Annotated in this window: 29 protein-coding genes, 6 tRNA genes, 9 rRNA genes, 11 pseudogenes and 1 riboswitch (1 of these 56 running past the window's edge); of the genes and pseudogenes, 13 read left to right on the forward strand and 42 right to left on the reverse strand. The window is 46.3% G+C overall.

What is annotated here, in order from left to right; genetic code table 11:
• The 15 genes from rrf (AC0L66_RS00005) to AC0L66_RS00075 form a co-directional block, all read right to left on the reverse strand.
• Positions 1-116, reverse strand: a 5S ribosomal RNA gene (rrf, locus tag AC0L66_RS00005).
• Between the two features lie 131 nt (positions 117-247).
• Positions 248-3,137 (reverse strand): 23S ribosomal RNA (locus tag AC0L66_RS00010).
• Positions 3,138-3,498: 361 nt separating this feature from the next.
• Positions 3,499-3,574, reverse strand: a tRNA-Val gene (locus tag AC0L66_RS00015).
• 67 nt (positions 3,575-3,641) lie between these two features.
• A tRNA-Lys gene (locus AC0L66_RS00020) sits at positions 3,642-3,717 on the reverse strand.
• A gap of 2 nt (positions 3,718-3,719) precedes the next feature.
• Positions 3,720-3,795 (reverse strand) — tRNA-Glu (locus AC0L66_RS00025).
• Between the two features lie 122 nt (positions 3,796-3,917).
• Positions 3,918-5,473: ribosomal RNA gene (locus AC0L66_RS00030) — 16S ribosomal RNA — on the reverse strand.
• A gap of 408 nt (positions 5,474-5,881) precedes the next feature.
• Positions 5,882-5,997 (reverse strand): 5S ribosomal RNA (rrf, locus tag AC0L66_RS00035).
• A 94-nt stretch (positions 5,998-6,091) separates the two neighbouring features.
• Positions 6,092-8,981, reverse strand: a 23S ribosomal RNA gene (locus tag AC0L66_RS00040).
• A gap of 317 nt (positions 8,982-9,298) precedes the next feature.
• Positions 9,299-9,374 (reverse strand) — tRNA-Ala (locus AC0L66_RS00045).
• Between the two features lie 39 nt (positions 9,375-9,413).
• Positions 9,414-9,490, reverse strand: a tRNA-Ile gene (locus AC0L66_RS00050).
• 67 nt (positions 9,491-9,557) lie between these two features.
• Positions 9,558-11,111: ribosomal RNA gene (locus AC0L66_RS00055) — 16S ribosomal RNA — on the reverse strand.
• Between the two features lie 407 nt (positions 11,112-11,518).
• Positions 11,519-11,634 (reverse strand): 5S ribosomal RNA (rrf, locus tag AC0L66_RS00060).
• Between the two features lie 93 nt (positions 11,635-11,727).
• Positions 11,728-14,617 (reverse strand): 23S ribosomal RNA (locus AC0L66_RS00065).
• Between the two features lie 316 nt (positions 14,618-14,933).
• Positions 14,934-15,009 (reverse strand) — tRNA-Glu (locus AC0L66_RS00070).
• A gap of 68 nt (positions 15,010-15,077) precedes the next feature.
• A 16S ribosomal RNA gene (locus tag AC0L66_RS00075) occupies positions 15,078-16,632 on the reverse strand.
• The 16S, 23S and 5S rRNA genes sit together here with 6 tRNA genes alongside, the layout of an rRNA operon.
• Before the next feature lie 647 nt (positions 16,633-17,279).
• Here AC0L66_RS00075 and AC0L66_RS00080 point away from each other — a divergent pair.
• The gene (locus AC0L66_RS00080; protein WP_265675217.1) at positions 17,280-17,726 is read left to right on the forward strand and encodes an RNA recognition motif domain-containing protein; all 447 of its coding nucleotides are present in this window, start codon (positions 17,280-17,282) and stop codon (positions 17,724-17,726) included.
• Here the strand turns inward: AC0L66_RS00080 and murI are convergent.
• From murI to AC0L66_RS00095, 3 genes and pseudogenes are all read right to left on the reverse strand, one after another.
• Positions 17,695-18,498, reverse strand: coding sequence for a glutamate racemase (gene murI, locus AC0L66_RS00085; protein ID WP_473568007.1), 804 nt, complete (start codon positions 18,496-18,498; stop codon positions 17,695-17,697). The genes AC0L66_RS00080 and murI overlap by 32 nt on opposite strands.
• Before the next feature lie 70 nt (positions 18,499-18,568).
• Positions 18,569-19,233: pseudogene (locus AC0L66_RS00090) on the reverse strand (Dph6-related ATP pyrophosphatase).
• Positions 19,234-19,273: 40 nt separating this feature from the next.
• Positions 19,274-21,109, reverse strand: a complete 1,836-nt coding sequence (locus AC0L66_RS00095; RefSeq protein ID WP_473568009.1) for a TonB-dependent receptor domain-containing protein — start codon at positions 21,107-21,109, stop codon at positions 19,274-19,276.
• A gap of 56 nt (positions 21,110-21,165) precedes the next feature.
• A riboswitch (cobalamin riboswitch) is annotated at positions 21,166-21,375 on the reverse strand.
• A gap of 154 nt (positions 21,376-21,529) precedes the next feature.
• On the opposite strand from AC0L66_RS00095, the gene trmA reads away from it, so the two are divergent.
• A complete protein-coding gene (gene trmA / locus AC0L66_RS00100) occupies positions 21,530-22,642 on the forward strand; it encodes a tRNA (uridine(54)-C5)-methyltransferase TrmA (RefSeq protein ID WP_473568011.1) in 1,113 nt (370 codons plus the stop codon).
• 66 nt (positions 22,643-22,708) lie between these two features.
• On the opposite strand, the gene AC0L66_RS00105 is transcribed toward trmA, so the two are convergent.
• On the reverse strand, positions 22,709-23,080 hold the full coding sequence (locus AC0L66_RS00105; RefSeq protein WP_265675213.1) for a YijD family membrane protein: 372 nt from the start codon (positions 23,078-23,080) through the stop codon (positions 22,709-22,711).
• Positions 23,080-23,721, reverse strand: coding sequence for an HTH-type transcriptional repressor FabR (gene fabR / locus AC0L66_RS00110; protein WP_250618775.1), 642 nt, complete (start codon positions 23,719-23,721; stop codon positions 23,080-23,082). The genes AC0L66_RS00105 and fabR overlap by 1 nt, the downstream gene beginning before the upstream one ends.
• 420 nt (positions 23,722-24,141) lie before the next feature.
• Between fabR and sthA the strand changes: the two are divergent.
• Positions 24,142-25,545, forward strand: a pseudogene (sthA, locus tag AC0L66_RS00115) (Si-specific NAD(P)(+) transhydrogenase).
• A gap of 105 nt (positions 25,546-25,650) precedes the next feature.
• Here sthA and dinF read toward each other — a convergent pair.
• From dinF to AC0L66_RS00130, 3 genes are all read right to left on the reverse strand, one after another.
• On the reverse strand, positions 25,651-26,997 hold the full coding sequence (gene dinF / locus AC0L66_RS00120; RefSeq protein ID WP_473568013.1) for an MATE family efflux transporter DinF: 1,347 nt from the start codon (positions 26,995-26,997) through the stop codon (positions 25,651-25,653).
• 121 nt (positions 26,998-27,118) lie between these two features.
• Entirely contained in the window at positions 27,119-27,931 is an 813-nt protein-coding gene (locus AC0L66_RS00125; protein ID WP_473568015.1) for a class I SAM-dependent methyltransferase, read from the reverse strand.
• A gap of 748 nt (positions 27,932-28,679) precedes the next feature.
• Positions 28,680-29,297: a c-type cytochrome gene (locus AC0L66_RS00130; RefSeq protein ID WP_265675209.1), complete on the reverse strand. Its 618-nt coding sequence runs from the start codon at positions 29,295-29,297 to the stop codon at positions 28,680-28,682.
• Between the two features lie 194 nt (positions 29,298-29,491).
• Here AC0L66_RS00130 and yihA point away from each other — a divergent pair, with 194 nt between their 5' ends.
• Positions 29,492-30,178: a ribosome biogenesis GTP-binding protein YihA/YsxC gene (yihA, locus tag AC0L66_RS00135; RefSeq protein ID WP_265675223.1), complete on the forward strand. Its 687-nt coding sequence runs from the start codon at positions 29,492-29,494 to the stop codon at positions 30,176-30,178.
• 427 nt (positions 30,179-30,605) lie between these two features.
• On the opposite strand, the gene spfP is transcribed toward yihA, so the two are convergent.
• From spfP to hemB, 4 genes and pseudogenes are all read right to left on the reverse strand, one after another.
• Positions 30,606-30,653 carry a small protein SpfP gene (spfP, locus tag AC0L66_RS00140; RefSeq protein WP_438356636.1) on the reverse strand — a complete coding sequence of 16 codons (48 nt, stop codon included), beginning with the start codon at positions 30,651-30,653 and terminating at the stop codon, positions 30,606-30,608.
• A 191-nt stretch (positions 30,654-30,844) separates the two neighbouring features.
• A pseudogene (gene polA, locus AC0L66_RS00145) lies at positions 30,845-33,641 on the reverse strand (DNA polymerase I).
• 619 nt (positions 33,642-34,260) lie between these two features.
• Positions 34,261-34,716 carry a GNAT family N-acetyltransferase gene (locus tag AC0L66_RS00150; RefSeq protein WP_265675207.1) on the reverse strand — a complete coding sequence of 152 codons (456 nt, stop codon included), beginning with the start codon at positions 34,714-34,716 and terminating at the stop codon, positions 34,261-34,263.
• A gap of 61 nt (positions 34,717-34,777) precedes the next feature.
• On the reverse strand, positions 34,778-35,815 hold the full coding sequence (hemB, locus tag AC0L66_RS00155; protein ID WP_473568017.1) for a porphobilinogen synthase: 1,038 nt from the start codon (positions 35,813-35,815) through the stop codon (positions 34,778-34,780).
• Positions 35,816-36,014: 199 nt separating this feature from the next.
• Between hemB and AC0L66_RS00160 the strand changes: the two are divergent.
• Positions 36,015-36,777: pseudogene (locus AC0L66_RS00160) on the forward strand (TatD family hydrolase).
• A 661-nt stretch (positions 36,778-37,438) separates the two neighbouring features.
• Here AC0L66_RS00160 and tatC read toward each other — a convergent pair.
• From tatC to AC0L66_RS00235, 15 genes and pseudogenes are all read right to left on the reverse strand, one after another.
• A pseudogene (gene tatC / locus AC0L66_RS00165) lies at positions 37,439-38,192 on the reverse strand (twin-arginine translocase subunit TatC).
• Between the two features lie 135 nt (positions 38,193-38,327).
• Entirely contained in the window at positions 38,328-38,675 is a 348-nt protein-coding gene (gene tatB, locus AC0L66_RS00170) for a Sec-independent protein translocase protein TatB (RefSeq protein WP_473568018.1), read from the reverse strand.
• Between the two features lie 3 nt (positions 38,676-38,678).
• Positions 38,679-38,936, reverse strand: a complete 258-nt coding sequence (tatA, locus tag AC0L66_RS00175) for a Sec-independent protein translocase subunit TatA (protein ID WP_265675202.1) — start codon at positions 38,934-38,936, stop codon at positions 38,679-38,681.
• A 54-nt stretch (positions 38,937-38,990) separates the two neighbouring features.
• Complete coding sequence (gene ubiB, locus AC0L66_RS00180) at positions 38,991-40,625, reverse strand: ubiquinone biosynthesis regulatory protein kinase UbiB (protein WP_265675201.1); 1,635 nt, start codon at positions 40,623-40,625, stop codon at positions 38,991-38,993.
• Entirely contained in the window at positions 40,622-41,275 is a 654-nt protein-coding gene (locus tag AC0L66_RS00185) for a ubiquinone biosynthesis accessory factor UbiJ (protein ID WP_265675200.1), read from the reverse strand. Before AC0L66_RS00185 ends, ubiB begins: the two co-directional genes overlap by 4 nt.
• 10 nt (positions 41,276-41,285) lie before the next feature.
• On the reverse strand, positions 41,286-42,068 hold the full coding sequence (gene ubiE, locus AC0L66_RS00190; RefSeq protein ID WP_250618790.1) for a bifunctional demethylmenaquinone methyltransferase/2-methoxy-6-polyprenyl-1,4-benzoquinol methylase UbiE: 783 nt from the start codon (positions 42,066-42,068) through the stop codon (positions 41,286-41,288).
• 47 nt (positions 42,069-42,115) lie between these two features.
• Positions 42,116-43,441, reverse strand: a pseudogene (gene rmuC / locus AC0L66_RS00195) (DNA recombination protein RmuC); the annotation flags it as partial.
• Positions 43,442-43,697: 256 nt separating this feature from the next.
• Positions 43,698-44,132, reverse strand: coding sequence for a flagellar export protein FliJ (gene fliJ, locus AC0L66_RS00200; RefSeq protein WP_473568021.1), 435 nt, complete (start codon positions 44,130-44,132; stop codon positions 43,698-43,700).
• A 41-nt stretch (positions 44,133-44,173) separates the two neighbouring features.
• A pseudogene (locus AC0L66_RS00205) lies at positions 44,174-45,531 on the reverse strand (FliI/YscN family ATPase).
• A complete protein-coding gene (gene fliH / locus AC0L66_RS00210; protein ID WP_265675196.1) occupies positions 45,524-46,303 on the reverse strand; it encodes a flagellar assembly protein FliH in 780 nt (259 codons plus the stop codon). Before fliH ends, AC0L66_RS00205 begins: the two are co-directional and overlap by 8 nt.
• Positions 46,304-46,305: 2 nt before the next feature.
• Complete coding sequence (locus AC0L66_RS00215; RefSeq protein WP_265675195.1) at positions 46,306-47,322, reverse strand: flagellar motor switch protein FliG; 1,017 nt, start codon at positions 47,320-47,322, stop codon at positions 46,306-46,308.
• Positions 47,288-49,051: pseudogene (fliF, locus tag AC0L66_RS00220) on the reverse strand (flagellar basal-body MS-ring/collar protein FliF). Before fliF ends, AC0L66_RS00215 begins: the two are co-directional and overlap by 35 nt.
• Positions 49,020-49,412, reverse strand: a complete 393-nt coding sequence (fliE, locus tag AC0L66_RS00225; protein ID WP_473569154.1) for a flagellar hook-basal body complex protein FliE — start codon at positions 49,410-49,412, stop codon at positions 49,020-49,022. The pseudogene fliF and the gene fliE overlap by 32 nt, the downstream one beginning before the upstream one ends.
• A gap of 12 nt (positions 49,413-49,424) precedes the next feature.
• A pseudogene (locus AC0L66_RS00230) lies at positions 49,425-50,796 on the reverse strand (sigma 54-interacting transcriptional regulator).
• Positions 50,793-51,617 carry a MotY family protein gene (locus tag AC0L66_RS00235; RefSeq protein WP_473568024.1) on the reverse strand — a complete coding sequence of 275 codons (825 nt, stop codon included), beginning with the start codon at positions 51,615-51,617 and terminating at the stop codon, positions 50,793-50,795. The pseudogene AC0L66_RS00230 and the gene AC0L66_RS00235 overlap by 4 nt, the downstream one beginning before the upstream one ends.
• A 563-nt stretch (positions 51,618-52,180) precedes the next feature.
• Here AC0L66_RS00235 and AC0L66_RS00240 point away from each other — a divergent pair.
• From AC0L66_RS00240 to AC0L66_RS00275, 8 genes and pseudogenes are all read left to right on the forward strand, one after another.
• Positions 52,181-52,525 carry a hypothetical protein gene (locus tag AC0L66_RS00240; protein ID WP_473568026.1) on the forward strand — a complete coding sequence of 115 codons (345 nt, stop codon included), beginning with the start codon at positions 52,181-52,183 and terminating at the stop codon, positions 52,523-52,525.
• A 67-nt stretch (positions 52,526-52,592) separates the two neighbouring features.
• Positions 52,593-52,994: a FliM/FliN family flagellar motor switch protein gene (locus tag AC0L66_RS00245; protein WP_473568028.1), complete on the forward strand. Its 402-nt coding sequence runs from the start codon at positions 52,593-52,595 to the stop codon at positions 52,992-52,994.
• A gap of 18 nt (positions 52,995-53,012) precedes the next feature.
• Positions 53,013-53,381: a flagellar motor switch protein FliN gene (fliN, locus tag AC0L66_RS00250; RefSeq protein WP_265675190.1), complete on the forward strand. Its 369-nt coding sequence runs from the start codon at positions 53,013-53,015 to the stop codon at positions 53,379-53,381.
• Between the two features lie 57 nt (positions 53,382-53,438).
• Positions 53,439-54,179, forward strand: a complete 741-nt coding sequence (gene fliP / locus AC0L66_RS00255; protein WP_473569155.1) for a flagellar type III secretion system pore protein FliP — start codon at positions 53,439-53,441, stop codon at positions 54,177-54,179.
• A gap of 14 nt (positions 54,180-54,193) precedes the next feature.
• On the forward strand, positions 54,194-54,463 hold the full coding sequence (gene fliQ / locus AC0L66_RS00260; RefSeq protein ID WP_250618800.1) for a flagellar biosynthesis protein FliQ: 270 nt from the start codon (positions 54,194-54,196) through the stop codon (positions 54,461-54,463).
• Positions 54,463-55,233, forward strand: a pseudogene (gene fliR, locus AC0L66_RS00265) (flagellar biosynthetic protein FliR); the annotation flags it as partial. The gene fliQ and the pseudogene fliR, both read left to right, overlap by 1 nt.
• Positions 55,234-56,361, forward strand: a complete 1,128-nt coding sequence (gene flhB, locus AC0L66_RS00270) for a flagellar biosynthesis protein FlhB (protein WP_473569157.1) — start codon at positions 55,234-55,236, stop codon at positions 56,359-56,361.
• A gap of 93 nt (positions 56,362-56,454) precedes the next feature.
• A pseudogene (locus tag AC0L66_RS00275) lies at positions 56,455-57,671 on the forward strand (flagellar biosynthesis protein FlhA) (it continues 878 nt past the right edge of the window).

A 57,671-nucleotide genomic window follows, 5' to 3' on the forward strand; every position in this document is an offset into this window, starting at 1 on the left:
GCCTGGCGATGTCCTACTCTCACATGGGGAAACCCCACACTACCATCGGCGCTACTGCATTTCACTTCTGAGTTCGGCATGGGATCAGGTGGGTCTGCAACGCTATGGTCGCCAAGCAAATTCTTCTTTTACTTTCAGCTTTTCATAAAACTGAAGGCAAAATTAATCTGGAAAGCTTAATAAAAGTTCTTAATACACATTCAATCATGTTCTTGCTTTGAGTCCATCAAAACCCTTTGGGTGTTGTATGGTTAAGCCTCACGGGCAATTAGTACAGGTTAGCTCAATGCCTCGCAGCACTTACACACCCTGCCTATCAACGTTCTAGTCTTGAACAACCCTTTAGGACACTTAAAGTGCCAGGGAAGACTCATCTCAGGGCTCGCTTCCCGCTTAGATGCTTTCAGCGGTTATCGATTCCGAACTTAGCTACCGGGCAATGCCATTGGCATGACAACCCGAACACCAGAGGTTCGTCCACTCCGGTCCTCTCGTACTAGGAGCAGCCCCCTTCAATCTTCCAACGCCCACGGCAGATAGGGACCGAACTGTCTCACGACGTTCTAAACCCAGCTCGCGTACCACTTTAAATGGCGAACAGCCATACCCTTGGGACCGACTTCAGCCCCAGGATGTGATGAGCCGACATCGAGGTGCCAAACACCGCCGTCGATATGAACTCTTGGGCGGTATCAGCCTGTTATCCCCGGAGTACCTTTTATCCGTTGAGCGATGGCCCTTCCATTCAGAACCACCGGATCACTATGACCTACTTTCGTACCTGCTCGAATTGTCATTCTCGCAGTCAAGCGGGCTTATGCCATTGCACTAACCACACGATGTCCAACCGTGTTTAGCCCACCTTCGTGCTCCTCCGTTACTCTTTGGGAGGAGACCGCCCCAGTCAAACTACCCACCAGGCACTGTCCGCAATCCCGATTAGGGACCAACGTTAGAACATCAAGCATACAAGGGTGGTATTTCAAGATTGCCTCCACACACACTAGCGTGCATGCTTCAAAGGCTCCCACCTATCCTACACATGTAGGGTCAATGTTCAGTGCCAAGCTGTAGTAAAGGTTCACGGGGTCTTTCCGTCTAGCCGCGGGTACACTGCATCTTCACAGCGATTTCAATTTCACTGAGTCTCGGGTGGAGACAGCGTGGCCATCATTACGCCATTCGTGCAGGTCGGAACTTACCCGACAAGGAATTTCGCTACCTTAGGACCGTTATAGTTACGGCCGCCGTTTACCGGGGCTTCGATCAAGAGCTTCGACCTAAGTCTAACCCCATCAATTAACCTTCCGGCACCGGGCAGGCGTCACACCGTATACGTCATCTTACGATTTTGCACAGTGCTGTGTTTTTAATAAACAGTTGCAGCCACCTGGTATCTGCGACTCCTAGTAGCTCCATCCGCAAGGGACTTCACCGCCAAGAGCGTACCTTCTCCCGAAGTTACGGTACCATTTTGCCTAGTTCCTTCACCCGAGTTCTCTCAAGCGCCTTGGTATTCTCTACCCGACCACCTGTGTCGGTTTGGGGTACGATTTCTTATAATCTGAAGCTTAGAGGCTTTTCCTGGAAGCATGGCATCAATGACTTCACTACCGTAGTAGCTCGACATCGTATCTCAGCGTTAGTAGTGGTCCGGATTTACCTAAACCACCCGCCTACGTACTTGAACCTGGACAACCATCGCCAGGCCCACCTAGCCTTCTCCGTCCCCCCATCGCAATTATAAGAAGTACGGGAATATTAACCCGTTTCCCATCGACTACGCCTTTCGGCCTCGCCTTAGGGGTCGACTTACCCTGCCCCGATTAACGTTGGACAGGAACCCTTGGTCTTCCGGCGAGGAGGTTTTTCACCCCCTTTATCGTTACTCATGTCAGCATTCGCACTTCTGATACCTCCAGCAGACCTTACAGTCCACCTTCAACGGCTTACAGAACGCTCCCCTACCCAATATGATAAATCATATTGCCGCAGCTTCGGTGTATAGCTTAGCCCCGTTACATCTTCCGCGCAGGCCGACTCGACTAGTGAGCTATTACGCTTTCTTTAAATGATGGCTGCTTCTAAGCCAACATCCTAGCTGTCTAAGCCTTCCCACATCGTTTCCCACTTAGCTATACTTTGGGACCTTAGCTGGCGGTCTGGGTTGTTTCCCTCTCCACGACGGACGTTAGCACCCGCCGTGTGTCTCCCGGATATTACTTACTGGTATTCGGAGTTTGCAAAGGGTTGGTAAGTCGGGATGACCCCCTAGCCTTAACAGTGCTCTACCCCCAGTAGTATTCGTCCGAGGCGCTACCTAAATAGCTTTCGGGGAGAACCAGCTATCTCCAGGTTTGATTGGCCTTTCACCCCTAGCCACAAGTCATCCGCTAATTTTTCAACATTAGTCGGTTCGGTCCTCCAGTTGATGTTACTCAACCTTCAACCTGCCCATGGCTAGATCACCTGGTTTCGGGTCTATATCCAGAGACTGAACGCCCAGTTAAGACTCGGTTTCCCTACGGCTCCCCTAAACGGTTAACCTTGCCACTGAATATAAGTCGCTGACCCATTATACAAAAGGTACGCAGTCACCCAACAAGTGGGCTCCTACTGCTTGTACGTACACGGTTTCAGGTTCTATTTCACTCCCCTCACAGGGGTTCTTTTCGCCTTTCCCTCACGGTACTGGTTCACTATCGGTCAGTCAGTAGTATTTAGCCTTGGAGGATGGTCCCCCCATATTCAAACAGGATATCACGTGTCCCGCCTTACTCGTTTTCACTGATTATGATGTGTCGGTTACGGGGCTATCACCCTTTACTGCGGCACTTTCCAGAGCCTTCACCTGCATCATTAAAAGCTTAAGGGCTAGTCCAATTTCGCTCGCCGCTACTTTCGGAATCTCGGTTGATTTCTCTTCCTCGGGGTACTTAGATGTTTCAGTTCCCCCGGTTTGCCTCATTAACCTATGTATTCAGTTAATGATACGTGCTTATGCACGTGGGTTTCCCCATTCGGAAATCCCAGACTCACAGGTTATTACTACCTAATCTGGGCTTATCGCAAGTTATTACGTCCTTCATCGCCTCTGACTGCCAAGGCATCCACCGTGTACGCTTAGTCACTTAACCATACAACCCCAAAAGGTCTTATGTATGGCAAACAACCAAAGTCGCTATCTCATTATTTGAATGAGCGAGATAGCATTCGATTTTGCCGGACTCAAATATAAACCTCACAACCGAAGTTGTGCTGTTTCCAAGAACACTTGAATGTGTGTTGGTACCTACATCTTAAAGACATAGGATTTGAGAACTTTTATTTGAACAACATTAAATCAAATGTTGTTCGTCAGCTTTCCAAATTGTTAAAGAGCTAGTTTCTTTCGAAACGCGTGCTAAAAAGCACTTTCTAACGACTTTCAGAGTCAAAAATGCAAACCAACAACAAGAGTAGTGGTTTGGATTGATACTTCCAAAAATATTTAGAGAGTGGTGGGCGATACCGGGCTCGAACCAGTGACCCCCTCCTTGTAAGGGAGGTGCTCTCCCAACTGAGCTAATCGCCCACATTTAGTTTCTTTTGTCTTCACCTTTCAAAAAGTGAAAATAAAAGCCATTCTTCGTGAGTAAGAATGGTGGGTCGTGCAGGATTCGAACCTGCGACCAATTGATTAAAAGTCAACTGCTCTACCAACTGAGCTAACGACCCAATGGTATCCCGTAGGGGAGTCGAACCCCTGTTACCGCCGTGAAAGGGCGGTGTCCTAGGCCTCTAGACGAACGGGACACTAAGTAGTAAGTGTTGGGCACTTACTGTTTGTTGTTTTCACTTAACAAGTAAAAACAAACACTCTTTTACATCATAAACCTAATCAATCTGTGTGAACACTCATCAAGACAATCTTCGTATAAGGAGGTGATCCAGCCCCAGGTTCCCCTAGGGCTACCTTGTTACGACTTCACCCCAGTCATGAACCACAAAGTGGTGAGCGTCCTCCCGAAGGTTAAACTACCCACTTCTTTTGCAGCCCACTCCCATGGTGTGACGGGCGGTGTGTACAAGGCCCGGGAACGTATTCACCGTGGCATTCTGATCCACGATTACTAGCGATTCCGACTTCATGGAGTCGAGTTGCAGACTCCAATCCGGACTACGACGCACTTTTTGGGATTCGCTCACTATCGCTAGCTTGCTGCCCTCTGTATGCGCCATTGTAGCACGTGTGTAGCCCTACTCGTAAGGGCCATGATGACTTGACGTCGTCCCCACCTTCCTCCGGTTTATCACCTAAGCAGTCTCCCTGGAGTTCCCACCATTACGTGCTGGCAAACAAGGATAAGGGTTGCGCTCGTTGCGGGACTTAACCCAACATTTCACAACACGAGCTGACGACAGCCATGCAGCACCTGTCTTAGAGTTCCCGAAGGCACACCTGCGTCTCCGCTGGCTTCTCTAGATGTCAAGAGTAGGTAAGGTTCTTCGCGTTGCATCGAATTAAACCACATGCTCCACCGCTTGTGCGGGCCCCCGTCAATTCATTTGAGTTTTAATCTTGCGACCGTACTCCCCAGGCGGTCTACTTAACGCGTTAGCTCCGAAAGCCACGGCTCAAGGCCACAACCTCCAAGTAGACATCGTTTACGGCGTGGACTACCAGGGTATCTAATCCTGTTTGCTCCCCACGCTTTCGCATCTGAGTGTCAGTATCTGTCCAGGGGGCCGCCTTCGCCACTGGTATTCCTTCAGATCTCTACGCATTTCACCGCTACACCTGAAATTCTACCCCCCTCTACAGTACTCTAGTCCGCCAGTTTCAAATGCAGTTCCGAGGTTGAGCCTCGGGCTTTCACATCTGACTTAACGAACCACCTGCATGCGCTTTACGCCCAGTAATTCCGATTAACGCTCGCACCCTCCGTATTACCGCGGCTGCTGGCACGGAGTTAGCTAGGTGCTTCTTCTGCAGCTAACGTCAAATCCATACGCTATTAACGTATGAACCTTCCTCACTGCTGAAAGTACTTTACAACCCGAAGGCCTTCTTCATACACGCGGCATGGCTGCATCAGGCTTGCGCCCATTGTGCAATATTCCCCACTGCTGCCTCCCGTAGGAGTCTGGACCGTGTCTCAGTTCCAGTGTGGCTGATCATCCTCTCAGACCAGCTAGGGATCGTCGCCTTGGTGAGCCATTACCTCACCAACTAGCTAATCCCACCTGGGCATATCCTGACGCGAGAGGCCCGAAGGTCCCCCTCTTTGGCCCGAAGGCATTATGCGGTATTAGCCATCGTTTCCAATGGTTATCCCCCACATCAGGGCAATTTCCCAGGCATTACTCACCCGTCCGCCGCTCGACGCCCAACAAATCACCCGAAGGGTCAATGTTGTCGTTTCCGCTCGACTTGCATGTGTTAGGCCTGCCGCCAGCGTTCAATCTGAGCCATGATCAAACTCTTCAATTTAAGATTTTGTCGGCTCAATGAATACTGACTTCAAAACTGTCCCTTACTTAAAAAGTAAGAAGTAATTTTAAAGCTATTATCGTTCCAACAGAACGATAATGAATTTTGACTGTGTGACAGTAAGCGAGCTTACTACCCTTAGGTCACGTGTTCATTGAAAACCATTTTACTTCCGAAGAAGTGGTTCGTTTCTGCTTTGCAGCAGAAGCAAACATAATGATTATCATCAACAAGTGTCCACACAGATTGATATAGGTCTATATTGTTAAAGAGCTTTGCTTTCAATGCCTTAGCACTTAAGCAGGACGCGTATAATACGCTATCTACTTTGAAAGTCAACATAAAACTCTAAGAAAACTTAAAACTTTATGGTGACTTGCTTCTATAAGAAGCAAAGTCGAAATTAAAGCCTGGCGATGTCCTACTCTCACATGGGGAAACCCCACACTACCATCGGCGCTACTGCATTTCACTTCTGAGTTCGGCATGGGATCAGGTGGGTCTGCAACGCTATGGTCGCCAAGCAAATTCTTAAAATTCGGAAAGCTTAATAAAAGTTCTTAATACACATTCAATTATGTTCTTGCTTTGAGTCCATCAAAACCCTTTGGGTGTTGTATGGTTAAGCCTCACGGGCAATTAGTACAGGTTAGCTCAATGCCTCGCAGCACTTACACACCCTGCCTATCAACGTTCTAGTCTTGAACAACCCTTTAGGACACTTAAAGTGCCAGGGAAGACTCATCTCAGGGCTCGCTTCCCGCTTAGATGCTTTCAGCGGTTATCGATTCCGAACTTAGCTACCGGGCAATGCCATTGGCATGACAACCCGAACACCAGAGGTTCGTCCACTCCGGTCCTCTCGTACTAGGAGCAGCCCCCTTCAATCTTCCAACGCCCACGGCAGATAGGGACCGAACTGTCTCACGACGTTCTAAACCCAGCTCGCGTACCACTTTAAATGGCGAACAGCCATACCCTTGGGACCGACTTCAGCCCCAGGATGTGATGAGCCGACATCGAGGTGCCAAACACCGCCGTCGATATGAACTCTTGGGCGGTATCAGCCTGTTATCCCCGGAGTACCTTTTATCCGTTGAGCGATGGCCCTTCCATTCAGAACCACCGGATCACTATGACCTACTTTCGTACCTGCTCGAATTGTCATTCTCGCAGTCAAGCGGGCTTATGCCATTGCACTAACCACACGATGTCCAACCGTGTTTAGCCCACCTTCGTGCTCCTCCGTTACTCTTTGGGAGGAGACCGCCCCAGTCAAACTACCCACCAGGCACTGTCCGCAATCCCGATTAGGGACCAACGTTAGAACATCAAGCATACAAGGGTGGTATTTCAAGATTGCCTCCACACACACTAGCGTGCATGCTTCAAAGGCTCCCACCTATCCTACACATGTAGGGTCAATGTTCAGTGCCAAGCTGTAGTAAAGGTTCACGGGGTCTTTCCGTCTAGCCGCGGGTACACTGCATCTTCACAGCGATTTCAATTTCACTGAGTCTCGGGTGGAGACAGCGTGGCCATCATTACGCCATTCGTGCAGGTCGGAACTTACCCGACAAGGAATTTCGCTACCTTAGGACCGTTATAGTTACGGCCGCCGTTTACCGGGGCTTCGATCAAGAGCTTCGACCTAAGTCTAACCCCATCAATTAACCTTCCGGCACCGGGCAGGCGTCACACCGTATACGTCATCTTACGATTTTGCACAGTGCTGTGTTTTTAATAAACAGTTGCAGCCACCTGGTATCTGCGACTCCTAGTAGCTCCATCCGCAAGGGACTTCACCGCCAAGAGCGTACCTTCTCCCGAAGTTACGGTACCATTTTGCCTAGTTCCTTCACCCGAGTTCTCTCAAGCGCCTTGGTATTCTCTACCCGACCACCTGTGTCGGTTTGGGGTACGATTTCTTATAATCTGAAGCTTAGAGGCTTTTCCTGGAAGCATGGCATCAATGACTTCACTACCGTAGTAGCTCGACATCGTATCTCAGCGTTAGTAGTGGTCCGGATTTACCTAAACCACCCGCCTACGTACTTGAACCTGGACAACCATCGCCAGGCCCACCTAGCCTTCTCCGTCCCCCCATCGCAATTATAAGAAGTACGGGAATATTAACCCGTTTCCCATCGACTACGCCTTTCGGCCTCGCCTTAGGGGTCGACTTACCCTGCCCCGATTAACGTTGGACAGGAACCCTTGGTCTTCCGGCGAGGAGGTTTTTCACCCCCTTTATCGTTACTCATGTCAGCATTCGCACTTCTGATACCTCCAGCAGACCTTACAGTCCACCTTCAACGGCTTACAGAACGCTCCCCTACCCAATATGATAAATCATATTGCCGCAGCTTCGGTGTATAGCTTAGCCCCGTTACATCTTCCGCGCAGGCCGACTCGACTAGTGAGCTATTACGCTTTCTTTAAATGATGGCTGCTTCTAAGCCAACATCCTAGCTGTCTAAGCCTTCCCACATCGTTTCCCACTTAGCTATACTTTGGGACCTTAGCTGGCGGTCTGGGTTGTTTCCCTCTCCACGACGGACGTTAGCACCCGCCGTGTGTCTCCCGGATATTACTTACTGGTATTCGGAGTTTGCAAAGGGTTGGTAAGTCGGGATGACCCCCTAGCCTTAACAGTGCTCTACCCCCAGTAGTATTCGTCCGAGGCGCTACCTAAATAGCTTTCGGGGAGAACCAGCTATCTCCAGGTTTGATTGGCCTTTCACCCCTAGCCACAAGTCATCCGCTAATTTTTCAACATTAGTCGGTTCGGTCCTCCAGTTGATGTTACTCAACCTTCAACCTGCCCATGGCTAGATCACCTGGTTTCGGGTCTATATCCAGAGACTGAACGCCCAGTTAAGACTCGGTTTCCCTACGGCTCCCCTAAACGGTTAACCTTGCCACTGAATATAAGTCGCTGACCCATTATACAAAAGGTACGCAGTCACCCAACAAGTGGGCTCCTACTGCTTGTACGTACACGGTTTCAGGTTCTATTTCACTCCCCTCACAGGGGTTCTTTTCGCCTTTCCCTCACGGTACTGGTTCACTATCGGTCAGTCAGTAGTATTTAGCCTTGGAGGATGGTCCCCCCATATTCAAACAGGATATCACGTGTCCCGCCTTACTCGTTTTCACTGATTATGATGTGTCGGTTACGGGGCTATCACCCTTTACTGCGGCACTTTCCAGAGCCTTCACCTGCATCATTAAAAGCTTAAGGGCTAATCCAATTTCGCTCGCCGCTACTTTCGGAATCTCGGTTGATTTCTCTTCCTCGGGGTACTTAGATGTTTCAGTTCCCCCGGTTTGCCTCATTAACCTATGTATTCAGTTAATGATACGTGCTTATGCACGTGGGTTTCCCCATTCGGAAATCCCAGACTCACAGGTTATTACTACCTAATCTGGGCTTATCGCAAGTTATTACGTCCTTCATCGCCTCTGACTGCCAAGGCATCCACCGTGTACGCTTAGTCACTTAACCATACAACCCCAAAAGGTCTTATGTATGGCAAACAACCAAAGTCGCTATCTCATTATTTGAATGAGCGAGATAGCATTCGATTTTGCCGGACTCAAATATAAACGTCACAACCGAAGTTGTGCTGTTTCCAAGAACACTTGAATGTGTGTTGGTACCTACATCTTAAAGACATAGGATTTGAGAACTTTTATTTGAACAACATTAAATCAAATGTTGTTCGTCAGCTTTCCAAATTGTTAAAGAGCATGTGTTACTTAAACAGTAACCATTTTTAAATACTTTCAAGAGACTTTCTATTTAAAGAAAATACTTAAAGATGGTGGAGCTATGCGGGATCGAACCGCAGACCTCCTGCGTGCAAGGCAGGCGCTCTCCCAGCTGAGCTATAGCCCCATCTGTGTCGATATCGTACCGTATCTCCTAAGGAGATAGTGGTGGGTCTGAGTGGACTTGAACCACCGACCTCCCGCTTATCAGGCGAGCGCTCTAACCAGCTGAGCTACAGACCCAATATCGTCTCTTTTACTTTATAAACCTAATCAATCTGTGTGAACACTCATCAAGACAATCTTCGTATAAGGAGGTGATCCAGCCCCAGGTTCCCCTAGGGCTACCTTGTTACGACTTCACCCCAGTCATGAACCACAAAGTGGTGAGCGTCCTCCCGAAGGTTAAACTACCCACTTCTTTTGCAGCCCACTCCCATGGTGTGACGGGCGGTGTGTACAAGGCCCGGGAACGTATTCACCGTGGCATTCTGATCCACGATTACTAGCGATTCCGACTTCATGGAGTCGAGTTGCAGACTCCAATCCGGACTACGACGCACTTTTTGGGATTCGCTCACTATCGCTAGCTTGCTGCCCTCTGTATGCGCCATTGTAGCACGTGTGTAGCCCTACTCGTAAGGGCCATGATGACTTGACGTCGTCCCCACCTTCCTCCGGTTTATCACCGAGCAGTCTCCCTGGAGTTCCCACCATTATGTGCTGGCAAACAAGGATAAGGGTTGCGCTCGTTGCGGGACTTAACCCAACATTTCACAACACGAGCTGACGACAGCCATGCAGCACCTGTCTTAGAGTTCCCGAAGGCACACCTGCGTCTCCGCTGGCTTCTCTAGATGTCAAGAGTAGGTAAGGTTCTTCGCGTTGCATCGAATTAAACCACATGCTCCACCGCTTGTGCGGGCCCCCGTCAATTCATTTGAGTTTTAATCTTGCGACCGTACTCCCCAGGCGGTCTACTTAACGCGTTAGCTCCGAAAGCCACGGCTCAAGGCCACAACCTCCAAGTAGACATCGTTTACGGCGTGGACTACCAGGGTATCTAATCCTGTTTGCTCCCCACGCTTTCGCATCTGAGTGTCAGTATCTGTCCAGGGGGCCGCCTTCGCCACTGGTATTCCTTCAGATCTCTACGCATTTCACCGCTACACCTGAAATTCTACCCCCTCTACAGTACTCTAGTCCGCCAGTTTCAAATGCAGTTCCGAGGTTGAGCCTCGGGCTTTCACATCTGACTTAACGAACCACCTGCATGCGCTTTACGCCCAGTAATTCCGATTAACGCTCGCACCCTCCGTATTACCGCGGCTGCTGGCACGGAGTTAGCTTAGTGCTTCTTCTGCAGCTAACGTCAAATCCATACGCTATTAACGCATGAACCTTCCTCACTGCTGAAAGTACTTTACAACCCGAAGGCCTTCTTCATACACGCGGCATGGCTGCATCAGGCTTGCGCCCATTGTGCAATATTCCCCACTGCTGCCTCCCGTAGGAGTCTGGACCGTGTCTCAGTTCCAGTGTGGCTGATCATCCTCTCAGACCAGCTAGGGATCGTCGCCTTGGTGAGCCATTACCTCACCAACTAGCTAATCCCACCTGGGCATATCCTGACGCGAGAGGCCCGAAGGTCCCCCTCTTTGGCCCGAAGGCATTATGCGGTATTAGCCATCGTTTCCAATGGTTATCCCCCACATCAGGGCAATTTCCCAGGCATTACTCACCCGTCCGCCGCTCGACGCCCAACAAATCACCCGAAGGGTCAATGTTGTCGTTTCCGCTCGACTTGCATGTGTTAGGCCTGCCGCCAGCGTTCAATCTGAGCCATGATCAAACTCTTCAATTTAAGATTTTGTCGGCTCAATGAATACTGACTTCAAAACTGTCCCTTACTTAAAAAGTAAGAAGTAATTTTAAAGCTATTATCGTTCCAACAGAACGATAATGAATTTTGACTGTGTGACAGTAAGCGAGCTTACTACCCTTAGGTCACGTGTTCATTGAAAACCATTTTACTTCCGAAGAAGTGGTTCGTTTCTACTTTGCAGCAGAAGCAAACATAATGATTATCATCAACAAGTGTCCACACAGATTGATATAGGTCTATATTGTTAAAGAGCTTTGCTTTCAATGCCTTAGCACCTAAGCAGGACGCGTATAATACGCTATCTACTTTGAAAGTCAACATAATATTCTAAGTATTTGCTTAAAAACTATGTTGACTCGTCTCAATTGAGACAAGTCGATATTAAAGCCTGGCGATGTCCTACTCTCACATGGGGAAACCCCACACTACCATCGGCGCTACTGCATTTCACTTCTGAGTTCGGCATGGGATCAGGTGGGTCTGCAACGCTATGGTCGCCAAGCAAATTCTTAAAATTCGGAAAGCTTAATAAAAGTTCTTAATACACATTCAATCTGTTCTTGCTTTGAGTCCATCAAAACCCTTTGGGTGTTGTATGGTTAAGCCTCACGGGCAATTAGTACAGGTTAGCTCAATGCCTCGCAGCACTTACACACCCTGCCTATCAACGTTCTAGTCTTGAACAACCCTTTAGGACACTTAAAGTGCCAGGGAAGACTCATCTCAGGGCTCGCTTCCCGCTTAGATGCTTTCAGCGGTTATCGATTCCGAACTTAGCTACCGGGCAATGCCATTGGCATGACAACCCGAACACCAGAGGTTCGTCCACTCCGGTCCTCTCGTACTAGGAGCAGCCCCCTTCAATCTTCCAACGCCCACGGCAGATAGGGACCGAACTGTCTCACGACGTTCTAAACCCAGCTCGCGTACCACTTTAAATGGCGAACAGCCATACCCTTGGGACCGACTTCAGCCCCAGGATGTGATGAGCCGACATCGAGGTGCCAAACACCGCCGTCGATATGAACTCTTGGGCGGTATCAGCCTGTTATCCCCGGAGTACCTTTTATCCGTTGAGCGATGGCCCTTCCATTCAGAACCACCGGATCACTATGACCTACTTTCGTACCTGCTCGAATTGTCATTCTCGCAGTCAAGCGGGCTTATGCCATTGCACTAACCACACGATGTCCAACCGTGTTTAGCCCACCTTCGTGCTCCTCCGTTACTCTTTGGGAGGAGACCGCCCCAGTCAAACTACCCACCAGGCACTGTCCGCAATCCCGATTAGGGACCAACGTTAGAACATCAAGCATACAAGGGTGGTATTTCAAGATTGCCTCCACACACACTAGCGTGCATGCTTCAAAGGCTCCCACCTATCCTACACATGTAGGGTCAATGTTCAGTGCCAAGCTGTAGTAAAGGTTCACGGGGTCTTTCCGTCTAGCCGCGGGTACACTGCATCTTCACAGCGATTTCAATTTCACTGAGTCTCGGGTGGAGACAGCGTGGCCATCATTACGCCATTCGTGCAGGTCGGAACTTACCCGACAAGGAATTTCGCTACCTTAGGACCGTTATAGTTACGGCCGCCGTTTACCGGGGCTTCGATCAAGAGCTTCGACCTAAGTCTAACCCCATCAATTAACCTTCCGGCACCGGGCAGGCGTCACACCGTATACGTCATCTTACGATTTTGCACAGTGCTGTGTTTTTAATAAACAGTTGCAGCCACCTGGTATCTGCGACTCCTAGTAGCTCCATCCGCAAGGGACTTCACCGCCAAGAGCGTACCTTCTCCCGAAGTTACGGTACCATTTTGCCTAGTTCCTTCACCCGAGTTCTCTCAAGCGCCTTGGTATTCTCTACCCGACCACCTGTGTCGGTTTGGGGTACGATTTCTTATAATCTGAAGCTTAGAGGCTTTTCCTGGAAGCATGGCATCAATGACTTCACTACCGTAGTAGCTCGACATCGTATCTCAGCGTTAGTAGTGGTCCGGATTTACCTAAACCACCCGCCTACGTACTTGAACCTGGACAACCATCGCCAGGCCCACCTAGCCTTCTCCGTCCCCCCATCGCAATTATAAGAAGTACGGGAATATTAACCCGTTTCCCATCGACTACGCCTTTCGGCCTCGCCTTAGGGGTCGACTTACCCTGCCCCGATTAACGTTGGACAGGAACCCTTGGTCTTCCGGCGAGGAGGTTTTTCACCCCCTTTATCGTTACTCATGTCAGCATTCGCACTTCTGATACCTCCAGCAGACCTTACAGTCCACCTTCAACGGCTTACAGAACGCTCCCCTACCCAATATGATAAATCATATTGCCGCAGCTTCGGTGTATAGCTTAGCCCCGTTACATCTTCCGCGCAGGCCGACTCGACTAGTGAGCTATTACGCTTTCTTTAAATGATGGCTGCTTCTAAGCCAACATCCTAGCTGTCTAAGCCTTCCCACATCGTTTCCCACTTAGCTATACTTTGGGACCTTAGCTGGCGGTCTGGGTTGTTTCCCTCTCCACGACGGACGTTAGCACCCGCCGTGTGTCTCCCGGATATTACTTACTGGTATTCGGAGTTTGCAAAGGGTTGGTAAGTCGGGATGACCCCCTAGCCTTAACAGTGCTCTACCCCCAGTAGTATTCGTCCGAGGCGCTACCTAAATAGCTTTCGGGGAGAACCAGCTATCTCCAGGTTTGATTGGCCTTTCACCCCTAGCCACAAGTCATCCGCTAATTTTTCAACATTAGTCGGTTCGGTCCTCCAGTTGATGTTACTCAACCTTCAACCTGCCCATGGCTAGATCACCTGGTTTCGGGTCTATATCCAGAGACTGAACGCCCAGTTAAGACTCGGTTTCCCTACGGCTCCCCTAAACGGTTAACCTTGCCACTGAATATAAGTCGCTGACCCATTATACAAAAGGTACGCAGTCACCCAACAAGTGGGCTCCTACTGCTTGTACGTACACGGTTTCAGGTTCTATTTCACTCCCCTCACAGGGGTTCTTTTCGCCTTTCCCTCACGGTACTGGTTCACTATCGGTCAGTCAGTAGTATTTAGCCTTGGAGGATGGTCCCCCCATATTCAAACAGGATATCACGTGTCCCGCCTTACTCGTTTTCACTGATTATGATGTGTCGGTTACGGGGCTATCACCCTTTACTGCGGCACTTTCCAGAGCCTTCACCTGCATCATTAAAAGCTTAAGGGCTAGTCCAATTTCGCTCGCCGCTACTTTCGGAATCTCGGTTGATTTCTCTTCCTCGGGGTACTTAGATGTTTCAGTTCCCCCGGTTTGCTTCATTAACCTATGTATTCAGTTAATGATACGTGCTTATGCACGTGGGTTTCCCCATTCGGAAATCCCAGACTCACAGGTTATTACTACCTAATCTGGGCTTATCGCAAGTTATTACGTCCTTCATCGCCTCTGACTGCCAAGGCATCCACCGTGTACGCTTAGTCACTTAACCATACAACCCCAAAAGGTCTTATGTATGGCAAACAACCAAAGTCGCTATCTCATTATTTGAATGAGCGAGATAGCATTCGATTTTGCCGGACTCAAATATAAACCTCACAACCGAAGTTGTGCTGTTTCCAAGAACACTTGAATGTGTGTTGGTACCTACATCTTAAAGACATAGGATTTGAGAACTTTTATTTGAACAACATTAAATCAAATGTTGTTCGTCAGCTTTCCAAATTGTTAAAGAGCATGTGTTACTTAAACAGTAACCATTTTTAAAGACTCTCGTTTCTAGTAAACGAAATAAGAACACTTATAAATGGTATCCCGTAGGGGAGTCGAACCCCTGTTACCGCCGTGAAAGGGCGGTGTCCTAGGCCTCTAGACGAACGGGACATAGGTGTGTCTTTAATCTTTTTAAACCTAATCAATCTGTGTGAACACTCATCAAGACAATCTTCGTATAAGGAGGTGATCCAGCCCCAGGTTCCCCTAGGGCTACCTTGTTACGACTTCACCCCAGTCATGAACCACAAAGTGGTGAGCGTCCTCCCGAAGGTTAAACTACCCACTTCTTTTGCAGCCCACTCCCATGGTGTGACGGGCGGTGTGTACAAGGCCCGGGAACGTATTCACCGTGGCATTCTGATCCACGATTACTAGCGATTCCGACTTCATGGAGTCGAGTTGCAGACTCCAATCCGGACTACGACGCACTTTTTGGGATTCGCTCACTATCGCTAGCTTGCTGCCCTCTGTATGCGCCATTGTAGCACGTGTGTAGCCCTACTCGTAAGGGCCATGATGACTTGACGTCGTCCCCACCTTCCTCCGGTTTATCACCTAAGCAGTCTCCCTGGAGTTCCCACCATTACGTGCTGGCAAACAAGGATAAGGGTTGCGCTCGTTGCGGGACTTAACCCAACATTTCACAACACGAGCTGACGACAGCCATGCAGCACCTGTCTTAGAGTTCCCGAAGGCACACCTGCGTCTCCGCTGGCTTCTCTAGATGTCAAGAGTAGGTAAGGTTCTTCGCGTTGCATCGAATTAAACCACATGCTCCACCGCTTGTGCGGGCCCCCGTCAATTCATTTGAGTTTTAATCTTGCGACCGTACTCCCCAGGCGGTCTACTTAACGCGTTAGCTCCGAAAGCCACGGCTCAAGGCCACAACCTCCAAGTAGACATCGTTTACGGCGTGGACTACCAGGGTATCTAATCCTGTTTGCTCCCCACGCTTTCGCATCTGAGTGTCAGTATCTGTCCAGGGGGCCGCCTTCGCCACTGGTATTCCTTCAGATCTCTACGCATTTCACCGCTACACCTGAAATTCTACCCCCTCTACAGTACTCTAGTCCGCCAGTTTCAAATGCAGTTCCGAGGTTGAGCCTCGGGCTTTCACATCTGACTTAACGAACCACCTGCATGCGCTTTACGCCCAGTAATTCCGATTAACGCTCGCACCCTCCGTATTACCGCGGCTGCTGGCACGGAGTTAGTCTGGTGCTTCTTCTGCAGCTAACGTCAAATCCATACGCTATTAACGTATGAACCTTCCTCACTGCTGAAAGTACTTTACAACCCGAAGGCCTTCTTCATACACGCGGCATGGCTGCATCAGGCTTGCGCCCATTGTGCAATATTCCCCACTGCTGCCTCCCGTAGGAGTCTGGACCGTGTCTCAGTTCCAGTGTGGCTGATCATCCTCTCAGACCAGCTAGGGATCGTCGCCTTGGTGAGCCATTACCTCACCAACTAGCTAATCCCACCTGGGCATATCCTGACGCGAGAGGCCCGAAGGTCCCCCTCTTTGGCCCGAAGGCATTATGCGGTATTAGCCATCGTTTCCAATGGTTATCCCCCACATCAGGGCAATTTCCCAGGCATTACTCACCCGTCCGCCGCTCGACGCCCAACAAATCACCCGAAGGGTCAATGTTGTCGTTTCCGCTCGACTTGCATGTGTTAGGCCTGCCGCCAGCGTTCAATCTGAGCCATGATCAAACTCTTCAATTTAAGATTTTGTCGGCTCAATGAATACTGACTTCAAAACTGTCCCTTACTTAAAAAGTAAGAAGTAATTTTAAAGCTATTATCGTTCCAACAGAACGATAATGAATTTTGACTGTGTGACAGTAAGCGAGCTTACTACCCTTAGGTCACGTGTTCATTGAAAACCATTTTACTTCCTAAGAAGTGGTTCGTTTCTGCTTTGCAGCAGAAGCAAACATAATGATTATCATCAACAAGTGTCCACACAGATTGATATAGGTCTAAATTTTTAAAGAACATTTCTAACGTCTTCGTCGCTTAGCGTCTCGTCGTTAGGGGTGCGTATCTTACGCTTCCCGACTGGAGAGTCAAGATGTTTTTTCAAACTTTCTTTTCTACTCCAAACCGACTCGCCAATGTGACTTTCGTCTCACTCCGTGTCGGTGAGGCGGCATTATAGAGATCACTCAACTGATGACAAGTGTTTTTTCCAAATTAATTATTGTTTGCTCAAAATGCCATCAAGATGCTTTTTTCTTGATTAAAATCCAACATTTGAAATACATCACATCAATTAATTGGAAAAATCCCCCTCAACTACGTAATATTCTTATATCTATTTTTTAACGATAGATGTCATTATTCGCAATTAAGAAAAGTAGTATTTAAATATGGATTCTAAAAAATCAGTCTTTCTGGTGATCGCTGTTGCCGTATTAGGGGGAATCATCTTCTCTCAACTTGCAGTTTCGCCAGCTCTCGCATTTGTTGTTGGTGTGGTTGCCACTTTTTTCGTCGTAAAGCTTTCAACCTCCGCACCTAAACAAGTATCCGAATCATCGAATTCAACGAAAACTCTCTATGTAGGGAACCTACCGTATAAAGCTAATGAGTCTCATGTAAGAGATCTATTTGGTGAATATGGAGAAGTCTTTGCTGTGAGGTTAATGAAGGATAAAAGAACAGGTAAACGCAGAGGCTTTGGATTTGTCGTTATGGCTAGTTCTGATGTCGATGCCGCTATCAATGCAATCAACGAAAAAGATTACATGCAGCGTACATTGAAAGTTCGTGTCGCTAACGACCCTAAACACCCTGAAGGGGAAATAGTTGAATAGGTGTAAAGCCTAACAATTGTACTGCGTTATTTAGTGCTGCCTCCTCTACAGGGGGCGCACTACAAAAAATACTCAATAGCCCTTCTTCCGCCTCTTCCTCTATTTCTCCTAAAAGACTCGCTACCCTTCTTGCGATGGCTTCACCAGAATCAATCAATTCAACCTTATCACCGAGTGCGTGACCGATCTCTTTTCTTAATAGAGGAAAGTGCGTACACCCTAAAACTGCAACATCAATATTGTTGTTAAGTGATGAAAGGATCTGCCCAATCTCACTTTGGTCTATAGCACGACCTCTCAGTTTATCTTCCGCTAACTCAACTAAGCGAGTTGAACCAATAAGTTTAACTTCTCTATCTGTTGAAAAGTCACGAATCAGGTCTTGTGTATACTGCCTCGTAATTGTGGTAGGTGTCGCAATCAATGCTACCGCGGTCTTGGACAATATTGAGGCAGGCTTTATTGCGGGGACGACACCAACAACGGGGATGGATGTCTGCTGGCGTAAATGAGGCAACACAATCGTACTCGCCGTATTGCAAGCGATAACAATAATATCAATCTGTGTCAGCGACACCATCTGCTTCACTAGTGCGCAAGTTCTGGTAATTAAGACATCTTGAGCCAATTCACCATAGGGGTAGGCTTCATTATCAAACAAATAGATATAATTCTCGTTAGGCAATCGAGTATAGATCTCTTTAAAAACTGAGAGTCCACCGACACCAGAGTCAAAGATGAGAATATTTTTCTTGGTTATTTGATTCGACATAACAACAAAACTTTAGCGATATTGCCGCTAATCATACTGACAAGCATGGTTAGCGTAAACCTGGTTAATGTTAATCTGACACGACACGGTAGCGAAGATGGCTAAATCGCTCGGCGGTTTCAATGCCGCAATGCTCCAGTTCGATTGAAGACGAAAAGTATTGAGAATGAACTACTAAAGTATGAAACTCCCCATCCTCGCCACAAGGGTCAACATGCTTAGGTAGATTATCAATTAGCTCTTGAGTATAAAACCGTCCACAGATGGACTCTGGTAACACGTTGCGATCCACCGTCACCATTACCGTTTCAATGCCACGCTGCAGTATTTCTTTCGCCAAGGTATAACTGTCTTCTCCCAGTAGCGGGAAAATAGCCTCATAACCCGCCTAGTTCGACATAACTCTTGCGGTAATCAACAATGCCGTTACAGAACATGTCACCAAAGGCGATGCCATCAACAGGCAATCCAGATGTTTGTATTCCTTGAATCACTTTAGACTGATAGATCTCGTTACTAGGAAAGACGGCTAAGCAACTCTATGGCTACGAGCGGTAGACCGAGTCTTTGTGCTTGCATCTCTACGACAGATAATGGCGTCACTTGAAAAGGAACTTCACCATTTACGTGCGTCGTGTACAACCCTACTACATGGTAATCCTCAGACTCCATTAACCTTTCTAAGGTTAGTGTAGAATCTTTTCCTGATGACCAGCTGATAATAATATTTTTCATAATAATACAAAAAAGCCGCCATTATTGACGGCTGATTCTCCTAGAACTCATACATAGCATTGACATAGTAGTTACGTTCAGGCGTTTTATATCCTTTAACCATCTCGTATTCTTCGTTAAGCAGGTTACCCACTTTAGCGCCTAAGCTAAACCCATTACTAAAGAAGTATGTTCCGGCTATATCCACTAGCGAATATGGATCTAATTCTTTTGTATTGGCCAAATCATCATAACGCTTTCCTTGATATAGATAGCTTAAATCGAACTGCCAAGCCTCTAGACTATATGATGCATTCCATTTGCCACTATGGCGCGCTCGTCTGGCTAAAAAGTTTCCTGTCGCTTCATCCTTTGCATCTAAATAGTCATATGACACTTCGTGAACAATAACCCCGGTACTAAACCTCGTTAATATTTCAACACCTTCGATTTTTGCTTTATTAATGTTCACATTCGTAGAACCATTGCTTGCAATCATCTTATCTACATTACTTTGATATGCGGCAAGGCGGAAGTTCAAACGAGAAAAATCACCTTCCAACGCGATTTCCGATGTGGCTGACTCCTCAGGTACTAGGTTTGGGTTGCCCTCATAACACCCCCAAGAACCACACTCTTTAGGCCAATATAATTCATTAAACGTTGGCGCTTTAAAGGCAGTTCCATGCATAGCGACAACCTTCAATTGCTCAGTAACACTAACGCCGCCACCAAGCTGATAAGTTGTGTAATTACCATAGGCACTATTATCATCGTGTCTGACGTTACCTTCGAACGTAACAATTCCTTGCTGATAAAGTGCTCCGGCAAAGACAGCGCCATTGTCACGACTGTCCTTTGTCATCAACTTAGTCGTGTTGTCGATATTATCCTTATACCAATCCACACCACCAATTACATTTAGTTGCTCAGTAACTTTTAAATTGTTGTTCCAATTTATAGCAACCCGATTTGTTGATATCGTCCCCTCTGGCTGGCCTTGTCCGTAGGATTTAGCCTTATCTTGATTTGTGGATAACGATAATGCCGAATCAAAGCTTTCATTACTATATTCACTAGCGACACTCAAGCTATACAAATCACTATCGGATTTATCGACACCTGTCCACGGATTATCAAACTCAGTATAGTGCTTCTGATAATAGCCATTGGCTTTAAGTAGCCACGCATCGTTCAGCCTTTTCCCCGTATCAAGAACAAGATATTGGCTTTCGTAGCCATCATTATCGGCATCTATCGGGTTAGTGCTTGTTGGCTGTATATTATAACCCTCACTTGTTTGATGCGTTGCTGTTAAATTCAACCACCCAGAGTGAACGTCCCCTAATGATAGAGTTGCACCAACATTATAACTACCAAAGCTACCTGCCCCTGCCTTCACTCTGCTAGGAACGTTATTCTGATTAGTGGTAATGATATTAACTACTCCACTTACCGCATCAGATCCGTAGACCGCTGCACGAGCCCCACGAATCACTTCAATTCTCTGAACACCATCTAATGGCATTGCCGAAATATTCGCAGAACCTGTCGTGGCGCTACCTAATCTCACGCCATTAATCAGCACAAGGGTATTCTTGGTCGAACGACCACGTATATACAGCTCTGCACTTTGTCCAACGCCACCTTGATTAGCGATTTGAACACCCGGCAAGCGCCTCAACACCTCAGATAGTGACTTAGCTTGGATAGCATCAATTTGAGTCCTATCAATAATCTCAATTGGTGCTAAAACATTAGTGAGTTTCTGTTCAACACGGTTCGCTGTCACGACCATGGTTTCTTGGGTTGGTTTTTCTTGCTCTTGCGCCAGTGAAAAAGAAGCATAAGAAGAGAGCGATGCAGCCACTGCTATCGCCAAAATAGATTGGTTCATTGTTATATTGTCCTAATCGCGTAAGTCCTTCCGAGTCGCTCACATTGGTTGTTGAGTGAGCAACTTGGCTGCTGGCAGGTATTCGGACTTAAGAGCGTTAGGAACATCATGCTCCTAAACCTACTAACTCGACTTCCCGTATGTAATACAGTGTCTTATGAGTGTTCGTTCTCTTTTACCGCTGCGCGTCAGTTCTGGATTTACACCAGATTCCCTTTTCAGTGAGATTCCTTTGTCATTCTCACACCAGCTAAGCGGCATGGTATTAACAACATGATAATTTGTCCATAACAGATTGAACTAAGCTATAGATATACAGCCCTATTAAAAGACATTTCTGGGAAAAACTGGACAACGACGGGAGATTGAATAAAATCTGCCCTCCTTTAAAAAACTCATTACCGACGATAGGCAACCATAATGGCAAACCTCGACTTCACACCAGAAGGCTACCAAACTCAGCTCGACGAAAAATCTCAGCGACTGATCGACATGATGGCGCCTTATTCTGCTCCTGAACTCGAAGTCTTTACTTCTCCTGAGAAGCACTATCGCATGCGTGCTGAATTCCGCGTTTGGCACGAAGGTGAAGACATGTACTACGTCATGTTCAACCAAGAAACTCGTGAAAAGTATCGTGTCGACCAATTCCCAGCCGCGAGCCGCCTCATCAATGATTTGATGCCGCTCCTTATCGATGCGATGAAAGGTAATGAGGTTCTGCGTAAGAAGCTATTCCAAGTAGATTTTCTTTCTACGCTCAGCGGTGAGATTTTAGTTTCCCTGCTTTATCACCGTCAGCTGGATGACGCTTGGAAGGTTGAAGCTCAAGCACTCAAGCAAAGATTGAATGACGAGGGCTTTAAACTCAACCTAATTGGTCGTGCCCGAAAAATGAAAATCGTACTAGACCAAGACTACGTGATGGAAACGTTGCACGTAAACAATCAGCCATACCACTACCAACAAGTTGAAAACAGCTTCACACAACCCAATGGTCCTGTGGCGCAGAAAATGTTGGAATGGGCAGTAGATTGTACACAAGAGAGCAAAGGCGATCTGCTGGAGCTTTACTGTGGAAATGGTAATTTCTCTCTTGCTCTGGCACAAAACTTCGAGCGCGTTCTTGCGACTGAACTTGCCAAGCCTTCTGTTGACTCAGCACAATTCAACATTGCAGCAAACCACATCGATAATGTGCAAATTATTCGAATGTCAGCGGAAGATTTTACTGAAGCCATGGAAGGAAAGCGTGAATTCCGCCGCCTAAAACAGCAAAATGTCGACTTAAAAAGCTACAACTGCAATACGATTTTTGTCGATCCACCCCGCTCAGGAATGGATATAGACACATGTAAAATGGTGCAAGGCTACGAACGTATTCTCTACATTTCGTGCAACCCTGAAACCTTAAAAGACAACCTTGACGTCCTTGGTGAAACACACACTATTACTCGGTTCGCACTTTTTGACCAATTCCCATTCACACATCACATTGAAGCGGGTGTCATGTTAGAGCGCAAAGTTGACTAATGCTGTTCAACTGCCAGAAATAAAAAAACGAGCCATCAGGCTCGTTTTTTCATTTCTATATTCAACTTAGGCTTCTTTCATGATGTAACCTAATTTCTTACCAATCCAGAAAAGCAGCACCAACACCACGATAATCGCGAAGAAGTTGCCACCCGCATCTGGATACTGCGCCTTAGTAAACGCAGAGTGCCCAAATGCCCCAACAAAAAATGCCGCTAGGCCAACCATAGGAAAATCTTCAGGAATCGGGTTTTTTAGGTACTCTTGATAAAGCGCCTGCAGTGATAGCACGAGTGCAATCAAAGGAAAAATAGAGAAAGTCATTTCGCTAATCGTCAACCAAGACAACATAGCATTACCACACATACCAGCGATAAGTGCTAGCACCAGTGTTTTTTTACCGCTGTTACTGCTTTCAGAGGAAATTTCTTTAGACATCAGTTCGACCCTTCTTTTAGACGGTTTCGTTCACGTTCTTTACGGTACCAGTGTGCGCCCTTGGCCACGATTCTTAATTGGACAATCAACCTTTCAGCGAGTTCATATCTTTCCGCTTTACTCAAATCAAGTGCTTCCGCACCTGAACTGAATACCAGAATGACCGACGCTTCTGCCTGGGCAAATGCTTCATCACGATCCATACCAGTACTAACCAAATACTCAGTCAGCTCTGCCGAAAAGTGCTGAATTTCCCTTGCTACCGCGGCGCGAAATTCAAACGACGTGCCCGAACGTTCTCTCAACAATAATCGGAAAACATTTGGACTACTCGCAATAAACTCCATAAAAGTTTCGACCGAAGTGCGAATCACACTGCCTTCTTTGACAATACGTTGGCGCGCTTGTCGCATTAACTGCCTAAGCAGTAAGCCCCCTTCGTCTACCATGGTGAGACCCAGTTCATCCATGTCTTTGAAGTGACGATAAAAAGAAGTTGGGGCAATGCCCGCTTCTCGCGCCACTTCACGCAAGCTCAAATTGGAAAAACTGCGATCAGCACTTAACTGGCTAAACGCAGCATCAATCAATGAACGACGCGTTTTTTCTTTTTGTTGTGCACGGATTCCCATTGATTTCATACTTAACCTAGGTGTACTTGTTGTTTACCGCTCATGGCAGTAATCGAGGGAGAGCCAGTAATATAGCGCGAATAGTGATTTTGTATAAGTGTAGGGAAAAGGATTTTTACTAAAACCTTTTACAACTCTCACTTCAGTTTGTAACCAATCACAACACATCAAAGTGATAATGCTATTGATCTAAATCTCTACTGCGCTGTAATTTCAGTGCAAAGTCCGTGATCATTCACACTGTATCGCCTCAGATCCGTTTACCTACGTTAATAATCCGTTAGAATCTCGATAACATAAATTTACGCGATGTTAACCAGCAATAACGTTAGTCCACCTTAATTAACGATATGCCCTCCCACTTTCCTCTGGCGCTTTAAAGCCAATATAGGGTATTGCTTGGTATTACCGCGAAACGAGGATTATTTTATGAGTCGCTCCAAACACTTTGATGCAATCGTTATTGGTAGTGGTCCTGGTGGCGAAGGGGCTGCTATGGGTTTGACCAAGGCAGGTCTAAATGTCGCGATCATAGAAAAAGAAGCCAGTGTCGGCGGCGGATGTACACACTGGGGTACCATCCCATCTAAATCCCTGCGCCACGCCGTAAGTCGAATTATTGAGTTCAATAGTAACCCACTGTTTTGCAAAAATAACACCAGCTTGCATTCGACCTTTTCCAATATTCTCGGTCATGCGAAATCCGTCATCGACAAGCAAACTCGCTTGCGCCAAGGCTTTTATGACCGCAATGAGTGCACGCTTCTTTTTGGAACAGCACGCTTTACTGACGCAAATACACTAGAGGTCACCAAGCAAGACGGCACTATAGATACTTATTCTGCGGATAAATTTGTTATCGCCACAGGTTCACGCCCTTATCGCCCTGATGATGTGGATTTTGACCACTCGCGTATCTACGACAGTGATTCCATTTTGTCGCTAGAGCACGACCCTCGTCATATCATTATTTACGGCGCAGGTGTCATTGGTTGTGAATACGCTTCCGTTTTCCGTGGGCTTGGCGTGAAGACCGATCTCATCAATACTCGAGACCGATTGCTCGCCTTCCTTGATAACGAAATGTCTGACTCCCTGTCCTATCACTTTTGGAACAGCGGTATGATGATTCGTAATGACGAGACCTACTCGAAGATTGAAGGCACGGAAGATGGCGTTATTGTCCATCTCAACTCAGGCAAAAAAATGCGTGCTGACTGTATTTTATTCGCCAATGGTCGCACCGAGTAACACTGATGCGCTTAACCTCTCCTCTGTCGGTCTAACGCCTGACTCGCGAGGTCAATTAAAAGTAGATGGCAATTACCAAACCGAAGTCGGCAATATCTACGCCGTGGGCGATGTTATTGGCTACCCGAGTTTAGCAAGCGCCGCTTATGACCAAGGGCGATTTGTCGCTCAAGCCATCACACAAGGCGAAGCGGAAGGTACACTGATTGAAGATATCCCAACAGGGATTTACACCATTCCGGAGATCAGCTCCGTCGGTAAAACCGAGCAAGAACTGACGGAAGCAAAAGTGCCTTATGAAGTAGGACGCTCCTCCTTTAAGCATCTTGCCAGAGCGCAAATTGCTTAAGCAAAGATGTAGGGAGCCTTAAGATTCTGTTTCACCGAGAAACCAAAGAGATTTTAGGGATACACTGCTTTGGCGAGCGAGCCGCTGAAATCATTCATATCGGGCAAGCCATTATGGAGCAAAAAGGGGAAGCCAATACCATCGAGTATTTTGTTAATACCACATTTAACTACCCCACCATGGCAGAGGCGTATCGAGTTGCCGCGTTAAATGGACTCAATCGCTTATTTTAAACGTCGACCTCAACGCGTAACATCCTTGCTGATAAAAACAGGACGATATTTACTTCGTTCTGTTTTTCAAATCAAGAATGCACTCACCCTAACTTATTCCACACTTTAAGCTGCTAAAAATTCCCCTTTACGCCACTGCAGGATAAAAATGACCGCCAACCCAACTCCGCGCATTAACATAAAACTGATCATAGCAAACCATAAGGCATGATTTCCCCAACCAGCTGACAGAGAGAAAATAAGAAAGAAGCAACATGTCGCGATAAACATACTATTTCTCATCTCCTTTCCTTTTGTTGCACCGATAAAAATACCATCAAATAGGAAGCACCACATAGATACCAAGGGCATCGCAATTAACCAAGGTAAAAAATGTTGAGCTTGCAACTGCACCGTCTCTATCGAAGTAATCAAACCAATCAATGATGTCCCCGCAATAGCAAAAACTGCGGTTAGCATGACACAAATAATGAAACTCCAGAAAAATGTTCCGATCAATGATTCCACGAGCTCCGATCTACTTTTGGCCCCCATCGCCTTTCCAACCATCGCTTCCATGGCGTAAGCAAAGCCGTCCATCCCATAGGAAATTATCATCAAAAAGCTCATCAATACTGCATTGGCAGCAACAATATCGTCACCAAACGCCGCACCTTGAAAGGTCATAAAACTGAATGTTGCTTGCAAACACAATGAACGGAGAAAAATGTCTCGGTTGAGTCGTACAAAACGAGCGAGATCTTGTGTTGCTTCCGCATAAAGAGAAGTGATATTAGGTAAACTTCTGTTTTTCCATGTTTTCGCAACACATAATAAGCCGAAGATACACCCACTATAGTCAGCGATGACTGAGGCTAATGCCACCCCTTCCACCTGCCATTTGAATCCCATAACAAACACAACGTCGAGCACAATGTTGATAACATTGGTAATCAGCACCATCCACATTGGGGCTTTCGCATTTTGAGTGCCGAGTAACCACCCCAACAAAACAAAATTCATTAACGCTGCTGGCGCACTCCAAGCTCGAATCGCAAAATACTGCGCGCCATAGTGTTTCACTTGCTCACTTGCGCTACTCAGTGAGAACACCACGTCTGACAACCAAGAGTGAAACACTAAAAAAAGGACGGCAAAACCTAATGCCATCAAGCTGCCTTGCAAAAACACTAAGGCGAGCTGACGTTTATCCTGCGCTCCATAAGCCTGAGCGGTGAGCCCAGTTGTCGACATTCTCAGAAACCCAAGTAGCCAAAATGTCACACTGATCATCGTGCTACCTAACGCAACACCACCTAAGAACCACGCATGCTCGAGATGCCCAATGACAGCGGCATCGACAAGACCAAGTAAAGGCACCGTAATATTGGATAGAACCATAGGGATAGCGAGCAACAATACCCTACGATGTAAGGACGTATTAAGTAAAAGCGAAAACGGATTTGATAGCACACCAACCTCGACAGATCACCATTGCAATCATGGCAAACAAACACAACAAAGAGCTAATGGTATCGCTAATCCTAATGGGTAGACAGCATGAAAAAAATTATTACACTATGAAGCTGCTGAATTACCACTGAATATTGATAACATTGGGCGTCAGTCTATTCTTGTAGACGGGTAATTTAGCAAGAACTCGCTGCCAGCGACTCCAACGCTGGCAATGCTGATCTATTGGGGAAATCAGAGTAGCTCGGTGAATCCATGGCAGCCAACTCAGCAGAGACTGAGTAGGCCTTTTAAAACCGTGTTGATACTCTTCACAGCCCATTCTCTGACCCAAACGGTTTTGACTCAGATCACCCGCTAATACAACGCACGCTTGAGCGTGTTGAAAATGGCAACCAATAGACTGAACAAAATGTGCCACTCTATTCTCTCGTCGATCCAAAAGCGCTTGCTCACACACCACCAAAACGGGTTGGGGTTGGTCGCTTGGCAATTCATGAAGCCAAGTCATGTCGTCAATCGAGCCACACATCAGTTGATAACGTTCACTACGATGAAATAATCGCTGGCGCCAAACTAAATGTTCATTGGTATCCACTTCGATCCAACGACAACGGCCATTATCGAGGCGATAAAAACGTGTGTCTAACCCTGCCCCAACATTAATAACTAAACCATTAGGGTTCGACTCCAAGAAGCGTCTAACTTGCAGGTCACAGATTTGCGTCAAAGTCGCGTGCAGCAGCTGCCCTTGGTCGACGTTACCAGATAGACAATCGGAGGCAAGATGGCACCGACGGCATGCATACGCTGCGATAGGATCATAGACAAGCCCATCATCCAGCAAGCTCTCTCGGCTTCTAAACCATAGCGGCCTAAGTAACTTCGTCGGTACATTTAACGTTTTTGTAACTGCTTGCTTGTGAGTCGTCATTTACACATCCCCTGTAGATGGTTAAATGATAATCGATCTCAAATGCAGTCGCAAGTTAAATGATATTACCTCTCATTTAACTTTATGGAAGTGTAAAAAAAGCGACAGGATAACCTGTCGCTTTCCATCGCCATTTGGCGAAATCGGTCGGCACTATTAATGCCTCACAAATATCCATTTGTTATTCGTGCTTCCACTGCTAATTCTTATTTGTCATCATCCTGATGCGTTTTCATATTCCCTAGCAAAACCATCTGCGAGAGTTCTTCCTAAACCCTGTCCCTTAATGCTCTCAGCCTTGAGAAAGGTCACCATCCCTGTAAACCTGAACTCCAAGTTCAAGTTTTCCATTTATTCTTCTTAGCTTCCTAGCCAAGCATCCTTGGTTGTCATCCTGACAGCAAATCCATCACGCAACACCCTGTCGACCCGAACTAATTTACTCGAACGAAAGACAAAAACAACCGCCTGAAAATAATTATGAGCTATCATTTCTCGACATCGAATTAAAACACCATTATTCAACCACTTAGACACAGAGCACGAGTAATCAGCGATAGCAAGTATGGCAAATATCTCACACCACCCTCAGAAAAGCATCACCTATGGCGCTCACTTCTCTACAGCAATATGTGCGCGATGCCTAGAAATAACAAAGCCCTTCAAATGAAGGGCTTTGTTAGCTCGGATACGGGCAAAAAGAAACAGACGTTGGGCTCACGTATTCTAAACAGTGTCGGGCAATCTATTAGTGCAAACCACCAACGTACTTCGACAATGTCGTAATATCTTCATCGTTCAATTTCTTGGCGATATCTCGCATCATGGCGTTCATATCGTTATTTCTATCGCCACTGCGGAATTTTTCCAACTGGGCTTGGATGTATTCGGCATGCTGACCTGATATTTTAGGGAAACCAGATAGCTCAGTGCCGTTACCTCTTGGCCCATGACAGGCGATACATGCGGTAATACCACGCTCTGCATCACCAGCCGTATAAAGGGTCTTGCCTTGTTCAACGACATTTTCTGGCGTGCTATTCGCTGAAATTGGCATTGATGCATAGTAGGCTGCCAAATCAGCCATATCTTCTTCAGATAGCGGCATTGCCATACCACCCATTACGGGATCATAACGACCTTGCTTACCAGCACTCGTCATGCCCAGTTTTAGGTCTTTCAATTGTTTTTCGATGTATTTTGCGTGCTGGCCTGCAATTTTAGGGTACATCGTCAACTGACTGTTACCGTCAGTACCATGACAAGCAACACAAGTTAGGGATTTTGCTTTACCAGCTTCAATATTGCCTTCAGCCCATACTGAACAGCTGGCTACAAGACTCAAGATTAGCGCTAATTTTTTCATGACATTCCATTATAATTATCAAGCTTCCAGTACCACTTTCCATCAGAGTTACACGTTTATTATTCGTTTGACGAGCAAAATGAGGTAACTCGGGCAATTAACACCGTTCATGGTACAATGTGTGGCCATATGCCGAGCACGGTTATTTTACACAATTTCACAAAAAAGTAATCAATCGACTACACAAAGTCGAGATGGAGTTAACAGTGAGCGTAAAAATTCATTATCAAAACACGCATTTTATAACAAGTGCGCCCGATATCCGTCACTTACCAGAAGATGAAGGTATCGAAATTGCGTTTGCAGGACGCTCCAACGCAGGTAAATCGAGTTCATTGAACCGACTCACCAACCAAAGAAGTTTGGCTAAAACCAGTAAGACACCTGGCCGAACTCAATTGATCAACCTCTTCAAAGTAGATGAAGGTTGTCATATCGTCGATCTACCAGGATACGGGTTTGCTCAAGTTCCGTTAGAATTAAAGAAAAAATGGCAGCGTTCTCTCGGTGAGTACTTACAAAAACGCAAATCCTTAAAAGGGTTAGTTGTACTCATGGATATTCGTCACCCAATGAAAGACCTTGACCAGCAACTCATTGTTTGGGCAGTCGAATCCAATATCCCAGTGCAAGTGTTGCTAACGAAAGCCGACAAACTAAAAAGTGGCGCGCGTAACGCTCAAATTCTGAAGATTCGCGAGCAAGCAGAAGCGACATTTGATGGTGATGTACAAGTAGATGCGTTCTCATCGCTAAAAGGGATGGGAGTGGAACAACTTCGTCGTAAACTTGATACGTGGTTTGCTCCGGCGTTTGAACACTTAAACGAGGCTGAGGCGCAAGATGAAAACGCCGTCCAAAAGCCGTCTGAATCAGAGTAATTCGCTGTAATTGTCCAACGATAGAAACAAAACGCCCCGCCGTCCTGGCAGGGCAATGGGAGAGAGAAGATTTAGTTATAGTTTGATGTAAGAATTCATCAAGATAACTATTTTTTCAATTCAATGGTCTGCAAAATGTGACCTCCTCGGCTCTCCCTCTTTTTACTTCCTCGTAAACCACTCAAACAAATCCCCACCTTACTCTATACTTTTCAATACTTTAAAAGCTCACATATGAAAAATCACGCGGACTTGATTTCATACTGAAATTATCAATTATGTGAAGGTGATTAAATTACAAAACGATAAGTAGTAAAGACACGTAAACGGTCTAAAGTAATGAGAAAATAAAACAAAAGCGGGTGAATGAATTTTTCCTTCGCACAAGAAAAAACGCCCCAGTCAAATACTGACTGGGGCGGCTGAATCAGCCTAATCCAATAACGTGAAACAAAAGGTCTGAAAGATAGAACATCTTACCTCTGTACCCTACACGACCAATGTACAACAACTGATCTAAAAATGAAACAGATTTTGTAATTTTTTTCATCCACTGTTCATTAACCAACAGAATGAATCAAAACAAAATCGCTTTATTATTGATACAAAAAAGCCAGTGTTTGTGCACTGGCTCATGATTTTAACTCTATAATGGTCAATAAGTGTCTAGTGAGCTTGATCCCAGTTATCACCGTGACCAGAATCCGCGACTAGCGGTACAGCGAGATTTGCTGCAGATTCCATCAACTCTTGTATTTTACTTTCAATTTCGCCTAAGAATGACGATTCCACTTCAAAGACCAATTCATCGTGAACCTGCATTAAAATACGAACCTTTCCATCACCTTCATTTTCAACCCACTCATCAACAAGCAGCATCGCTTTCTTAATAATATCGGCTGCCGTGCCTTGCATTGGTGCGTTGATCGCTGCGCGTTCTGCCGCTTTACGACGCATGGCATTACGAGACTTGATTTCAGGTAAGTGAAGACGGCGACCGTAAATAGTTTCAACATAGCCATTTTCAGATGCCGCGGAACGAGTATCCTCCATGTACTGCATCACACCAGGGTACCGCTCAAAATAGGTATCCATATACTCTTGGGCTTCACGACGTGGAATACCTAATTGCTTCGACAGACCAAATGCACTCATACCATAAATCAAACCGAAGTTAATCGCCTTCGCTCGGCGACGCTGTTCTGTCGATACTTGCTCAATATCAACCCCTAGAATTTCAGCTGCGGTAGCCGCATGAATATCTTTGCCCAACTTAAAGGCTTCCAAAAGCGCTGGATCACCGGACAAGTGCGCCATAATTCTCAGCTCAATTTGAGAGTAATCGACAGCCAAAATCTTCCAGCCGTGCGGTGCAACAAACGCTTGACGAATACGGCGTCCCTCTTCATTCCTGATTGGAATATTTTGTAAGTTAGGATCGGTTGACGAGAGGCGGCCTGTCGCCGTCACCGCTTGGTGATACGACGTATGGACTCTTCCCGTTTCTGGATTAATCATCTTCGGCAGTTTATCGGTATAGGTGGATTTCAATTTGGCTAAGCCACGATATTCTAAAATGAGTTTTGGTAGCGGATAGTCCAACGCTAACTCTTGCAACACTTCTTCGTTGGTAGACGGTGCACCTGATGGCGTTTTCTTGATCACAGGCAGGGCCATTTTCTCAAATAAGATAGCCTGCAATTGCTTCGGCGAGCTAAGATTAAACTCTTGCCCGGCAACGTCGTAAGCTTGCTGCTCGAGTTCATCTAGTCTCACGGCTAGCTCTTGAGATTGTGCCCCCAATAACATGTCATCGATTAACACGCCAGTTCTCTCAATGCGGGATAATACTGGAACCAGTGGCACTTCTATCTCTTGATAGATCCGCTTAAGATCTTCGTTTTTTTCAATTTCGCCATTTAAGCGCTGATGAAGTCTTAACGTCACATCCGCATCTTCCGCGGCATAAGGTGAAGCTTCATCCAATTCAATCTGGTTAAAGGTCAGTTGAGACTTACCCTTACCTGCAATTTGCTCGAAAGAAATACAACTATGTTGAAGAAACCGCAGAGCTAAGCTATCCATATCATGCTTGCCACCCACACTGTTGTATACGTAAGACGCTAACATGGTGTCAAATTGAATACCTTTCAGTTCAATATCATAACGCGCTAATACACTGGCATCATATTTTAAGTTCTGACCAACTTTCTTTAGGTTTTCATCTTCAAGCAAAGGCTTAAGCTGAGCAAGTACCCAATCTCGATCCAGCTGCTCTGGTGCGCCCATATAATCGTGTGCAACAGGAAGATAAGCTGCAACACCCTCTTCAGTCGCAAATGACAAACCAATTAGGTTGGCCACCATATAATTAAGGCTATCGGTTTCTGTGTCTAAGGCAAACACTGAGCTCGACTTTAGCTTGTCAAGCCAAGCCGTAAACTGCGCTTCGGTTAAAATCGTCTCATATTCACTGCGATCAATCGTTACCGCAGACACATCCATATCAGAGTCAGAGTCTTTTTTCGAAGAAGCAGAACCTGATGCTGAGCGAGAGTCCGCAACAACCTCACCAGTGCCACCTTCTAGCAACTCATTCAACCACGACTTAAACGTCAACTGAGCAAATAAGGTCGTCAACTCATCGGTATTTGGCGTCTGTTTCAGTAGCTCATCTGGTTTGTAATCAAGCTCAACATCGAGTTTTATCGTAGCGAGTTCATAAGAAAGCGTCGCGTTGTCTTTGTGCTCTACTAACTTTTTAGCCATCGTTTTCGACCCGCGGAAACCAAGGGCTGCAATATCATCAAGACGCTCATAAATACTTTGAATACTACCGATACCTTGCAATAAAGCGGTAGCGGTCTTGTCCCCAACACCCGGTACGCCTGGAATGTTATCAACTTTGTCACCCATTAAGGCTAGGTAATCAATAATCAACTCAGGTGGAATGCCAAACTTCTCGACAACACCTTCAACATCCATGACGGTATTCGTCATGGTATTTATAAGCGTCACATTCTCATCAACCAATTGAGCCATATCTTTATCACCAGTACTGATCAGTACTAAGCATTCCCACTTGAGAAGCTTGATGCGCTAATGTTCCAATCACATCATCCGCTTCTACGCCAGGTACACAAATAAGTGGTAACCCCATCGCTCGAATAACATTATGCAGTGGCTCGATCTGACAACGAAGATCATCAGGCATAGGGGGACGATTCGCTTTGTATTCAGGATACATATCGTCGCGGAATGTTTTGCCTTTAGCATCAAACACAACCGCAATACGATCAGAGGCAAATTGTCGCATCATGCTTCTCAGCATATTCACAACACCATAAACCGCATTGGTGGGGATCTCACCGTTACTCATCGTTTCAGGGTAAGCGTGAAATGCGCGATAAAGATAAGAAGAGCCATCAATAAGAATCAGCGGGTTGTCTGGTATATGAGCCATGTCTAGTCATCCAAAATTGGGGGATTTAGTCTAAGGATGCCACGTCTGTTTACACTATGCTATGACCTTTCACTGGTTAGATACACAGCGCTCACCTTTTAGTAAGGTAATCTCTCCCCTCACCTGTGGATAAGTCTGTTTATAGTGTTGTTAACGCTTGAGAATAACTTTACGAGCTGCTAAAAAAAACACAGTTAATAGACTGTTTTAAAAGGAAAATAATACAGATCAACCATGACAAAGATGATCCTTAATAGATCACGCAATGTGGAAAACCATTTTGGCGGGAAATCTCATGGTATAGAATACTGTGCTGACAAACTGTGTAGATAGAACGAACAAATTTTAGATAGAAAAAAAGCGACATCATAGATGTCGCCTAGCAAAATAGAGGGATGGGCATCTCAAAACTGAGTACATCTACCCTACCAAAAGCTATAAATACACTGGAAGCAATGTGAGCAATGTCGTGTCAAAAATGAACCCATTCCGCTGATAACTTCTACCCTAAAAGCACCGCTTAAAAGATAGGCTTATCTGGAGTGTTTCCCCTTAAGACGAGACTAATAATAATCATTCGCATTTAAATCGTCAACAACTAATTGCGAATTATTATCATTTAATTACCCATGCTTTTATTTTCACTGCCTAGCGTTTTGATAAACATGATCCGTGACTCTATCAAAGGCGTTCTTTGTTCATACCCCTCGATCAAGTAGCCATTTTTGAGCAGCAATCTCAACATTGAAGGAAACTGATTTCTGGATTTGACTGTAATGGCTTGGTAAGACTGTGCCGTCACCCAGCGTTCTTGCCACTCTAGTAACGCCTGAGCAACACCAAGTCGGCGAGCTTGACTGGTCACTCCACCAAACCAGCTATAAAAAGTGCCGTTATCAATTTCATAACCCATTTTAAACCCGACTAATTCACCATTACTTTCTGCCACCAAAATAAGGCTGCGTTTGTCGCCTAAACGAGACGCTAGACTCTCTACACTTTCCTTATGAGAAAACTCATCTATGGTCGCGACAATATCAGCGACTTCTTTCAAGCTACCTTCACGAATCAACATATCTTTCTCCCATAAAAAAGGTCGGCATATGCCGACCTTCATGACACAATAATACTTTCACTTAACGAAGATGACTTTTTGCTTCTCCATTCTCTTCAGCGAGCCACTCCGCTACATCTTTTGCGAAATAAGTGAGGATACCATCGGCCCCCGCTCGCTTAAAACAAACCAGTGATTCGAGCACCGTCTCGCGCTCTTTAAGCCAACCATTTTGAATCGCCGCTTTATGCATCGCATACTCACCCGAAACTTGATAAGCAAAGGTCGGCACCTGGAGTTCTGATTTCACTCGACGAACCACGTCTAAATAAGGCATTCCAGGCTTCACCATCACCATATCCGCCCCTTCATTAATGTCCATTGCCACTTCGTGCAAGGCTTCATCACTATTGGCAGGATCCATTTGGTAATTTTTCTTATTCCCCCCTTTCAGGTTCGATGCTGATCCGACGGCATCGCGGAATGGTCCATAGTAGTTCGACGCGTATTTTGCTGAGTACGCCATGATTTGTGTATGAATATAGCCCGCGTCTTCGAGAGCTTCTCGAATTCTTCCGATACGACCATCCATCATATCAGACGGTGCAACCACATCCGCTCCAGCTTCCGCATGTGACAACGCCTGCTTGACCAGCACTTCCGTTGTCTCATCATTTTGCACATAGCCATTGTCATCGATGATGCCATCTTGACCATGGGTGGTAAACAGGTCTAACGCCACATCAGTAATGACCCCCATATCTGGCACGTTTTGCTTCAGTAACTTCACAGCACGTTGAACCAGTCCTTCAGGATTATAGGCTTCTGCCGCACAAATACTTTTGGCGTCTTGGTTGACGACCGGGAATAGCGCAATTGCTGGTACGCCCAACTTTGCTAGGTACTCAGCTTCTTCCAGCATCAAATCGATAGACAGGCGTTCAACACCTGGCATCGACTCCACCGATTCACGACGATTTTTACCCATCAAAATAAACATTGGATAAATCAAATCGTCCACTGAAATCTGGTTTTCCGCCATCAAGCGACGGCTAAAATCGTGCTTGCGCAAACGGCGCATACGTCTTGCTGGAAATTGACCTTGAATCGATACAGACACTTTGTGCTCCTTGTCTGGAAAATGCGAAAACCAAGCATAGCACTCTCAATGCTGCATGCTAGTAGTAATACTGGAAAATGCCGATCCACATTCAATTGCATAGGTCTGTACATTATCTAGGTTGATATCACGACAGTGATTTTCGCCGCGAGAACTTGTGTATATACTTACCCCATCATTTAGACAGTAAAGTAATCCTATGATCGACACCCATGCCCACATATACGCTGAAGAGTTTGATGCCGACCGAGATGATGTTGTACAACGCGCACTTGCTGCTGGCGTAGAGAAGATCCTCCTACCAAACATTGACTTAGCATCGATTAAACCCATGCTCGCCACCGAAGCGGCTTACCCATCTGTGTGTCGTTCAATGATGGGGCTGCATCCTTGCTACGTCGATGGTGATGTCAAAGACACGCTTAACGAGATCCACGGCTGGTTCGATAAACATAACTTTATTGCCGTGGGTGAAATTGGTATCGATCTTTATTGGGATAAAACTTACAAAGCTGAGCAAGAATATGCCTTCATCACTCAGCTCAATTGGGCTAAAGAGCGCAACCTTCCCGTGGTCATCCACACTCGAGACTCCATTGAAGAAACCCTTTCGCTGCTTAAAAAAGAGCAAGACGGCACATTAAAAGGGGTGTTCCATTGCTTTGGCGGCAGCGTAGAAGAAGCAAAAGCGATCAATGAGTTAGGCTTTCACCTAGGCATTGGGGGTGTTTCAACATTTAAGAATGCAGGGATGGATAAAGTCATTCCTGAGCTCGATGCAAAGTGGCTGCTTCTTGAGACGGATTGCCCCTACTTAGCATACGGTCCCACATAGAGGGAAGCGCAACGAACCCGCCTATACGGCTTTGATTGTTGATCGCATGGCGCAATATAAAGAGACCGATAGCGCGTCATTAATTGAGATGACAACCAGAAACGCAAAAGCGCTGTTCTCATTGTAAGTATATAAAATATATATACAAGCATTGCACTAACATCACAAAAAGATAGAACAAGACAAGCGCAACAAGTAGAATACTCGCTGGTAGCATATTGGTTGGTTGTCATACCAACTTCTGAATCATTTTAGGTAGGTGGGTATGTGCGAGCACGGCAATTTATTACAACGACAAAAGCGAACATTTTGGCAGCGGTTAAAAGGCATTAAAGAAATTTATATTTGTTCAGGGTGTGGTCATACAGTCATCGTTAAGTAGCCTCCCAAGCTTCCGTTCCATACTATTAGCCACTTTACTCAAGGGTGGCTTTTTCTTTCTGTCGACATCCCATCTCTCTATCACAACCCGTAACCTCACACGGCCTCTGCTCCTGTTCCTTACTCATGTCAAACTGTGATACCGCTTCCAATTTGACATTCCCAAGGGGATTAGCACGCCATAGAATGCGAGCCCTAATACCATTTCAATCAAAGCATTATCGATAATCAAGGAGATGACAATGTGTGAGCACGGAGCCTTGCTGTTGCGCCATAAGCGTTCTATCTGGCAAAAGCTTATGAGAATCAAGAAAATCTATGTATGCCGTGCGTGTGGCTATACCATTAGGGTAAAAAGTTAAAAAAATAGCGGCTCAATCGCCGCTATTTTTATATGTTTTTCTAATTTAATCTTCGTCTTGCTCTGCTAGCTCATCATCTTTACGAGTGTAGAACCTAGCAAAGAACAGTCCGACTTCGAACAACAAACACATTGGAATCGCTAACAATGTTTGTGAAATCATATCGGGTGGCGTTAGCATCATGCCGACAATAAACGCCCCTACCACAATATACGGGCGCTTCTCTTTCAAGCTTTTGACATCCGTTGCACCAGTCCAGCACAGCAGAATAATAGCCATCAGGTACTTCAAAGGCGATACCAAACGCCAAAAACAACGCTAATACAAAATCGAGGTAACTGGATATATCGGTGGCAAACTCTACACCACCCAATGAAATAGCCGTAAAAAAGCCAAACACTAAAGGAAAGACGACAAAGTAAGCAAACGCCACCCCACAGTAAAATAGCAATGAGCTCGAAAACATCAGCGGCATGACTAAACGTTTTTCATGCTTGTACAAGCCAGGCGCAACAAACGACCACACCTGATGCAATATAAAAGGTACGGACAAAAATATGGACGCGATAAGCGTTAATTTAAGGGGCGTAAAAAATGGTGATGCCACATCGGTCGCGATCATCGTTGCCCCTTCAGGCAAACGCTCGACGAGAGGCTTAGAAACAAAATCGTAGATATCGCCAGAGAAATAGATCAAACAAAGAAAAACAACCAACACGGCACCAATGGCACGCAGCAACCTGTTTCTGAGTTCGAGCAAATGGCTAATTAAAGGTTGCGTCTGTTCAACGGTAGACATGAAAACCTCAAACAAATAAGAAGATGACTAAACTAAAGCAGGGCTATCTTCGATAACTAAAAAATAAGAGCGGATTACCGCCCTTATTGCACTTTTTTATCTGGCGACTCAGTTTCCACAGGTTTAACCACGTCTTCAACAATCAGGTGAAGGCTCTTTTGCATCGGAGGCAGTTGTTTGCACCTTATCCTTCGCATAAGGACGAGTAACCTCTTGCGCAGCTTGCTTGAGTTCTTCTACAGAACTTTTCAGTTCTGGAGACAGGTCTTCCATGCCCATTTTCTCAGCTTTACGCAAATTTTCTTGCAACTCCTGAACCTTAAGTTCATGCGAGAGCTCATCTTTGACATTATTTGCCATGCTCTTTGCTGAACTAATGAAACGAGAGACGCTGCGGATAGCAGTTGGTAAACGCTCTGGTCCAAGAACGACTAAACCAACCACCGATATGAGTACCAGTTCCCAAAAACCGATATCAAACACAGATTAAACCTGCTCTTTGTCTTTCTTAGTTTCCGTTGCTTCCGCTTGAGCGTCTGTTTTCTGTTGCTCAAGATTCTTCGGCTCAAAGTCCGCATCTTTTGTCTTAGACTTATCCGCAGACTCATCTTCGCTCATGGCTTTTTTGAAGCCTTTTACTGCGCCACCTAAATCACCACCAATTCCGCGTAATTTCTTAGTGCCGAATAACAATACAACGATGACAGCAATAATAAGAAGTTGCCAAATACTAATACCACCCATTTTCTCTACCTCGGGTCTTGATTAACAAAGAATAATAAAATTGAAGTTTATCGCTTAACGTCGATAACTACGCCAACTTAACAGCCAAAATGTGATACCGACAGCACCGGATACACCGGATAACTCTTGGTAAGACCCTTCTAGCAATATGGCTGAGCATACGATTAAAGTCGCACCAACGCCAAATAAAAATTGTCCTGTCGCATGTTGCCGTTTTGTTTCACGGTACCCGCGATAAAGCATGTCTACACGCTGATTCATCATGCGACCTTGTTTCAAGCTATCGTACAGCAACTCTGGTAATTCAGGTAACTTTTCTGCCCAAAACGGCGCGCGTTCCTTAATACCATTAATAACAGCTTGAGGTCCCACTTGATTCGCCATCCATTTTTCCAAAAATGGCATCGCGGTTTCCCATAGATCGAGTTGAGGATACAGCTGACGCCCTAGCCCCTCGATATACAGCAGCGTTTTTTGCAACAACACTAATTGAGGCTGCACCTCCATATTGAAGCGACGCGCGGTGTTGAATAAATTAAGTAGAACATGACCAAACGAGATTTCACCTAACGGCTTTGCAAAAATTGGCTCACACACCATACGAATAGAGAACTCAAATTCATCTACGTTCGTATCGGCGGGCACCCAACCAGAGTCCACATGCAGCTCCGCCACTTTTCGGTAGTCTCGGTTAAAGAACGCCAATAAGTTTTCTGCCAAATAGCGCTTATCCTCACTATTTAATGTGCCGACAATCCCGCAATCCAAACCAATCCATTTCGGGTTTTCAGGGTGATCATAGCTTACAAACACATTACCTGGGTGCATGTCTGCATGGAAAAAGCTGTCGCGAAATACTTGAGTAAAAAAGACACTCACACCACGCTCAGCCAGCAACTTCATATTAGTGCCGTTGGCTTGCAAGGTAGGAATATCGCTCACTTGAATCCCATAGATTCGCTCTGAAACCATCAAGCTTTCACTACTAAAGTCCGGTAAGACCTCTGGCACATAAAGCTCTTCGCTGCCTTCAAAATTGCGTCTAAGTTGAATGGCATTCGCCGCCTCGCGACGCAAATCCAATTCATCTAATAGCGTCTTCTCATATTCTCTTACGACCTGAACCGGTTTCAAGCGACGCGCATCTGGCAGTGCTCTTTCAACAATACGCGCCAAGCGATACATCAACTTAATATCCGCATCGATGACAGGACGAATATCAGGGCGAATAACTTTAAGTACCACCTCACGCCCACTTTCTTTGAGCTTAGCGGTGTGAACCTGAGCGATCGATGCTGAGGCGAGTGGCTGTACATCAAAATCACTAAACCACTGCTCTACCGAACCACCTAATGCGTTTTCAATATGCGTCTTCGCCAGTTCGCCATCAAACGCAGAGACTTGGTCTTGTAGCAACGCAAGCTGGTCAGCAATGTGAGGGGGAAACAGATCTCGACGCGTCGACATCATCTGACCAAACTTCACCCAAACTGGCCCCAATGCCTGCAAGGCTAAACGTAAACGCTCACCTAGAGGCTTCTCTGGGTGAGCATTTTTAATCCAAAATAGGGACTTTCGCGCGAATAGCGGAGCTTTGGTTAACTGATGTGTTGGAATCAACTCATCTAAACCATACTCCAATTGCACTTTAACGATTTGATATAACCGCTTCATTTCACTCGGAGTCATAGGGGCTCCGAGTTATCTGCTTTCGAAGCAGCAAGCGCATTCAATGTATTGGATTCCAATAAACGCTCAATACGCACAGCAAGCTTATCTGCCGCACTGCGCACATCATCCACTTGATCGCAAAACGCTGCAATTTCGAGTGGTGCTGGTGCCATTTTCCATTCTTCAGTCAGCACTTGTCCTAAGTGGTCTTGATGCTTTTTCATTTGAGAAGAGACAAAACCAACCGCCCCTTTGGCGCTTTGCACAAGACTATGCGCCACGACATCGCCCGTCACACGAGATAGCCACTCTTCTAAGTCAGGCTTGCAGTCGGTCATCAACTGAGCAAATTTCTGTGCCAGTTGAATATCACCTTCAAGTTCAAGCTTATCTTGCTTAATCAAACGAGTGATATTTGCCTGCTCTCTTAGTTCTGGGAGCACAGATAAATTCAACGATAGCGAACAGTCCGCCACCCCTTCATAGTTTGCCAACACATCCAATTGGTGGCTAAAGATAAAGGTCAACGACTTATTGAACTCACGCAGGTGAATTTGGATGCTTTGACCTTTTAAACGAGTCACACGTTTAACGAGGTCATCATCATCTTTAATCAGAGTATTCAGCGTGGTCTCTACCACCGCCGTCACTAGTGGATCAAATGGCATTTACCTATCCTTAGAATTTATAGCCGCGGTGCAAGGCGACAATACCACCGGTCAGATTAAAGTACTTAGTATGCTCAAAACCAGCGTCTTGCATCATCCCTTCTAGGGTCTCTTGATCAGGGTGCATACGGATAGACTCGGCCAGATAACGGTAACTCTCGGCATCATTTGCCACAATCTCACCGATTTTCGGCAACAAGTGGAAAGAGTAGGCATCATAAATTTTAGACAGCGGGTCTAAGATAGGTTTAGAGAACTCTAAAACCAATAAACGACCGCCAGGTTTAAGCACGCGATACATTGAGCGTAACGCTTTGTCTTTATCCGTGACATTACGAAGGCAAAAGCTGATCGTAATACAATCAAAATAGTTGTCTGGGAATGGCAGTTCTTCAGCGTTCGCTTGGACATAATGAACATTACCAACGATGCCTGTATCTCTTAACTTATCACGACCCACGTTGAGCATGGAGTTGTTGATATCCGCCAAGATAACGTGGCCTTGATCACCGACAATACGTGAGAACTTCGCCGTAAGATCGCCCGTACCGCCACCTAAGTCAAGAATACGCTGACCCGGTCTTGCTCCGCTGCAATCAATTGTAAAGCGTTTCCATAATCGATGGACTCCACCCGACATGAGATCATTCATAATGTCGTACTTAGCGGCTACTGAGTGAAAAACCTCCGCAACACGCGTGACTTTTTCACCCTTAGACACCGTTTCGAAACCAAAATGCGTGGTTTCATCTTGCTGATTTACTTGATTCGATTGCACGTTAGTATCCGTCATTATCCTTCCTCATACGCAGCGCGACATTACCCCGGCGCTGCCGACGGTCAGTTTACTTTATCCGTCTCTGGTTGTCTTTCCACCAACGCATCATTTTGTGCAATTTCTGTGATAGAGGAAGAAATAGAGCGCTTCACTTCCACCCCTAACTCTTTAAAGCTTTCGGCCTGACGAATGGCGTTTCCTCGCCCAGTCGCCAGTTTATTCATGGCACCTTGATAATTCTGATTCGCTTTATCTAATGCGCCGCCTAGTGCTTCCATATCATCGACAAACAATCTTAGCTTGTCATACAGTTTGCTTGCTTTATCGGCAATAATTTGCGCATTTTGATTTTGCCTTTCATTACGCCACAAGTTATCGATAGTACGTAAGGCCACTAACAGGGTAGTCGGGCTCACAACAATAATATTGTGCTCCATCGCGTCTTTTACCAAGCTAGGGTCAGCTTGAATCGCGACCTGAAAAGCAGGCTCAACTGGAATAAACATCAATACGTAATCCAGTGAACGAATGCCTTTCAGTTGGTGATAGTCTTTTTGTGATAAGCCACGAATGTGGTTTCTTAGCGCCAACAAATGATCGCGCAGCGCCTGCTCTTTCTCTGTATCCAGATCGGCATTAAAATAACGTTCGAAAGCCACCAGCGCCATTTTGGAATCAATCACAACTTGTTTATCTTGTGGCAGATGCACAATCACGTCTGGCTGAAAACGCTTACCCGCTTCATTTTGCAAATTCACCTGAGTTTCGTATTCATGCCCTTCACGTAAGCCAGACTCGGCGAGGACACGGGCAAGCACCACTTCTCCCCAGTTACCTTGCTGTTTATTGTCTCCCTTAAGTGCCTGCGTCAAATTCATCGCCTCGCGAGTCATCTGGTCATTCAAGCGCTGCAGGTTTTTCAGTTCATGTACTAGAGTATGGCGCTCTTTCGCTTCTTGGTTGAAGCTGTCGTTAACCTGCTTTTTAAACCCTTCAAGCTGCTGTTTTAAAGGCGTTAAGATTCCATCAAGACTCTGACGGTTCTGTACATCCACTTTATTGCTATTGGCTTCTAATACTTGGTTCGCCAAGCGCTCAAACTGCTCTTTTAATCGCAGCTCCGATTGCTCAAGAAGTTGCATCTTTTCCGTATCTGAACGCTGCTGCTGTTGAAAGGTAGCCAACTGCTCGCGTAATTCGGTTTCCGATAAGGCGCGCGCCTGACGCACACGTTCAAGTTCCTCAGCATAGTGCTGACGCTCTTGTTTCACCGCCTCAAAATAGCGCAGTTTTTCCACCGCAGCCATCACCTTACCGTGGGCTTGTTTAAGCTCAAATGCCGATTTATCTCGCTCATCATCAAGCTCGTCTAACTCTTGCTTGGCGTCGGTTAAGGCCTGCTGCAAACGCTCAATATCTTGCTCCAAGCTCATTTGAACCATGTCTGCTTTTTGCTCCATGATTTCAACCGTTTGTCGCGCTTTAAAATGAAAAATCGCCGCTGCCGAAAACCCTAGGCAGGTAGAGACAGACGTGATTGAAAGTAGGAGGGTTTGGTGATCAATTATCCATTGCATGTTTGGTCAGCCATCAGCGTTTCATCTAATGCTAATGGTAATTTATACTGGATAAATGTCCAGATATTTACAATTTTCTCAGCTTCAATCGCGAATTAATAATGTCTTCCATTATCTTTTGATCACGTTTAGCTTTTTCATATTTTTGTTTGCTTTTCCAACGCTCAAGTACTTGCTCTAAACCATGTACGCGCTGCGACTTTTGCTGCAATTGTGCCTGTATTGCATGACACTCCGCCTGCATCACCGCCTGCTCATGAACTTGGTGGTTCAGCATGCCTTGCAGCATACGATCGACCATCGTCATGTTCATCAAACTCAGTCGGCTACAAGACTCTACACCATGACCATGGTGAAAGGATTTCAGATCAGCTAATGCCGATAATCTCGATTCGAGCTTCTTAGTTTGTTGACGTGCGGCATCCAACTGTGACCCAATTCGGTCGCGTTGATTTTCTTCAAGCATGGTCAACGCACCGACCGCTTTTATTTTACTCTCCATGACACCCTTCCCTGATAGTCAACATCCGATATCGGCGCTCTTTACTGTGATGTCGCTTCGCTGGCGAATAACTGCGCCAGTTGCGTTAAACTTTGCGGGTAATCAAACGTCTCGTCGGCGCCTTGAAGTAAATAGGCTTTCAATTGCGGGTGCATCATCACGGCACGGTCAAGTTCGGGATCTTGCCCGGGTTGATATCCGCCTAATGGCAATAGCTCTTTGACCTGCAGGTAGCTGGCATAGCATTGACGAAATTGATGAGCAATCATGTGATGCGGCTGTTCAGTGCAGGCATTCATGCATCGGCTAATCGACGCATTAATATCTATGGCCGGATAATGCCCTTGTTCCGCTAGCTGCCTAGAAAGCACAACGTGACCATCTAATATAGCTCGCGCAGAATCGACCACCGGGTCTTGCTGATCATCACCTTCCGCTAATACCGTGTAGATCGCCGTAAGGCTGCCATCGGGGTGCTCACTGTTCCCTGCTCTTTCTAACAATTGCGGTAAGATACTAAATACCGAAGGTGGGTATCCTCTTGATGCAGGAGGCTCTCCCAATGCTAAAGCAATTTCTCTCTGAGCCATGGCATAACGTGTCAGCGAGTCCATCAACAACAAGACATCTTTACCTTTGTCACGAAAATACTCAGCCACGCGATGACACAGCAACGTGGCACGCAATCGCATCAATGGTGATTCATCTGCGGGAGCCGCGATGATAATGGCTTTGCGACGTGACTCTGGCGTGAGATTACGTTCCACAAACTCACGCACCTCACGACCTCGCTCACCAATGAGCCCGACAACAATAACGTCAGCTTCCGTGTTTTGAGTAATCATCCCCATTAAGACACTCTTCCCGACTCCGCTGCTTAGCCATTAATCCAATTCGCTGACCTTTTCCCACGGTGAGCAAACCGTTAATAGCACGCACCCCAACATCAAGAGGCGTGTCTACCGGGCGACGTTTCAGCGGATTGATAGGTTGAGGATCCAATGACACGCGTTCTCCCCCCGTTAGCGGTGCCCCATCATCAAGAACTTCACCTAAACCATTAACCACACGTCCTAGCCAATGGTGCCCTAGATGCACATGGCTGTCCCCTTCTAACGGAATCACCTTAGCACCTGCAAATAACCCTCCCAAGCGACGAATCGGCATGAGATAAGCAATCGTATGATCAAACCCAACCACTTGCGCTTCGATCATATCGCCTTCCGCCGTCTCAACTAAAAATCGTTGATCAAGCTTAAAACGACAACCCACCGCTTGCAGCATTAACCCATTCACTTTAACCAAGCGGCCCGTCACTTTAGCAACCTAGCACCGCTTCCAATGACGCCATCGCATCATGAAGCCTTGCTGTCAGGGGTAACGACAAAGCATTAGTCATGATTGGACTCATGGCGCGCTGGCAATGTTTCGTCAAGTAAATGATTCTTCACGTTATCCATACACGTTTCTAAGCGCGCATCACAACTGGCATCGGCTTCTGCGTCATCCGTGACCAAATGACACCCGCCCACCGGAAGCTCAGTTTTCGCCACTAGCTTCCAATTGTCTGGCAGTTCAGCATTGATGTTAGCGATACGTTCTAAATCTTGCGGATTCAAGTGCACCATTACTTTTTCAGTCTTACCCGGCATCGCTTCCAAGGTTTCATCCACCAACGCGAGAATTTGCTGCGGCATGAGCGTCAGTTCAGCACGAATGACCTGCTGGGCAACCTTCTGCACTAATTCACAAATCACGTGACGCTGCTGTTGATCTTTCTCTTCCTGCCAACGCTCTAAATGATGGTAAATCTCGTTGACGGGCTTGATCGCCTCTAAAAAAGCCTGCTTTCCGGACTGCTCACCAGAAATAAACCCTTTTTGAAACCCTTCCTTTTGCCCTTCAAGCAGCCCTTGTTGCTGCCCTTGTTCAAGGCCTTGTTGCACCCCTTCTCGATGCCCCTGCTCAAGCCCTTGCTGAAATCCCATCTCAAGTTTTTCTTGCACGTCTGCCTGTGATGCTTCTTCACCCCACATCCTATCTTCAGCAAGATCATTAGCTTGAACCTTGGGGGCGACCGGAGGAAAACGATGCAATCGATAATCGGATGCTGCTAACCTAAGTATCGGCTTACTTTCAATCGCAAATGGCGAGGTAACCTTATGCTTCATCGCTATTCCACCGTCTGTTCTTCGTACAGTGACAACTCAATTTCGCCCGCTTCAGACATCGCTTTGACCATCTGCATAATCTCACCACGCGCTCGTTCCACCGCGCTAACAGGCACAGCGCCTCTCAGTTGCATGTCGTCTTCCAATGCCTGAACTAAACGCTGAGGCATGGAGCGTTTTATTGCTTGTTGCAGCGAGATTTCAGCGCCTTTCAGCGCGGTTCCCCACAGTTCAAGTGGAACTTGCTGCACCAAACGATCCATGGTGTCTTCACGCTGTCGCCCTAGCACCATGAAATCAAACATGTTTTCTTCAATTTCACTGACCACATCTTCATCATGCAGCTTGAGCATTTCCATCAACATACCCTTATCACCAGAGAAGCGATTAATAATATCCGCCACCTGTTTTACGCCAGACAATGGCGCACTTTGGCTCGTTGAAACATGTTCAATACAACGTTCAATCAACTCATTAAGATCGCTTGCCACGTCATGATCAATTTCCTGCAAACGTGCAATCCGATACAACAATTCATCATGATAATCCGCAGGCAGTTGCTCGAGTACTTTCGACGAGGTTTCCGGAGGTAGATACGCTAAGAATATTGCCTGCATCTGAGGATGCTCTTGTGAAATAAAACGCGCCAAAATCTCCGCATCAACCCATTGCAAGCGCTGCATGTTGTTGCGAATTTCATCCCCGTATAGATTATTAAGCAGCCCTTTCGCTAAATCATTTCCTAACGCTTTACGTAACGTATTCGACAAATACGCTTTTGATGCACCGCGAATGCCACTATGTTGACGAAAATCATCAAAAAAGTGTTGAATGACCTGCTTGGCATTATCACTTTTTATGCCGCTCAACCGCGCCATTGCTTTGGTCACTCGCTGTGTTTCATCTCGAGTGAAGTGTTGAAATACCTGTGCGGCGGCATCCTCCCCCATCCCAAGCAATACCAGAGCGGTACGCTCAACATGACTAAGCGTGGCTGGTGTTGACTGCGCTGTTTTCATTCACGTTCACCCATTGTTTTAGTACTTCTGCGACACGCTCTGGCTCTTCGTTAGCAATAAGCTGCAGATGTTTTAATTGAATTTCTAGCGGAGAACCCGCCGCAGCGGTAACATATCGCTGCTCGCATCCAAGCCCGATGACGCAGAGGTAATTCCCTTCTCAGACAGCTTGCGATTGAGTAATTCTTCTCGCTCTCGTTCTTCTCTGGTTTGCACATTCTCTTGATAGTCATCTTGAGGATTCTCAGCAAAATCAAGGTTCGCATTGCGCTGATCGGCACCCGTTAAATGCATAATCAAAGGACGTAAAACAAACATAATCATCGCCATACCCAACAAGCCACCAATCACATAACGCAAAGGTTGCTGGACTGTCGGGTCTTGCCACCATGGCATGGCAACTGGCGCGTCAATTTCAATCGGCGTGAAGTTAAAACTCATCACGTTAAGGCGATCACCACGACCAGCAGAAATCCCCACCGCGTCCATAATCATATCCGAAATCTGATTGCGCTCTGCGTCGGTCCACGCCGTACCATTTGGCGCCGCCGCTTCATTAAGCAATACCGACACACTTAATTGTTCCACTTCACCTTGCTGATATTGCGTTCGACGAATACTGCTGCCCACCGCATACTGGCGATTTAATTCACTGCGCGCGTTGGTATTTTTACTGTCTTGTGTTTCGACCTCTCCCGTCACCGCACGGCTGATTACTTAACGCGCCGGGAATACCTAACGCAATGTTGTCGATACTATTATTTTGAATGCTGTGTTCATTACGAACGACGGGAGTCGAATCAAGGATCTCTTGTGTTTCTTCGACTTGACTGAAGTTAAGATCGGCGGCAACTTGAACCCGATAGTTGCTTGGTCCAACAATGGGCGTGAGCATATCCGCAGCTCGTTGAATCACCTGCTTTTCTACACTCTTCTGATAATCTAAGTATTTAGCATTAACCTTATCGGCTTCCATTGAACCTATATCGGCACTAAGCAAGCGACCATATTGATCAATCACAGAAACAAACTCAGGCTTCATTGCCGTTACGCTGCCCACAACCAAGTTAACTATCGCTTCAACTTGCTCCGGTTTTAGATCATCACCAGCTTTGAGTTCAAGCATAACCGAAGCTGAAGGCTCTTCGCTTTGCTGACGAACAAACAACGTTTGACGAGGGATCGCTAAATGCACCCGAGCATTGGCAATGGCGTTAAGCGAGATAATAGTGCGAACTAACTCACCTTCCAAACCATGTCGATAGCGAGCATTTTCCATAAATTGACTGGTGCCCAGCGAGCTGTCTTCTTTCAAAGCATCTAAGCCGATTGGCAATTGGGCTTTTACACCTTTCGCGGCCAATAGCATACGAACCTTCGCCACCTGCCCTTCCGTCACTAATACCTGACCATTTTGCTCTTGCAGACGATAAGCAATCCCTTCCGCTTCAAGCACGGAAATGATCTCCCCGATATCAAAACGCTCTTGCTGGCTATACAAAGGGCGATAACTTTGCGATGAACTCCATAGAGCGACCACAATAATAGCGGCAACAATGGCAGCCAATACCGCAGACAACACGAGGTTACGTTGTGAGCTTGACCACAATAGTTTTAGTTTCTGACTAAAATCACCAATGGGTTTCTTATGGACAAAGGCCTGATTTTTTGACGATGATGACTCGATAGCCCCAGGACTAGGCATCACTTGAGAAGTTAATTCTGACATTGTCTACACTAAGCATTTTCATGATTTCATCAAACGAAGAGACGACTTTGTTACGAACCTGCATCAAGGCTGAAAATGATAAGCTCGCTTTTTGGCTCGCAACCATTGCCCCAACTAAATCGTCGCTTTGTCCCGTCTCAACCGCCGTCATTTTGCTGCTTGCCAAAGACTGGTGCTCATTAACCCGATCTAGCACCCCTTTCATCGCCGTCGAAAACGATAAAGGTGACAAGGGTTGCTGCGCATCAACTGGGTTTGATGACACCACAAAGTCTGGTTGTATCTGTTGTTGCATCGATTGCAGCTTGGTCAGCATGAGTTGTTCCGCCGTGACCGCGCTATTGATAGGTTGCATTGCCATCATACTTCTCCTTTATGCAGCCGAGCCTAATGCCGACTGCAGATCAATTCCTTGTTCGCGCATTGCAGCCAGCTTATAGCGCAGTGCACGCGTTGAAACCCCCAGCGCGTTTGCCGTTTTGGTTCGATTACCACCAAACTGACGCAGTTGCTCTAGGATAAATTGGAACTCTGCTTGTTTTTTTACTTCCACATGCCCGAATGAAGCGCTGCCTAATCTCTGCTTAGAAGGCGCAGTGTTAGGCAAGGACGGGGCAGAAAGTGAGTGTGGTGATGCCGCAAGTTCAATGGGAAGCATCAGATCTTGGGCAGTAATAAAATCGCCATGACGCATCACAAGTGCACGTTGAATGACATTTTCTAATTCACGAATATTACCGGGCCAGTGATACTGACAAAGCGCTTGTTGCGCATCTTCAGACAGGTGGCAAGCCGCCTTCTCTTTATATTTATTGATAAAGAATTGACTAATCGGCAGGATATCTTCCTGACGCTCACGAAGTGGTGGCCAGTGCAATGGCAGCACATCCAATCGGTAATAAAGATCTTCACGGAATTGACCTTTCTGCACTTCACTTCTCAGATCTTTATTTGTCGCAGCAATCACACGAATATCAAGTTTAATGGACTTATGACTGCCCACCCGCTCAACTTCTCGCTCTTGCAACACTCGAAGTAGCTTAGCTTGAACCGCTGGTGACATTTCACCAATTTCATCCAATAAAATGGTGCCACCATTGGCTTCTTCAAACTTACCACTTTGAGAGCCTGATGCTCCGGTAAACGCCCCTTTAACGTGACCAAATAACACCGCTTCAAGCATTGATTCAGGTATCGCCGCACAATTCACGGCGATAAAAGGCTGGGATGCGCGAGGAGACTGATCGTGCACATAATGTGCCAGCACTTCCTTACCCGTCCCTGATTCACCTGAAATCAAAACACTAGCACTGGTGCAAGCCGCGCGATGAGCCAATTGCAACACCTGCTTGCTGCGCCATGATTCCGCAACAATATTCGCCATTGGCTTTTCCATCGCTTCCACGCGATGAAGTAAATTAGTGAGCTGCACCGCCTCGAAAGGACGCAGTAAATAGTCCGTAGCACCTAGCCTTCATCGACTCCGCCGCCAGCATACCTTGGTCTTGTTCGACAATGGCAATAGCAACACCCGCGTTAGTCTTGCGCTGCTGACACACGACCCACTCACGAACACTCATATCCGGTAGGCTTGAACTGACTAAACTGATTGCCGCCGTTGGCTCCAATAACGCCGCTCGCCCTGTTCTCACATGACGAACAAGAAACCCTTGCTGCTGCAATACATCAATAATCGGTCGGGCATCATTGTCGCAAGGTTCAACGAGTAAAATATCCTTATTCATTTCAATGTCACCCCCGTCTGCTCATCCTGAGAAGACGTCAATGTGTTCATAGATTGACGAATCACTCTTACTGTCACTCGTCGATTTTTGGCTTGACCTGTTTCTGTCGCATTACTCACCACAGGATAACGATCGCCGTGCGCCCTCACTTCAATTAACGAATTTGATGTCCCCAGTTCGGTTAATAGACTTGCTACATCATCAGCGCGTACCCGAGAAAGCTGCAGATTCGCCATGGACGAGCCTAGATTATCGGTATGCCCATCAATCAACACACGTTGAACCGTTTTGTCCGATTGGAGATAACCTGATAAAGCTTTAAGTACTTGGCGTTGCGAGGCATCCAATACTCGCTGCCCAACACGGAAGCTCAGCTCTATATCTCGAGCCTGCTCATAAGACATGCCCGGTAATGCCGCGCGACAATCATTAAACTGACGGTACGCTTGGTCGATACGAACAGAAGGAACGGTCAAGCCTTCAGTGACTAAAAGCTTACCCTCGTCATTATCGTGACCGAACTCCAAGTGCATCCACGCCCCTTTAGCAAATTCGGTCAAAAAGGCTTCAATACCATGATTAAATGCCACCACTCCCGATGAGACTTGGTGAGAAGTGACAATCGCATTAGAGTACGCTGGCGACTGCCAAGGCGGAGAAATTTGTAACAAACTCGCTTGAGGGGAATTCACGTGCGTCTTGCGCAGCTCCATCGGGCTATTTGGCTCTGCAACAAAAGCAATATATTCCGTACCCGACAAGGAATAACGTAACTGGCATTTAAATTCAGACTCAACAAACTGCCAATTAACCATATCCATTGGGATGCTATTTTTAGCAGCAAATGAGACATTGCCCCATAAAATAAGAACACAAGCGAGCATTAGCGGAAATAAAGCTTCCGCCCGGAATGAATTACTCTTCCTCCACCCCACGATAACGTCAAGGAAGGAAATTAACTCAGACCTATTTCTGTGAATAAATATAATATTCATATCAATACCAATTCTGACATGTAACAAGGCGCATATAATTTAACCAAATATGAACACCAAAAAATGAAGATTTAAAATTAATCTTGTAAAACATAAGCTTAAAAACACAAGCCATACACGGGTAAATTATATGACAAAGGGTTCATTTGCCCTGGCTATATTTAGCTTTTTTAATATTTATTATTCCACCAAACTAACTCTATTTATTTTTTATTTAAAGATGCTTTTATAATGCATAAACAAACATATGAACCAAGCTCACAAATTTAAATTTTACGACTAAAAAGATATAAAAAAAACAGAGTAGACTAAAACAATAACGCCTAGTTATTAATTTGACGCGTCGGTATTTAGTCGTATCGATAGCTCAATCACTTTTCGGTAATATTATGGCTTCTGAGTATTCATTGACATTAGAGCACGCACAATCACTCAATATCGAGCTTCTTGGTAAGCCGATCCATAGAGTAAAAAATAAACTGGAAGACGAATTTAAACGCTCCAGTCATTCCTTACGTCAAGCGATACAATCTTGGCTCAATAGTTCCGATGTCGATGTCACCATTCAAACGATTACGATCAACAGTGACAATCATCAGTATCACGATTTTGAAAGCATCAGCGCCATGCAACACGAAACCGAGCGGTCACCTATCCATTCACCTTTCAAACCTCTTGCTTATCCATCTTGCAGACCAATTTTATGGGGCAAGTATCGAGCGCACGACAGATGAACTTTCAGCCAGTGACCTACGACTCCAAGAACGTATCGCGAAACTGATCAGTACTTGGATTGCACCGATGGAGCATTGGCATTCCAGTCAAGCCATCCCTCATCAAGGGACGGGTATTGTGGCAACTCTTGCCATTACATATCATCACCCGACAAGCGGTAATATGACCGCCAATCTAGCCATTCAACTCGATAGCGTTTTAGTACAAACGCTCGCTGACGAGTTAACGCAGGCCCCTAACCCTCACATCGCCAGCGATTTTCAACATGTGCTGCAGGCCACTCCTGTTAGGCTGAACGTGCAATTAAGCCAAACTCAATTGCCATTAACCCAGGTATTACGTTTGCAACCCGATGATATTTTACCTATCAACTTACTGACAAACGTCCCTGTCCATATAGGAAAGGAGCGTCTCTTTACTCGGTCGCGTCGCAGAGCAAGATGGGCAATTGGTTTTAATTTTAAATAATGAAAAGGAAAGCAACTCATGAGCGACACGCCTGAACATAATGCCTTTGACGGTGACGAATTGAGCTTTGATGACTTTCAACTAGAAGGGTTTGATAGCGATACACCACTAAGCACACCCGCTTCACCTCAACGTGACCTCAGTTTTTTTAAAAGCATTCCTGTCACTGTGACTCTTGAAGTCGCCAGTAAAGAAATCGCGTTAGGTGAGCTAATGAGTGCGGGTGAAGGCAGCGTGATAGAACTGGACAAGCTCAATGGTGAACCTCTCGATGTGAAAGTGAATGGTTCACTGATGGGACATGCAGAAGTCGTTGTTATCAATGATAAATACGGTTTAAAGCTGATCGACGTAGTGGATTCTGCACTGACCAAGATGGGGCCATAGTTAGTGTCTCATCCGTTTACTCACAAGGTTGTTAAACTGACTAAACACCACTTCGCCTTGCTGTGTCACCTCCCTTGGAAGCTCATCGTACTGGTGAGCTTAATCAGCTTCCCTGTCGCGGCAGACAACGGGTTAACCTTTCTTACCGTCAATGATGGTCAGACCGACCAGGCGTATAGCGTCAAGTTGCAAATTTTGCTACTTATGACCGCGCTGAGCTTTCTGCCTGCATTTATTCTGATGGCTACGAGCTTCACACGGATCATCGTGGTCTTAGCCATTTTGCGACAAGCGCTTGGTCTGCAGCAGAGCCCGCCTAATCGCGTGTTAGTGGGCATTGCACTCAGCCTAAGTATTTTAATCATGCGCCCGGTCTGGAGTGACATTTATCAAAATGCTTTCCAACCATACGACCAAGGTGAAATCACCTTAATGCAGGCATTTTCCACCGCAGAAAAACCTGTGCGCAACTTTATGTTGGCACAAACCCAGCAAAATGCGCTCGAGCAAATGCTGCGTATCGCCAATGAGCCTCTGAATCAAAATATTGAGGATATTTCCTTTGCGGTGATTTTACCGGCCTTTGTCATTAGCGAGCTCAAAACCGCATTTCAAATTGGTTTCATGCTGTTCATCCCGTTCCTCATCATTGACCTCGTCGTGGCCAGTGTCCTAATGGCCATGGGGATGATGATGCTTTCGCCACTCATTGTCTCTCTGCCCTTTAAGCTTGTCGTCTTTGTATTAGTGGACGGCTGGGCGATGACCGTGGGTACGCTCTCGGCCAGTTTTGGATAGTACAAGGACAAACCATGACTCCAGAAATGACCGTCACGCTATTTTCTAATGCCATCTGGCTTATCATCAATATGGTGATGGTCCTAGTACTGCCAGGGCTCGGAGTAGGGTTGATTATTGCTATTTTTCAAGCCGCCACACAAATACAAGAACAAACGTTAAGCTTCCTACCGAAATTACTTGCCACCCTACTGATGGTGATTTTTGCTGGCCACTGGATGTTACGAAAAATCATGGAGCTGTTTGATTACCTGTTCCACAACATCCCAGGGATGATTGGCTGATGCAATTGACCTTTGCCGATCTCTCACAATGGCTAGGGCAGCTATGGTGGCCCTTTTTTCGCATTGGGGCGGCATTTCTTTCCTTACCCTTTTTTGGTGATGCCCTGATTCCAGTTTGGGTTCGCAGCTTGCTCGCGCTGTCCATCGTCGTCATTACTGCCCCCTTGATGCCGCCAATGCCTGCCGTTGAATTATTTTCTATGACATCCCTGTTCCTTGCCTTTGAACAGGCGCTATGGGGGGTGTTTTTCGGTCTGATTTTGCATCTGTTTTTTACTATTTTCACCATGCTGGGACAAATTGTTTCCATGCAAATGGGGCTAGGAATGGCCATCATGAATGACCCGGTCAACGGGCTCTCGGTCGCGATTCTAGGGCGCATATTTTTATTGTTATCCACCCTGCTATTTTTAACACTAGAAGGGCACCTTTTAGTGATTGATATTCTTGTGCAAAGCTTTGTGATTTGGCCTGTTGGCTCTGGTCTCAGCATGAGCGCGCTCAATCAAGTCATTGGGCTATTTGGCTGGATGTTTGCTTCCGCCCTTGCCCTCGCACTGCCTGCTATTGTTTCAATGTTACTTGCCAATATCAGTTTTGGTGTGATGAATCGCGCCGCGCCTAGCTTAAATGTCTACGCGCTCGGTTTTCCGATGACCATGCTGCTCGGTCTATTCAGTATTTTGCTCACCGTTACGGGTATTCCAAGTCGCTATACCGCCCTAGTTCATGAGGTGCTTCGCCATCTCAACGGATTTGTCGTGGGGGGTATGAGCGAACAATCTAGCCAAGATAAATCAGAAAAAGCCTCACCGCAGAAGGTTAAAAAAGCGCGCCAAGAGGGACAAATTCCGCGGGCCAAAGAATTTTCCTCAGCGGTTATCTTTCTGGCCGTAGCGTTATTTTTTAACAGCCAACTGCCCAGTATTTGGGCGCATATCTCTGGTATTTTTCGTTTCAATATGAGCCTGACTCGTGAGGATCTTGATAACCCAATGCAAATGATTGAGCAGCTCGGTCATAGCTTGGGGATCCTAATCGACATGCTGCTGCCCATGTTCTTAGTTATCGTGATTGTCGCGGTTGCTAGCAGCCTAATTTTAGGCGGCTGGATGTTTCGCCCCGCCAACGTGCAGCCAAAACTCAGTAAACTCAGTCCTCTGTCCGGCATTAAACGCATGTTTTCTACCCGCTCACTGGCCGAGTTACTCAAATCAACGTTCAAGGTTTCGGTCATTTTTGCTCTGCTCTACAGCTACCTCAACAGTAACCTTCAGCCCTTGTTAGGCATGCAACAGCTCACCCTAAATCAAGGCGTCACCATGGTGATGACCATTTTATTCGAAGGCTTACTATTGATGGGAGTAGCGCTGCTTATCTTCGGCGTCATTGACATTCCTTACCAACGTTGGGAACACTTAAAACAGCTCAAAATGACCAAGCAAGAACTGAAAGAAGAGTATAAAAACAATGAGGGGCGACCTGAGGTCAAACAGCGAATTCGACAAATTCAGCAACAGTTTGCGCGTCGTAAAATCGAAAAAACCGTACCGAAAGCCGATGTGGTGATCACCAACCCCACGCATTATGCGGTGGCATTAAAATACGACACCAGCCTATCGGATGCGCCATTTGTGGTGGCAAAAGGCATTGATGAAGCCGCCATGCACATCCAGCGCATCGCGCGTGAAAATCAGGTGGAAATCTTAAATTCCCCTCCGCTAACACGATCGATTTACCACACCACAGCAATAGAACAAGCCATACCGAGTCAGCTCTACATTGCGGTCGCACATATTCTGACCTACGTCATGCAGCTGAGATCATTTCGCCGTGGGGCCGGAGAGAAACCGTTGCCGATACCGCAGTTTTCGATACCAAAACATTTACAACATTAGCGTTGAAATTACGGCATTTATATTGAGTACAGAACACACGAATCACTCATCGCCAACTATCTCTCATCGCCAACTATAGAAAAAGGAACCTTCATGTTGAACCGAATCAAACAACTTCAGCAAACCAGCAAAGGGTACATTGGTATCCCTGTGGTGCTGCTGATGATTCTGGCGATGGTCATTTTGCCACTACCACCTTTGTTGTTGGATGCTTTGTTTACCTTCAACATTGTCCTCGCGATACTGGTGTTGCTGGTCAGCACGACCGCGAAACGGCCATTAGATTTCTCTATCTTCCCGACCATTTTGCTTATCGCGACGCTCATGCGATTAACGCTCAATGTCGCCTCCACCCGAATCGTTCTCTTGGAAGGGCATCAAGGTGGCGATGCGGCGGGTAAAGTGATTCAAGCCTTTGGTGAAGTAGTGATCGGCGGCAACTACGTCGTCGGTATGGTGATATTTGTCATTTTGATGATCATCAACTTTGTGGTAATCACCAAAGGTGGCGAACGTATTTCCGAAGTGTCTGCGCGCTTCACTCTCGATGCGCTACCGGGTAAACAGATGGCTATCGATGCCGACCTAAATGCAGGGTTAATCGATCAAGAATCGGCAAGACAGCGTCGACAAGAAGTCGCAAACGAGGCCGACTTCCACGGCTCTATGGACGGCGCTTCAAAGTTTGTTCGTGGTGACGCCATCGCTCGGTTTAATGATTCTGTTCATTAATATTATTGGTGGTATCAGTATCGGGGTATTTGAGCACGGTCTTGCCGCCTCAGAAGCCTTTAAAACCTATGCTCTGCTCACCATCGGTGATGGCCTAGTCGCACAAATTCCGTCTTTGTTACTTGCTACCTCAGCTGCCATTATCGTGACGCGTATTAATGACAGCGAAAATAGCATGGCTGAGACCATGCAAAAGCAATTACTGGCGACCCCATCGACCTTATTTACGGTGGCAACCGTCATGTTGATCATCGGCATGGTTCCCGGCATGCCTCATCTGGCATTCTTTACCTTTGCCGCAGCGCTTGGCTTTGCTGGCTGGCGACAATCCAAATCCACCCCTGCCGATCCACAACTGGATGAAGTCGCGGCGATCTCTCAAGTCATGCACGACAATCCTGACGTTGCATTGGCTTGGGAAGATATTCCGCACGTCCACAGCTTATCATTAGCGCTAGGCTATCGCTTAGTCCACCTGGTCAATAAAGAACAAGGTGCACCACTGGCGCAGCGCATTCGAGGGGTACGTAAAAACCTCTCCGAGCAAGTGGGGTATTTACTGCCAGAAGTTGCTATTA

The organism is Vibrio sp. GJ43-1, assembly GCF_055808835.1.

Excerpts from the sequence above, each read along its gene's own strand:
- AC0L66_RS00080 (WP_265675217.1), top strand. The coding sequence starts at position 17,280 with ATGGATTCTAAAAAATCAGTCTTTCTGGTGATCGCTGTTGCCGTATTA.
- murI (WP_473568007.1), bottom strand. The coding sequence starts at position 18,498 with ATGTCGAATCAAATAACCAAGAAAAATATTCTCATCTTTGACTCTGGT.
- AC0L66_RS00095 (WP_473568009.1), bottom strand. The coding sequence starts at position 21,109 with ATGAACCAATCTATTTTGGCGATAGCAGTGGCTGCATCGCTCTCTTCT.
- trmA (WP_473568011.1), top strand. The coding sequence starts at position 21,530 with ATGGCAAACCTCGACTTCACACCAGAAGGCTACCAAACTCAGCTCGAC.
- AC0L66_RS00105 (WP_265675213.1), bottom strand. The coding sequence starts at position 23,080 with ATGTCTAAAGAAATTTCCTCTGAAAGCAGTAACAGCGGTAAAAAAACA.
- fabR (WP_250618775.1), bottom strand. The coding sequence starts at position 23,721 with ATGAAATCAATGGGAATCCGTGCACAACAAAAAGAAAAAACGCGTCGT.
- AC0L66_RS00125 (WP_473568015.1), bottom strand. The coding sequence starts at position 27,931 with ATGACGACTCACAAGCAAGCAGTTACAAAAACGTTAAATGTACCGACG.
- AC0L66_RS00130 (WP_265675209.1), bottom strand. The coding sequence starts at position 29,297 with ATGAAAAAATTAGCGCTAATCTTGAGTCTTGTAGCCAGCTGTTCAGTA.
- yihA (WP_265675223.1), top strand. The coding sequence starts at position 29,492 with ATGGAGTTAACAGTGAGCGTAAAAATTCATTATCAAAACACGCATTTT.
- AC0L66_RS00150 (WP_265675207.1), bottom strand. The coding sequence starts at position 34,716 with ATGTTGATTCGTGAAGGTAGCTTGAAAGAAGTCGCTGATATTGTCGCG.
- tatA (WP_265675202.1), bottom strand. The coding sequence starts at position 38,936 with ATGGGTGGTATTAGTATTTGGCAACTTCTTATTATTGCTGTCATCGTT.
- ubiB (WP_265675201.1), bottom strand. The coding sequence starts at position 40,625 with ATGACTCCGAGTGAAATGAAGCGGTTATATCAAATCGTTAAAGTGCAA.
- AC0L66_RS00185 (WP_265675200.1), bottom strand. The coding sequence starts at position 41,275 with ATGCCATTTGATCCACTAGTGACGGCGGTGGTAGAGACCACGCTGAAT.
- ubiE (WP_250618790.1), bottom strand. The coding sequence starts at position 42,068 with ATGACGGATACTAACGTGCAATCGAATCAAGTAAATCAGCAAGATGAA.
- fliJ (WP_473568021.1), bottom strand. The coding sequence starts at position 44,132 with ATGGAGAGTAAAATAAAAGCGGTCGGTGCGTTGACCATGCTTGAAGAA.
- fliH (WP_265675196.1), bottom strand. The coding sequence starts at position 46,303 with ATGAAGCATAAGGTTACCTCGCCATTTGCGATTGAAAGTAAGCCGATA.
- AC0L66_RS00215 (WP_265675195.1), bottom strand. The coding sequence starts at position 47,322 with ATGAAAACAGCGCAGTCAACACCAGCCACGCTTAGTCATGTTGAGCGT.
- fliE (WP_473569154.1), bottom strand. The coding sequence starts at position 49,412 with ATGGCAATGCAACCTATCAATAGCGCGGTCACGGCGGAACAACTCATG.
- AC0L66_RS00235 (WP_473568024.1), bottom strand. The coding sequence starts at position 51,617 with ATGGATATGGTTAATTGGCAGTTTGTTGAGTCTGAATTTAAATGCCAG.
- AC0L66_RS00240 (WP_473568026.1), top strand. The coding sequence starts at position 52,181 with ATGGCTTCTGAGTATTCATTGACATTAGAGCACGCACAATCACTCAAT.
- AC0L66_RS00245 (WP_473568028.1), top strand. The coding sequence starts at position 52,593 with ATGGAGCATTGGCATTCCAGTCAAGCCATCCCTCATCAAGGGACGGGT.
- fliN (WP_265675190.1), top strand. The coding sequence starts at position 53,013 with ATGAGCGACACGCCTGAACATAATGCCTTTGACGGTGACGAATTGAGC.
- fliQ (WP_250618800.1), top strand. The coding sequence starts at position 54,194 with ATGACTCCAGAAATGACCGTCACGCTATTTTCTAATGCCATCTGGCTT.
- flhB (WP_473569157.1), top strand. The coding sequence starts at position 55,234 with ATGAGCGAACAATCTAGCCAAGATAAATCAGAAAAAGCCTCACCGCAG.